This window comes from Streptomyces sp. NPDC053755 (assembly GCF_040677675.1).
In the GTDB taxonomy this organism is placed as follows: domain Bacteria; phylum Actinomycetota; class Actinomycetes; order Streptomycetales; family Streptomycetaceae; genus Streptomyces.
Genome location: NZ_JBFASK010000029.1, coordinates 1 through 56,313, shown reverse-complemented (window position 1 = coordinate 56,313; position 56,313 = coordinate 1). Strand labels below are relative to the sequence as shown.

At 73.1% G+C, this 56,313-nt stretch carries 49 protein-coding genes (1 of these 49 only partly in view); 27 read left to right on the top strand and 22 right to left on the bottom strand.

Annotated features, from left to right (window positions below; translation table 11 throughout):
- A protein-coding gene (locus AB0K65_RS24825; protein WP_365720074.1) for an acyl-CoA dehydrogenase family protein crosses the window boundary here: on the top strand, positions 1 to 1,146 show its 3' portion. 585 nt of this gene lie to the left of the window's left edge; 1,146 of the gene's 1,731 nt are visible here — the last part of the coding sequence; the start codon falls outside the window, past its left edge; it ends in the stop codon at positions 1,144 to 1,146.
- Positions 1,147 to 1,235: 89 nt separating this feature from the next.
- Here the strand turns inward: AB0K65_RS24825 and AB0K65_RS24820 are convergent, their stop codons facing one another.
- The 5 genes from AB0K65_RS24820 to AB0K65_RS24800 all read right to left on the bottom strand — a co-directional run bounded on the left by AB0K65_RS24820 (position 1,236) and on the right by AB0K65_RS24800 (position 4,965).
- A complete protein-coding gene (locus AB0K65_RS24820) occupies positions 1,236 to 2,411 on the bottom strand; it encodes a phospholipase D-like domain-containing protein (protein ID WP_365720072.1) in 1,176 nt (391 codons plus the stop codon).
- Between the two features lie 173 nt (positions 2,412 to 2,584).
- Entirely contained in the window at positions 2,585 to 2,851 is a 267-nt protein-coding gene (locus AB0K65_RS24815; protein WP_365720070.1) for a DUF4235 domain-containing protein, read from the bottom strand.
- Complete coding sequence (locus AB0K65_RS24810; RefSeq protein WP_365720068.1) at positions 2,848 to 3,417, bottom strand: DUF3618 domain-containing protein; 570 nt, start codon at positions 3,415 to 3,417, stop codon at positions 2,848 to 2,850. Before AB0K65_RS24810 ends, AB0K65_RS24815 begins: the two co-directional genes overlap by 4 nt.
- A complete protein-coding gene (locus tag AB0K65_RS24805) occupies positions 3,414 to 3,833 on the bottom strand; it encodes a phage holin family protein (protein ID WP_365720066.1) in 420 nt (139 codons plus the stop codon). The genes AB0K65_RS24810 and AB0K65_RS24805 overlap by 4 nt, the downstream gene beginning before the upstream one ends.
- Before the next feature lie 118 nt (positions 3,834 to 3,951).
- Entirely contained in the window at positions 3,952 to 4,965 is a 1,014-nt protein-coding gene (locus AB0K65_RS24800) for a YihY/virulence factor BrkB family protein (RefSeq protein ID WP_365720064.1), read from the bottom strand.
- 272 nt (positions 4,966 to 5,237) lie between these two features.
- Here AB0K65_RS24800 and AB0K65_RS24795 point away from each other — a divergent pair, with 272 nt between their 5' ends.
- From AB0K65_RS24795 to AB0K65_RS24785, 3 genes are all read left to right on the top strand, one after another.
- Complete coding sequence (locus AB0K65_RS24795) at positions 5,238 to 6,041, top strand: PRC and DUF2382 domain-containing protein (protein ID WP_365720062.1); 804 nt, start codon at positions 5,238 to 5,240, stop codon at positions 6,039 to 6,041.
- 148 nt (positions 6,042 to 6,189) lie between these two features.
- Positions 6,190 to 6,612, top strand: coding sequence for a VOC family protein (locus tag AB0K65_RS24790; protein ID WP_365720060.1), 423 nt, complete (start codon positions 6,190 to 6,192; stop codon positions 6,610 to 6,612).
- 155 nt (positions 6,613 to 6,767) lie between these two features.
- The gene (locus AB0K65_RS24785) at positions 6,768 to 8,294 is read left to right on the top strand and encodes an MFS transporter (RefSeq protein ID WP_365720058.1); all 1,527 of its coding nucleotides are present in this window, start codon (positions 6,768 to 6,770) and stop codon (positions 8,292 to 8,294) included.
- A 52-nt stretch (positions 8,295 to 8,346) separates the two neighbouring features.
- Here AB0K65_RS24785 and AB0K65_RS24780 read toward each other — a convergent pair whose 3' ends face one another.
- Positions 8,347 to 9,198 (bottom strand): class II glutamine amidotransferase, encoded by an 852-nt coding sequence (locus AB0K65_RS24780; protein ID WP_365720056.1) that lies wholly within the window; start codon positions 9,196 to 9,198, stop codon positions 8,347 to 8,349.
- A 134-nt stretch (positions 9,199 to 9,332) separates the two neighbouring features.
- Between AB0K65_RS24780 and AB0K65_RS24775 the strand changes: the two genes are divergently transcribed.
- The 3 genes from AB0K65_RS24775 to AB0K65_RS24765 all read left to right on the top strand — a co-directional run bounded on the left by AB0K65_RS24775 (position 9,333) and on the right by AB0K65_RS24765 (position 11,548).
- Complete coding sequence (locus AB0K65_RS24775) at positions 9,333 to 10,583, top strand: glycosyltransferase (protein WP_365720054.1); 1,251 nt, start codon at positions 9,333 to 9,335, stop codon at positions 10,581 to 10,583.
- Positions 10,584 to 10,683: 100 nt separating this feature from the next.
- Positions 10,684 to 11,400 (top strand): DUF6338 family protein, encoded by a 717-nt coding sequence (locus AB0K65_RS24770; RefSeq protein ID WP_365720052.1) that lies wholly within the window; start codon positions 10,684 to 10,686, stop codon positions 11,398 to 11,400.
- Positions 11,372 to 11,548 carry a hypothetical protein gene (locus AB0K65_RS24765; protein WP_365720050.1) on the top strand — a complete coding sequence of 59 codons (177 nt, stop codon included), beginning with the start codon at positions 11,372 to 11,374 and terminating at the stop codon, positions 11,546 to 11,548. Before AB0K65_RS24770 ends, AB0K65_RS24765 begins: the two co-directional genes overlap by 29 nt.
- Before the next feature lie 10 nt (positions 11,549 to 11,558).
- Here the strand turns inward: AB0K65_RS24765 and AB0K65_RS24760 are convergent, their stop codons facing one another.
- From AB0K65_RS24760 to bla, 3 genes are all read right to left on the bottom strand, one after another.
- On the bottom strand, positions 11,559 to 16,634 hold the full coding sequence (locus AB0K65_RS24760; protein WP_365720048.1) for a CHAT domain-containing protein: 5,076 nt from the start codon (positions 16,632 to 16,634) through the stop codon (positions 11,559 to 11,561).
- Positions 16,635 to 16,785: 151 nt separating this feature from the next.
- The gene (locus tag AB0K65_RS24755) at positions 16,786 to 20,394 is read right to left on the bottom strand and encodes a right-handed parallel beta-helix repeat-containing protein (RefSeq protein WP_365720046.1); all 3,609 of its coding nucleotides are present in this window, start codon (positions 20,392 to 20,394) and stop codon (positions 16,786 to 16,788) included.
- 311 nt (positions 20,395 to 20,705) lie between these two features.
- Positions 20,706 to 21,647 (bottom strand): class A beta-lactamase, encoded by a 942-nt coding sequence (gene bla / locus AB0K65_RS24750; protein ID WP_365720044.1) that lies wholly within the window; start codon positions 21,645 to 21,647, stop codon positions 20,706 to 20,708.
- A 507-nt stretch (positions 21,648 to 22,154) separates the two neighbouring features.
- On the opposite strand from bla, the gene AB0K65_RS24745 reads away from it, so the two are divergent.
- On the top strand, positions 22,155 to 24,395 hold the full coding sequence (locus tag AB0K65_RS24745; protein WP_365720042.1) for a catalase: 2,241 nt from the start codon (positions 22,155 to 22,157) through the stop codon (positions 24,393 to 24,395).
- A gap of 71 nt (positions 24,396 to 24,466) precedes the next feature.
- Here AB0K65_RS24745 and AB0K65_RS24740 read toward each other — a convergent pair whose 3' ends face one another.
- On the bottom strand, positions 24,467 to 24,670 hold the full coding sequence (locus AB0K65_RS24740) for a cold-shock protein (protein WP_365720040.1): 204 nt from the start codon (positions 24,668 to 24,670) through the stop codon (positions 24,467 to 24,469).
- A gap of 536 nt (positions 24,671 to 25,206) precedes the next feature.
- Between AB0K65_RS24740 and AB0K65_RS24735 the strand changes: the two genes are divergently transcribed.
- The 4 genes from AB0K65_RS24735 (at position 25,207) to AB0K65_RS24720 (ending at position 27,196) form a co-directional block, all read left to right on the top strand.
- Positions 25,207 to 25,491 (top strand): DUF6213 family protein, encoded by a 285-nt coding sequence (locus tag AB0K65_RS24735; RefSeq protein ID WP_365720038.1) that lies wholly within the window; start codon positions 25,207 to 25,209, stop codon positions 25,489 to 25,491.
- Between the two features lie 210 nt (positions 25,492 to 25,701).
- A complete protein-coding gene (locus AB0K65_RS24730; RefSeq protein ID WP_365720036.1) occupies positions 25,702 to 25,986 on the top strand; it encodes an isoamylase early set domain-containing protein in 285 nt (94 codons plus the stop codon).
- A gap of 175 nt (positions 25,987 to 26,161) precedes the next feature.
- Positions 26,162 to 26,908 carry a VOC family protein gene (locus tag AB0K65_RS24725; protein WP_365720131.1) on the top strand — a complete coding sequence of 249 codons (747 nt, stop codon included), beginning with the start codon at positions 26,162 to 26,164 and terminating at the stop codon, positions 26,906 to 26,908.
- A gap of 87 nt (positions 26,909 to 26,995) precedes the next feature.
- A complete protein-coding gene (locus tag AB0K65_RS24720; protein ID WP_365720034.1) occupies positions 26,996 to 27,196 on the top strand; it encodes a DUF5988 family protein in 201 nt (66 codons plus the stop codon).
- A gap of 68 nt (positions 27,197 to 27,264) precedes the next feature.
- On the opposite strand, the gene AB0K65_RS24715 is transcribed toward AB0K65_RS24720, so the two are convergent.
- A complete protein-coding gene (locus AB0K65_RS24715) occupies positions 27,265 to 28,737 on the bottom strand; it encodes a nucleotide sugar dehydrogenase (RefSeq protein WP_365720032.1) in 1,473 nt (490 codons plus the stop codon).
- Between the two features lie 170 nt (positions 28,738 to 28,907).
- Between AB0K65_RS24715 and AB0K65_RS24710 the strand changes: the two genes are divergently transcribed.
- On the top strand, positions 28,908 to 29,465 hold the full coding sequence (locus AB0K65_RS24710; protein ID WP_365720030.1) for a hypothetical protein: 558 nt from the start codon (positions 28,908 to 28,910) through the stop codon (positions 29,463 to 29,465).
- 74 nt (positions 29,466 to 29,539) lie between these two features.
- The gene (locus AB0K65_RS24705; protein WP_365720028.1) at positions 29,540 to 30,124 is read left to right on the top strand and encodes a hypothetical protein; all 585 of its coding nucleotides are present in this window, start codon (positions 29,540 to 29,542) and stop codon (positions 30,122 to 30,124) included.
- A 63-nt stretch (positions 30,125 to 30,187) separates the two neighbouring features.
- Here AB0K65_RS24705 and AB0K65_RS24700 read toward each other — a convergent pair whose 3' ends face one another.
- A complete protein-coding gene (locus AB0K65_RS24700) occupies positions 30,188 to 30,460 on the bottom strand; it encodes a GlsB/YeaQ/YmgE family stress response membrane protein (RefSeq protein ID WP_365720026.1) in 273 nt (90 codons plus the stop codon).
- A gap of 113 nt (positions 30,461 to 30,573) precedes the next feature.
- On the bottom strand, positions 30,574 to 31,698 hold the full coding sequence (locus AB0K65_RS24695; protein ID WP_365720129.1) for a glutamate--cysteine ligase: 1,125 nt from the start codon (positions 31,696 to 31,698) through the stop codon (positions 30,574 to 30,576).
- Positions 31,699 to 31,891: 193 nt separating this feature from the next.
- Here AB0K65_RS24695 and AB0K65_RS24690 point away from each other — a divergent pair, with 193 nt between their 5' ends.
- The 4 genes from AB0K65_RS24690 (at position 31,892) to AB0K65_RS24675 (ending at position 34,372) form a co-directional block, all read left to right on the top strand.
- Positions 31,892 to 32,593 (top strand): beta-glucanase, encoded by a 702-nt coding sequence (locus AB0K65_RS24690; RefSeq protein WP_365720025.1) that lies wholly within the window; start codon positions 31,892 to 31,894, stop codon positions 32,591 to 32,593.
- A 99-nt stretch (positions 32,594 to 32,692) separates the two neighbouring features.
- Positions 32,693 to 33,373 (top strand): DUF4230 domain-containing protein, encoded by a 681-nt coding sequence (locus AB0K65_RS24685; protein ID WP_365720023.1) that lies wholly within the window; start codon positions 32,693 to 32,695, stop codon positions 33,371 to 33,373.
- A gap of 229 nt (positions 33,374 to 33,602) precedes the next feature.
- Positions 33,603 to 34,058: an SsgA family sporulation/cell division regulator gene (locus AB0K65_RS24680; RefSeq protein ID WP_365720021.1), complete on the top strand. Its 456-nt coding sequence runs from the start codon at positions 33,603 to 33,605 to the stop codon at positions 34,056 to 34,058.
- A 59-nt stretch (positions 34,059 to 34,117) separates the two neighbouring features.
- Positions 34,118 to 34,372 carry a WhiB family transcriptional regulator gene (locus AB0K65_RS24675; RefSeq protein WP_365720019.1) on the top strand — a complete coding sequence of 85 codons (255 nt, stop codon included), beginning with the start codon at positions 34,118 to 34,120 and terminating at the stop codon, positions 34,370 to 34,372.
- A 34-nt stretch (positions 34,373 to 34,406) separates the two neighbouring features.
- Here the strand turns inward: AB0K65_RS24675 and AB0K65_RS24670 are convergent, their stop codons facing one another.
- The 4 genes from AB0K65_RS24670 to AB0K65_RS24655 all read right to left on the bottom strand — a co-directional run bounded on the left by AB0K65_RS24670 (position 34,407) and on the right by AB0K65_RS24655 (position 37,732).
- The gene (locus tag AB0K65_RS24670) at positions 34,407 to 34,823 is read right to left on the bottom strand and encodes an ATP-binding protein (RefSeq protein WP_365720017.1); all 417 of its coding nucleotides are present in this window, start codon (positions 34,821 to 34,823) and stop codon (positions 34,407 to 34,409) included.
- 155 nt (positions 34,824 to 34,978) lie between these two features.
- The gene (locus tag AB0K65_RS24665) at positions 34,979 to 35,788 is read right to left on the bottom strand and encodes an RNA polymerase sigma factor SigF (RefSeq protein ID WP_365720127.1); all 810 of its coding nucleotides are present in this window, start codon (positions 35,786 to 35,788) and stop codon (positions 34,979 to 34,981) included.
- A 192-nt stretch (positions 35,789 to 35,980) separates the two neighbouring features.
- On the bottom strand, positions 35,981 to 36,424 hold the full coding sequence (locus tag AB0K65_RS24660; RefSeq protein WP_365720015.1) for an ATP-binding protein: 444 nt from the start codon (positions 36,422 to 36,424) through the stop codon (positions 35,981 to 35,983).
- Between the two features lie 138 nt (positions 36,425 to 36,562).
- Positions 36,563 to 37,732, bottom strand: a complete 1,170-nt coding sequence (locus AB0K65_RS24655) for a PP2C family protein-serine/threonine phosphatase (protein WP_365720013.1) — start codon at positions 37,730 to 37,732, stop codon at positions 36,563 to 36,565.
- A 123-nt stretch (positions 37,733 to 37,855) separates the two neighbouring features.
- On the opposite strand from AB0K65_RS24655, the gene AB0K65_RS24650 reads away from it, so the two are divergent.
- A complete protein-coding gene (locus AB0K65_RS24650; protein WP_365720011.1) occupies positions 37,856 to 38,362 on the top strand; it encodes a MarR family transcriptional regulator in 507 nt (168 codons plus the stop codon).
- A gap of 180 nt (positions 38,363 to 38,542) precedes the next feature.
- On the opposite strand, the gene AB0K65_RS24645 is transcribed toward AB0K65_RS24650, so the two are convergent.
- From AB0K65_RS24645 to AB0K65_RS24630, 4 genes are all read right to left on the bottom strand, one after another.
- Entirely contained in the window at positions 38,543 to 39,742 is a 1,200-nt protein-coding gene (locus AB0K65_RS24645) for a PP2C family protein-serine/threonine phosphatase (RefSeq protein ID WP_365720009.1), read from the bottom strand.
- A gap of 39 nt (positions 39,743 to 39,781) precedes the next feature.
- Positions 39,782 to 40,150 carry an STAS domain-containing protein gene (locus AB0K65_RS24640; RefSeq protein WP_365720007.1) on the bottom strand — a complete coding sequence of 123 codons (369 nt, stop codon included), beginning with the start codon at positions 40,148 to 40,150 and terminating at the stop codon, positions 39,782 to 39,784.
- Positions 40,151 to 40,208: 58 nt separating this feature from the next.
- Entirely contained in the window at positions 40,209 to 42,773 is a 2,565-nt protein-coding gene (locus tag AB0K65_RS24635) for a SpoIIE family protein phosphatase (protein WP_365720005.1), read from the bottom strand.
- Between the two features lie 109 nt (positions 42,774 to 42,882).
- Positions 42,883 to 46,908 (bottom strand): HAMP domain-containing protein, encoded by a 4,026-nt coding sequence (locus AB0K65_RS24630; protein ID WP_365720003.1) that lies wholly within the window; start codon positions 46,906 to 46,908, stop codon positions 42,883 to 42,885.
- Between the two features lie 284 nt (positions 46,909 to 47,192).
- On the opposite strand from AB0K65_RS24630, the gene AB0K65_RS24625 reads away from it, so the two are divergent.
- From AB0K65_RS24625 to AB0K65_RS24610, 4 genes are all read left to right on the top strand, one after another.
- Positions 47,193 to 47,420 (top strand): DUF5133 domain-containing protein, encoded by a 228-nt coding sequence (locus tag AB0K65_RS24625; protein ID WP_365720001.1) that lies wholly within the window; start codon positions 47,193 to 47,195, stop codon positions 47,418 to 47,420.
- A 235-nt stretch (positions 47,421 to 47,655) separates the two neighbouring features.
- A complete protein-coding gene (locus AB0K65_RS24620) occupies positions 47,656 to 48,522 on the top strand; it encodes a dienelactone hydrolase family protein (RefSeq protein WP_365719999.1) in 867 nt (288 codons plus the stop codon).
- 113 nt (positions 48,523 to 48,635) lie between these two features.
- Complete coding sequence (locus tag AB0K65_RS24615; RefSeq protein WP_365719997.1) at positions 48,636 to 51,518, top strand: LuxR family transcriptional regulator; 2,883 nt, start codon at positions 48,636 to 48,638, stop codon at positions 51,516 to 51,518.
- Between the two features lie 154 nt (positions 51,519 to 51,672).
- Positions 51,673 to 52,104 carry an ATP-binding protein gene (locus tag AB0K65_RS24610; RefSeq protein ID WP_365719995.1) on the top strand — a complete coding sequence of 144 codons (432 nt, stop codon included), beginning with the start codon at positions 51,673 to 51,675 and terminating at the stop codon, positions 52,102 to 52,104.
- A 160-nt stretch (positions 52,105 to 52,264) separates the two neighbouring features.
- On the opposite strand, the gene AB0K65_RS24605 is transcribed toward AB0K65_RS24610, so the two are convergent.
- Positions 52,265 to 52,426, bottom strand: coding sequence for a DUF5670 family protein (locus AB0K65_RS24605; protein WP_158984609.1), 162 nt, complete (start codon positions 52,424 to 52,426; stop codon positions 52,265 to 52,267).
- A 218-nt stretch (positions 52,427 to 52,644) separates the two neighbouring features.
- On the opposite strand from AB0K65_RS24605, the gene AB0K65_RS24600 reads away from it, so the two are divergent.
- The 4 genes from AB0K65_RS24600 (at position 52,645) to AB0K65_RS24585 (ending at position 56,266) form a co-directional block, all read left to right on the top strand.
- Positions 52,645 to 52,818, top strand: coding sequence for a CsbD family protein (locus AB0K65_RS24600; protein WP_365719993.1), 174 nt, complete (start codon positions 52,645 to 52,647; stop codon positions 52,816 to 52,818).
- A 162-nt stretch (positions 52,819 to 52,980) separates the two neighbouring features.
- A complete protein-coding gene (locus tag AB0K65_RS24595; protein ID WP_365720125.1) occupies positions 52,981 to 54,255 on the top strand; it encodes a SpoIIE family protein phosphatase in 1,275 nt (424 codons plus the stop codon).
- Positions 54,256 to 54,257: 2 nt separating this feature from the next.
- Positions 54,258 to 54,611 (top strand): STAS domain-containing protein, encoded by a 354-nt coding sequence (locus AB0K65_RS24590; protein ID WP_365719991.1) that lies wholly within the window; start codon positions 54,258 to 54,260, stop codon positions 54,609 to 54,611.
- A 179-nt stretch (positions 54,612 to 54,790) separates the two neighbouring features.
- Positions 54,791 to 56,266, top strand: coding sequence for a phosphatase PAP2 family protein (locus AB0K65_RS24585; protein WP_365719989.1), 1,476 nt, complete (start codon positions 54,791 to 54,793; stop codon positions 56,264 to 56,266).
- The last annotated feature ends 47 nt before the right edge of the window (positions 56,267 to 56,313 follow it).

Below are 56,313 nucleotides of genomic sequence, written 5' to 3'. Positions count from 1 at the left end.
GGGCCCGACGGCTACGTCTTCTTCGCCGCCGACAGCCGCCACCCGGCCTACCACCTGGTGAAGAACGTCGTCGACTCCTCCAAGTACGTCAGCGAGTTCCGGCTCGATGACTACCCCGTGGGGGCCGAGGACGTCCTGCACACCGGTCGCGCCGCCTTCGACGCCGCGCTCAACACGGTCAACGTGGGCAAGTTCAACCTCTGCACCGCCTCGATCGGCATCTGCGAGCACGCGATGTACGAGGCCGTCACCCACGCCCACCAGCGCATCCTCTACGGCCGCCCCGTCACCGCGTTCCCGCACGTGCGCCGCGAGCTGACCGACGCGTACGTCCGCCTGGTGGGCATGAAGCTGTTCAGCGACCGCGCCGTCGACTACTTCCGCTCCGCGGGACCCGACGACCGCCGTTACCTCCTCTTCAACCCCATGACGAAGATGAAGGTGACCACGGAGGGCGAGAAGGTCATCGACCTGATGTGGGACGTCATCGCCGCCAAGGGGTTCGAGAAGGACAACTACTTCGCCCAGGCCGCGATCGAGATCCGGGGACTGCCCAAGCTGGAGGGCACGGTCCACGTCAACCTCGCGCTGATCCTCAAGTTCATGCGCAACCACCTGCTGGACCCCGCCGACTACGCTCCCGTGCCGACCCGCCTGGACGCGGCCGACGACGCCTTCCTCTTCCGGCAGGGCCCGGCCCGCGGCCTGGGCTCCGTACGCTTCCACGACTGGCGGACGGCCTACGACGCGTACGCCGAGGTCCCCAACGTCGCCCGCTTCCGCGAGCAGGCCGACGCGCTGTGCGCGTTCGTCACCACCGCCGCTCCCGACGAGGAGCAGAGCCGCGACCTGGACCTGCTGCTCGCCGTGGGACAGCTCTTCGCGCTCGTCGTCCACGGTCAGCTGATCCTGGAGCAGGCGCGCCTGACCGGCCTGGACACGGACGTGCTGGACGAGCTGTTCGCCGTCCTCGTACGGGACTTCTCCGCGCACGCCGTCGAGCTGCACGGCAAGGACTCCGCCACCCCGGCGCAGCAGAGCTGGGCCCTGGACGCCGTCCGGCGCCCCGTCGTCGACGAGGCCCGCTCGGGCCGCGTGTGGGACAGGGTCGAGGCGCTGGCGGGCGCGTACGAGATGGCGCCGTGACGCGCTGACGGCCCGGTGAACGCGCCGTCCGCGGTCGTCGGTGGCGCCGACGACCGCGGACGGCGCCTCCGGCCGGCCGTCCGCGTCGGCTACTGCAGGACCGATTCGGCGCGCATGGCGAGGAAGTTCGCCTTGTACGCGTCGTGCGCCGCGGCTCCGGGGACCCGGATGATCGCCTCGTCGTTCTCGCGCAGCGAGGAGATGTCCAGGTTGTGGGAGCCGGTGAAGGTCCACTTCGTGTCGGGGTGGCCCGCGTAGTTGCCTTCGATCAGCAGGTACTTCGAGTGCACGAAGTAGCCGCCCGCGTCGAGGTGGTAGGGCTTGATCCGCGGGTGGCCCTGGAGCGTCGCCAGGTCGTTGGAGTCCTTGTAGACCACTTCGATCCAGCAGTCCTGGTCGGCGAGCGAGCGGAGCTTGGCCGCGATCTCGTTCCGGTGCAGGGCCCAGGCGGCGATCCGCACGACGGTCTTGTGGGAGGCGCTGCCGACGGTCGTGTTCCCGGTGCAGGTGACGTTGTCGAGGAAACCGAGCACGATGTCGCCGGATTTCTGCGGGAAGAAGTAGTACTTCAGGTCCCCTGCCTCGCCCTGCCGGTAGTAGTCGTCCGACTTGGCCATGGCAGCGAGGTCGTCGAAGTAGCCGGTGTAGGCCGTGTAGAGGGCGGTGTTGCCGACGACGGTGTACGCGTTGTTCCACTGGCGGGTGACCGCCGAGGCCGTCTGGTTGGCCGAGCTCTGGATCACCACGTCCTCGGCGACTCCGGCGTCACCGACACGGGAGAAGGTGAAGAACTTGTTGTGGTTGATCGGGTTGGTCCCGCCCTGCGCGATGCAGGCGCCGCCCTCGGTGCACACGCGGACCCACGAGGGCTGGGTGCGGTCGGTCCCCAGTGCGCTGATCAGCTTCTGCGCGGGCGCCGGGTCGGGCGCCTCCACGGACTTGTGGTCGAGCACGACACGGACGTTGACGCCGCGGTTGTGCGCCGCCACAAGGGCGTCCGCGTAGTCCTGGTCCTGCATCACATACAGTGCCGCCCGCAGCGTCCGGCCGCTCTGGGTCTTCCCGATCGCCCCGATGATGTGGTTCTTGACGGCGTTCTGCTCGGCCGCCGTTCCCTTCGGGTTGTTGAAGACGGCTCCGGTGACGACCGGAGGGGTGTCGTCGGCGGCCGCGGGCGCGACGGCCGAGAGCATCAGGGTGAGGGCGACCGACACGGTCGCCCAGAAGCGCTGACGAATGGTTCCTCCTCGGGTGAATGGTGGCATGAGCCTGCCATGCACCCTCGAAGGCGCCGACGGAGGGGGTCCGCACCGGAGGGGTCCCCACGACGTCAGCGGCGAACCGGCCGGGCCCGAGAAGGGCCCGGCCGGTTCGCCGCTGAGGGACGGCGCCGCTCGTGTCCGCGCGGCACGCGTCAGGCGCGTCCGCGCGGCCCGCTTCAGGCGGGCCAGGTACCGGTCAGCCGACGGGTCGCCTTCGCGCCCGAGCGGTCGACGGCCGCCTTCACCACCGCGAAGACCGCGCCCTGCAGGGCCGCGGCGAGCAGGATCTCCCGCCAGGTGCGTTCCTCGTCCATGGCGTCGGGAGCGTCGTCCTCGTGGGCGATCATCTTCCACGTCTGCTTGAAAACCGCGCCGGCCAGCATGCCGCCGAGCATGCCGAGCGTCAGGCCGACCGGCCGGTAGACGAGCTTGGAGCCCTTCACCTGCATCCTCCCTTCCGCGGGCGGCGCGACGAACGGACGCGGCGCGCGACGAGCAGGACGCCCAGGGCGCCGCCCGCGACGACGAGCAGCGCGGTGCGGTTCTCCCGGGCCTTCCGGGCCGTGCGGCCGGCCTGCTCCCGTACCGGTTCGGGGGTCCTGTCGTGGGCGAGCTGTCCGGCCCGGCCCGCCTTGTCCCCGAGCAGTTCCGCGGCCCGCCCCGCCTTGTCGCGTACCGGCTCCGCCGTCCCGCTCTTCACCCGGTGGGCGGCGTGCGCCGCCTTCTCCCGTGCCTGCGCCGCCTTGTGCTCAGCCTCGTGACGGGCGTCGGCGGCCTTCTCCCGGACCCGTGCGACCCGCTGGCTCGCCTCCGCCTTCACGTCCGCCGCCTTCTCCTTCGCGCGGGACTTGACGTCGGCCTTGGCGGCCAGCGCCTCGACGGTCTCCCCCAGCTCCTCGCGGGTCCGCTCGACCTGGGCCCGCAGTTCCTCCGGCGTGGACGCGGAGCCGTCGTTCCCCGACCGCTCGGGCGGGGTGCCGCCGCTCGCGTCATGCTTGTCGGTAGTCATCGGTGCGCCTTCTTCTTGATCTCGGCGACGTCCTCCTTGACCGACGCGACGGCCTGCTCGGGCGTCGGAGGGGTCGCCTTGCCGATCTGCTGCTTGCCGGTGGCCGCGAGCACCCCGGCGATCACGGCCAGGAGACCCGCGACGATGAGGGCCGACGCCCACACCGGCAGGGCCAGGGCCAGGGCGGCGATGACGGCCGCGGTCAGCGCCTGGAGTGCGAGGATGCCCACGAGGCCGGCGCCGCCGAAGAGGCCGCCGCCGACACCGAACCGCTTGCCCTTCTGTCTCATCTCCGCCTGGGCGAGCCGCATCTCGTCGCGGACGAGTTGCGACAACTGCTGGGAGGCGCGCTGGACCAGTTCGCCAACCGGCTCCTCCGAGCCGCTGGTGTGGCGTTGGCGTTCGACGGTGGCCATGCTCGTTCACCTGTCCTTCGGGGGCTTCGGTTCGCCCATGGGTGTCTTCGCCGTCGTCATGTCACGTGGCTGCGGTTTCCCCTCCCGCCCGGTCTCACACCCGAGCGGGCCGGCGGTCTCACTCGGGCCCTCGCATGCGCCGCTTGTCCCGCTCGTCCCACGCGCGGGTGTCGCGCGGCTCGACGTACGGCTCCTCGTCCTCCGGGTGTCCGCCGGCGATGGCGCGCTCGCGGGTCATCTCTGCGTCGAACTCCAGGCCGAGGAGGATCGCGAGGTTGGTGATCCACAGCCACAGCAGGAAGATGATCATTCCCGCGACGGTTCCGTAGGTCTTGTTGTACGAGCCGAAGTTCGCGACGTAGAACGCGAACCCGGCGGAGGCGACCATCCAGATCAGCAACGCGAGGAAGCTGCCCGGGGTGACCCATCGGAAGCCCCGGCCCCGCGCGTTCGGCGTCGCCCAGTACAGGAGGGCGATCATCATGGTGACCAGGAGCAGCAGCACCGGCCACTTGGCGATGGACCAGACGGTCAGCGCGGTGTCCCCGATGCCGAGCGCGGTGCCGACCTGGCGGGCCAGCTCGCCGGTGAAGACGACGATGAGGGCGCTGACGACCGCGAGGACCATCAGCACGATGGTCACCACGAGGCGGACCGGGAGGACCTTCCACACCGGCCGGCCCTCGGGGATGTCGTAGACGGCGTTGGAGGTCCGGATGAAGGCGGCCACGTATCCCGACGCCGACCAGACGGCGAGGACGAGACCGACGACCGCCATCAGCGAGCCGACGCCCGCGTTGCCCTGGAGCTGCTGCACCGCGTTGGTGATCACGTCCCGTGCGGCGCCGGGGGTGAGGCGGGTGAGGTTGTCCAGCACGCTGTCCGTCGCCGACTTCCCGACGACTCCCAGCAGGGAGATCAGCACCAGCAGCGCGGGGAAGAGGGACAGCACTCCGTAGTAGGTCAGCGCCGCCGCCCGGTCCGCGAGTTCGTCGTCCTTGAACTCCGCGACGGTCCGGCGCAGGATCGCCGACCAGGACTTCTTCGGCATCTCGGTGGGTGTGTCCGGGGCTTCCCGCTCCACCCGCGCGTCCGGGCCGAAGCTCTCTTTCTCGCCGTCGCCGGGGCGCATCCCTTCCCCGTCGGCATCCGAAGCGTGCCGAAGGGCCCGAGAAGCGCGCCGGTGCCTGAAGTCGCTGAGCCGTGTCATGCGCAGCGGGTACCCACGCCGCGGTCATACATGGCCGCCAGGTGGGGGACGCCGGCGACGGCCGCTGACCTCGGGCATCGCGTGTCCGGCCGCGGTAGTTGAAATCCGAGCCAGAAATGGTGCCTTTTTGGGTGTTTTCATCGGAATTCGTCGGTTATGCGCATCGGTGACCCCGACAGGAAGCAGGAGGGAACATGATCACCCGAGAGCAGATCCCCACCGTGCTCGACCACCCGGTGTACGACGCCGAGGGCAGGAAGGTGGGCGACGCCAAGCACGTCTACCTCGACGACGCCACCGGCCTCCCCGAGTGGGTCACGGTCAAGACCGGCCTGTTCGGTTCCGGCGAGTCCTTCGTCCCGATCAAGGACGCCGCCGTGGTCCAGGACCACCTGGAGGTTCCGTATCCCAAGGACAGGATCAAGGACGCGCCGAACATCGACGTCGACGGCGACGGCCACCTGTCCGAGCGCGAGGAACGGCGGCTCTACGAGTACTACGGCATCGACTGGGACGACGCCTGGCAGCGGGCCAACCAGCCCGGCGCGGGCGGCTGGGCCCAAGCCGGTACCGACGCGGGGACCGGCGGGGAGACGGACACGGGACGCGTGCGCGACGACGCGATGACCCGCTCCGAGGAGGAGATGCACGTCGGAACCGAGCGCCGCGAGGTCGGCCGGGCGCGCCTGCGCAAGTACGTGGTCACCGAGGAGGTCCAGCAGACCATCCCGCTGCGCCACGAAGAGGTCCGCGTGGAGCGCGAGCCCATCACCGACGCCAACCGCGACCGGGCGATGTCCGGCCCGGAGATCTCCGAGGCCGAGTACGAGGTCACCCTCCACGAGGAGCGGCCCGTCGTCGAGACCCGGGCCGTCCCGGTCGAGCGCGTCAGCCTCACCCCGGAGGAGGTCACGGAGGAGGAGACGGTCGTCGGCGAGATCCGCAAGGAGCACATCGACGTCGAGGGCGAGGAAGACCCCCGCAGGCGGGGGCGCTGACCTCCTGCCCCTGCCCCGACACCGCGCCCGCCCGGTCGGCGAGCGGGTGCGGCACCGGCCCCGACTCCCGTCCGCCCGCCGCGCGTTCACGCGTGGCGGGCCGGGCGGTGTCCGGCGTGGAGGAGCGGGCTCGGGGCACACGCGCTGTATGACCGTAGCCAAGACCTGTGTCCTCGTACTCGACTGCGCGGAGCCCGAGCGGCTCGCGGAGTTCTACGCCTCCCTGCTCGGCGCCGACGTGGAAGCCGGCGGGGATCCCGACTTCGTGGTCCTCACCGGCGGCAGCGGGACCGTCCTCGCGATCCGCCGGGACCACGGGTACGCACCACCCAGTTGGCCCCGTCCGGACGACGCCCAGCAGGCGCACGTGCGCGTGCTCGTCGCCCCGGAGGATCTTGACGAGGCGGAACGTGAGGCAGTCGCCCTCGGAGCGAGGCCGGTGGCGGCGGTGACGCAGCCGTTCGTGCCCGGCGCTCGGGAGGACCGCCGGCACGAGGAGCGCACCTTCGCCGACCCCGCGGGCCACTCCTTCACCCTGGCCCCGGCGGCGCCCGACGAAGGCGTCCGCTGAGGAGTGTCCGCAAGCCGCCGTACGCCCCGGCTCGGGCCGGGGCGGTGTCGTGTGGTGAGGTCCCGCCGTCGCCCTCATGCTTGACCCGGCGTCGGGTGGGCATGGTCCGCCCGGTTCCGGGCATCGGGAGGGGGTCGTTCGACGGAGAGGGAACCATGACAACGCAGTCAGCGGCCTCTGTGCCCGCCCCCGCGGAGAACACCGTCACCACGGCCGTCCCGGCCCGCCTGGACCGCCTGCCGTGGTCACGCTGGCACTGGATGATCGTGATCGGCCTCGGCACCGTCTGGATCCTGGACGGACTGGAAGTCACGATCGTCGGAAACGTCGCGGGCCGTCTCGCCGAGGAGGGCAGCGGCCTCGACATCACCTCCGCGCAGGTCACCGGCATCGCCGCCGCGCTGTACGTGGCAGGCGCGTGCTCGGGCGCCCTGTTCTTCGGGTGGCTGACCGACCGTTACGGCCGCAAGAAGCTGTTCATGGTGACGCTGGCCGTCTATCTCGCCGCGACCGCCCTGACCGCCCTGTCGTTCGAGACCTGGTGGTTCTTCCTCTTCCGGTTCTTCACCGGCTTCGGGATCGGGGGCGAGTACGCGGCCATCAACTCCGCGATCGACGAACTGATCCCGTCCCGGTACCGCGGCCGAGTCGACCTCATCATCAACGGCAGCTACTGGCTGGGCGCGATCGGCGGAGCCCTGCTCTCCATCGTCATGCTGGACACCGACATCTTCCCCGCCGATGTCGGCTGGCGGCTGAGCTTCGCCCTCGGCGTCGTCCTCGGTCTGGTCATCCTGCTGGTGCGACGGCACGTGCCGGAGAGCCCTCGGTGGCAGTTCATCCACGGCCGGGGCGAGGACGCCGACAAGCTGGTCACGGCTGTCGAACGGGAGATCGAGGAGGAGAAGGGCTCGCCGCTGCCGCCGCCGGACCGCGAGATCACCATCCACCAGCGCAAGAGCATCGGCTTCGGCCTCATCGCCAAGACGGTCTTCGGACGCTACCCGCGCCGCGCGGTCCTCGGCCTCTCGCTCTTCATCGGCCAGGCGTTCCTCTACAACGCCATCACCTTCGGCTTCGGCGCCATCCTCACCACGTTCTTCGACGTTCCCACCGGTCACACCGGGTACTACTTCGCCGTGATCGCCGCGGGCAACTTCCTCGGCCCCCTGCTGCTCGGCAAGCTCTTCGACACCCTCGGTCGCCGGATCATGATCTCCTCGACGTACCTGCTGTCGGGCGTCCTGCTCTTCGGTACGGCCTGGCTCTTCGACCGGGGATCGCTGACGGCCACGACGATGACGGCCTGCTGGTGCGTGGTGCTGTTCTTCGCCTCGGCGGGCGCGTCGAGCGCGTACCTGACCGTCTCCGAGGTCTTCCCCATGGAGACGCGCGCCATGGCCATCGCCTTCTTCTACGCCATCGGCACCGCGGCCGGCGGCATCAGCGGCCCGCTGATCTTCGCGGAACTCACCGAGTCCGGCGTCGTCGGGGACACGGTGCTGGCCTTCCAGATCGGCGCCGGACTGATGTGCGCGGCCGGCCTGGTGGCGGTCTTCCTGGCCGTCAAGGCCGAACGCCGCTCGCTGGAGGACATCGCCGAGCCGCTGTCGGTGGCCCGGCCGGGCGCGGAGGCGGGCACGGCCCCGGCGGGCACCCCGGGACACCGTACGGCGATGTGAGACACCGCGCCGCGTCACAGACGCCCCGCCCGGGCCGGCCCGGGCGGGGCTCCTACGGAACCGCCACGGAGTCCTCGGTCAGCGGGACGAACGGCTGGAGGAAGTCCCCGCTCCCCCGCACCAGGCCGTAGGTCGCCTCGGGAACCTCGAACCAGGCGCCGGGCAGCCCGCTGAGCGGTTCCGACACCACGAGGCGGCTGTCGTCGCTCAGGCCGTCCAGGAACTTCAGGTCGGGGTGGAGTCCGCGCAGCGTCTCCACCTCGGCGCTGTAGTACAGGGAGCGCGACCGCCGCTCACTCGAATAGCGGAAGACCCACAGCCCGTCGCCGTCGGTCACCGCGACCGTCATCTGGAGCGGGTTCTCCACGCCATGGTCCCGGCCCAGCGTCTCCACATGACCCGCCATCCGGGCGACCGCGGCGGGCGGGTCCTGGTCGAGGCCGTAGGTGAGGGCGAGGTAGAACATGACCTCGGAGTCCGTCGACCCCTCGATGTCGGCGAACAGGGACGGGTCGATGCGCAGGCACAGGTCCCGGCGCAGCCGCTGGAACTCGCTGATCGCACCGTTGTGCATCCACAGCCAGCGCCCGTGCCGGAAGGGATGGCAGTTGGTCTGCTGGATCGCCGACCCCGTCGAGGCCCGGATGTGGGCGAAGAAGAGGTGGGAGCGGATGTGGGACGAGATCTCGCGGAGGTTCCGGTTGTTCCAGGCGGGCCCGGTGTCGCGCACCACCGCCGGCGTGGGCAGGCCGGTGCTGTACCAGCCGATGCCGAAACCGTCGCCGTTCGTCGTCTCGACGCCCATGCGGGAGTGCAGGCTCTGATCGATCAGCGAGTGCGCCGGGCGGTACAACAGGGAGTCCAGGAGAACCGGGGTTCCCGAGTAGGCGAGCCATCGGCACATGCTGTGTACTCCTTCCCCGCGTCCGCAGGGGCACGCGGGCACCTCCATCATCACGCCTCGTCAGGGGTGGCCGCCAGGCGGCGCGCCGCGGGCGGTGAACCGATCGGCCGCCACCGCCTGCCATCATGGTCACGATGCGTGTCGCACTGATGACAGCGGGATCGCACGGTGACGTGGCGCCGTTCACCGGGCTCGGCCACGGCCTGGCGCGAGCGGGGCACGACGTCACCGTGGTGACCCATGAGTCGTTCGCCGGGCTGGTGGGCAGGGCCGGCCTCGGCTTCCACGGCCTGCCCGTCGACCCCCGCGCCGAGCTGCGGTCCGAGCACGGCCGGAGACTGCTCTCCAGCAGAAGCGGCCCCGGGAAACTGGCCTGGGTCCTCGCCATGGCGCGGCGACTGGTGGGCGACATGGCGCAGGGGATGCTCGAGGCGGCCCGCGCGAGCGACGTACTGCTGCTCTCGGGGTCGGTCGCACCGATGGGTCACGCCATCGCCGAGGGCCTCGGGCTGCCGAGCCGGGGCATGTGCCTGCAACCGCTCGCGCCGACCCGGGACTTCCCGCCGCCCGTCGTGGGCACGCGGTCCTGCGGCCGCGCCGGAAACCGGTGGGCCGGGCGGGCGGTCAACGCGGCCCTGGACCTGGTGTTCGCCGAGGCCGTCCGCGCCCTGGAGGGGGAGCTCGGCGTGCGGCACCGCCGCTCCCGGGCCCGGCGCCGGGCCCGGGAGCGGCAGGACTGGCCGGTGCACCACGGCTTCAGTCCCTCGGTGCAGCCGCGCCCCGCCGACTGGCGCCCCGGGCTGACGGTCGACGGGTACTGGTGGCCGTACGATCCGCCGACCGCCGAACTCCCCCGTGACGTGAGGGACTTCCTGGACGCGGGGCCCGCCCCCGTCTTCGTCGGGCTGGGGAGCCCGACCGTGCCGGACCCCGAGCGGGTGAGCGGGCTGATCGTGCGGGCGTTGCGGACGGCCGGGCTGCGGGGCGTGGTGCAGTCGGGGTGGAGCGGTCTGCGGGTCGAGGGGGACGACGTGCTGACGATCGGCGAGGTGCCCCACTCCCTGCTCTTCCCCCGGATGGCGGCCGTCGTGCACCACGCGGGCGCGGGGACGACGGCCGCGGGATTGCGGGCGGGTGTCCCGGCGGTGCCCATGCCGGTGTGGTTCGACGGAGCGTTCTGGGCCGCCCGCCTGGCGACGCTCGGCGTGTCGCCCGGCCCCGTCCCCCTGCGGCGGTTCACCACACCGGACGTCCTCGCCGCCGCCCTGACCGCCGCCACGACCGATCCCGCCTATCGCCGGCAGGCCACCGCCGTCGCCGCGCGGCTGCGCGGGGAGGACGGGACGGAGCGGGTGCGCGCCGCGCTCGACCGCCCCGGCTCCTGATCCGGGACGACCCGCCGCTTCGCGCGGCACGCGGGGGCCGGGCGACGTACCGTGTGATCAACAGGGTCGGTGAGGCGCGGCGCGGGGGGAAAGAGGGCCGATGGTTCCGGGGACAGTGCAGCAGTTGACCGTCCTGCTGGTCCTCGTGCTGCCCGGGGTCTTCTACCAGGCCGTACGTGAGCACCTGCGGGGCGCCGTCGCCTCCGAGCAGGAGCCGCAGAACCGTCTCGTACGCGCGATCGCGGCGGGCGCGCTCCTCGACGCCGTGTACGCGGTCGTCGCGGGTCCGTGGCTGGTGCGGGTGCTCACGGGCGAGGGGGCCGGGCCGGTCGCCGGCGTGCTGCGGCAGCCCCGTGAGGCGGGTCTCGCCGCCCTCGTGCTGGTGGTCCTGGTGCCGGCGGGGGTCGCCTGGGCGGAGGCGGCGTGGGGCAGACGGCGCAGGCGTGCGCGGTACGAGCCGACGCCGACGGCGTGGGACGCGCTGTTCCGCGAACGGGGGTCGTGTTTCGTCCGGGTCCGGCTGAAGAACGGTCTGTGGGTGGGTGGTTGGCTGGGGACGCGGTCGGCGGTGTCGGCCTATCCGCAGCAGGGGGACGTCTATCTGCAGGCGCAGTACCGCATGGGCCCCGACGGCACGTTCCTCGGGCGGGTGCCCGGCACGGCCGGCGTGTACGTGCGGGCCGCCGACGTCGACGTACTGGAACTGCTGCACCCGCCGGACCCGGTCCCGGCGCCCGTCCCGGCGCCGTCCGCGGAAGCGGTGAACACACGAGAGGAAGGAGCAGAAGGTGGCGCGGCACGAAGGACAGCCCTCTGACGAGGAGTTGGACGCGCTGATCGCGGAGTTCTCCGAGCGGCGCACCTACCGGCCCACCGACGACGTCCCCGAGCCGGACGAGGTGCCGCAGGCGCCCTCCGGGACCGCGATGGGCGATCCCGGGGACCCCGTGGCCTCCGCGGGCTGAGAGAAGGGCGTCAGGGGCCGTTGTGGACGTGCGCGGCCCACAGGTGCGGCGCGTGGACGAGGCGCTCGCGCAGCGCCCGCACGGGTGCGTGCAGGGCCGTCGCGGGGTCGATGGGCCGGCCACGGGCCAGGTCGTCCGCCAGGGCCGCGTAGAAGTCGTCGGTCAGGCGGGTGGCCACCTTGTCGGAGACCGGCCACAGCGTCCCGATGACGTGGGGATATCCGGCGAGCTGGAACGACGACACCAGATGGACCGACTCGTCGGGCAGCATCAGTCCGCCCTGGGACGTGGAGCACGCCGAGAGGACCACCAGGACGGCCTCGCGCGGTCGTTGCGCGGCGGCGTCGAGCACGGTGAGCCGCCCGTCGTGGAGGATCAGACCGCTCTCCGAGGGCTCCAGCGGGTCGCTGACGCCGTGGCAGCTGAAGTGGACCCACGGGTGCGACGGCAGCCTGCGCCGTACGGCGTCGACGGTGGCCTCGGGGCCCGTGAGGTGGACCCCGGCGGGGAAGAGGTCGCGCAGCAGGCGCGCCTCCTGTGACGCGCCGGGCAGCGGGTGTGCTCCCGGTGTCTCCGCGAGGCTGACGACCAGCGGAGCGGGACGCCGCGACGACGTGCCGGCGGGGGTGCGTCGGGCCCGGACCAGGGCGCGCAGCGTGGGCGTGTAGGAGGAGACGGCCCGGTCCATGACGGTGCGGCCGGAGCCCGCGTGGCCCGCGGCGTGCAGCGGCAGGAAGGAGAGCCAGCCGGTGGGGCACCACCACAGCCGTGTCCAGGGTTCGTCGTCGACCGGGAGGGTGCGCAGACCGAGCCGGTCGAGCACCGGCTCGGCGACGGCGTCCCACAACCACGCCAGCGTCCCGGTGAGCGTCCGCAGGGCGGCGCGGGCCCGGGCGGCGCCCTGGACGCCGTACGCGTCCTCGACCGCGAGGACGAACTCCGCCGCGCGGTTCACCGTGTCGGTCGGGTCGAGATCGGGCAACGGGACCACCTCGACGCGTCCTTCGGGGGTGACGACGAGCGCGTCGGAGCGGTACCGGCTGACGTTGACCACCACGACGGGGCCGGCGGCGGCCGCCGGAAGCAGGTCCGCCAGGCGCGGGGGGTTCAGGAAGGTCTCCAGGCCCGGTAGCCGGCGGATCCGGTCGAGGAGCGCGTCCCACCTCCGCGACAGGGCGTACCGCGACTCGGCCAGGCGGCCCGCCTCGGCTTCCGTGAACCGGCGCTCGGGCGCGTGGGGGCCGGGCGCCCCGAGGTCGGCGCGGAGGACCGCGGGCCAGGGCGAGCCGGCGCTGAGTTCCTCGCGGATCTCCTCGAACTCGGCGGCCAGGGCCGGGTCGGCGGCTCGCAGCCGCGAGAGGTCGCCGCGGCTCTCCAGTCCCTGGGCGAGGAGCACGCCGCGTCCCTGTTCGAGGAGCGTGAGCGCCGCCTCGGGATCGCCCGCACGCAGGGCGAGCGCGGCGGCGTCGGAGGCGAGGCCGACACCGGCGCCGAGCCGGGACTCCTGGTCGGCGCGTCCGAGGTTGCGGGGGGCGAGCCGGGGCAGCAGGCCGACGGCGTAGGTGTACGCGGCCAGGGCCTCGGCGTGCCGTCCGGAGGCGGCGGCCGCGTCGCCCCAGACGCGCGCGGCGGGCAGCCGGACCGTGACCGGTGCCACCGCGTTGTGCGCGGACCGCTGGGCCAGCCGGGCCGCCTCTCCCAGATCGGCCCGCTCACCGATCAGGGCGCGCCCCACCTGGGCCCGGGCGATCAGCCACTGGATGCGTGCCTGCTCGGGATAGCCCTCGGGGACGCGGGCGAGCGCCTCCCTCGCCGCGCTCACCGCCTGCTCGAACGAGGCGCGCGCGGTGGGTCCGGCCGGGTCGTCGGCGAGTTCCGCGGTGACGACGCAGACGGCGGCCAGGTTCATCAGGGCGAGGGCCCGCTGCGGGTGGTCGTCGTCGAGGCCGGCGACGGCCTCCTCCAGGACGAGCCGGGATTCGGCGAGGAGGCCGGCGTCCGCCTCCTCGCCGAGGGCCTGGCCGGGCAGGGCGAGGCTGTTCAGGAGGAGGCCGAGATTGACGCGGGCGATGTCCCTGCCGTGCCGCTCGCCGTGTTCGAGCGCGACGGCCTCGCGCAGCAGCCTGACGGCCTCGTCGGCGGCGGCCCGCTCCTGGGTGATCTCGTGCCAGGCGCGGAGGGCCTCGGCGAGGTTGGAGAGCAGCCCGGCGCGTTCGAAGGTGGTGGGCGGGCTCTCGTCGACGGCGCGGCGCAGCACGGTGACGGCCTCCGCGAGCCATGTCCGGTCACCGGTGATCCGGGCACGGTCCATCAGCGCCGAGCCGAGGTTGGTGAGCACGCCGCCGATTCCGGCGTGCCGGGCGGGGACGATGGCCACCGACTCCCGCAGGGTGCTGATCGCGGTGTCCATGAGGGCGTCGTCGGCGGTGTCGGTCGCCCGGCCCCACAGCGCCCAGCCGTAGCTGGTGAGGACGACGGTGCGGTCTCCGGGGGCGTGGGCGGCGGCGAGCGCCGCCCGGTAGTGCCGGAACGCCTCGTCGCGCAGGGACTCGTCGTGGGTGCGGTGGTAGCGGTCGACGAGGACGTTGGCGAGGCCGACCAGGGCGCGGGGGACGGCCGCGCCCAGTTCTCGGGTTCCGATGGCCGGTGTCTCCCGCTCGGCGGCCACCGCCCGCCGGTGCCAGGTGACGGCCTCCTCCAGGGGGGCGCCGTCTCCCGTGAAGCGGGAGAGCGAGCGCAGGGCGTTCCCCAGACGGCTGAGACTGCCGCCCCGGCCGGGCACGTGGGGGCCTGCGGCGCGCACCGCCTCGCGCAGGACCTCGACGGCCTCCTCGATCAGGCGGGCGTCCGAGCGGAACTGCGCGAGCTGCTGCAGGGCGTCCCCGAGGTTGCCCAGGCGGTGGCGGCGGTAGTGGTCGTCCGGCGGGGAGGCGTCGACGGCGTCCCGGTGCATCCGCACCCCCTCCACGAGCAGTCTCTCGTCGGCGGTCAGGGTGGCCAGCCCGACCAGGGCCGCGCCCAGGTTCGAGCGGCGCGCCGCCTCCTCCGCGGGGCTGCCGGACGGGGCGCACGCCACGGCTTCCCGCAGCACGCGCACGGCTTCGGCGTACCGCGCCGGATCGCTCTTCCGGGCGGCACGCTCGACGTGGACCGAGCCGAGCCCGGCGAGGTACTCCGAGCGCCGCGGGTCGTCGGGGTCCAGGAGCGCGATGCCCTGCCGGATGAGGGCGACGCCCTCCTCGCGGTCGCGCTCCGCGCGCTCCCGCGCCTCCTGGCTGTCCGGCGCGTCGGGCAGGTGCCGCCGCTCGCCCTCCTCCTCCACCTGCGCCGACCGCCGGACGAGCGCCGTGCCGAGATGGAACCGGACGGCGGCTTCCCGGTCTCCGCCGCCACCCGGCGGGTTCAGGCACTCCCGGAGCGTCCGTACGGCCTCGTCGGCGGCCGCCGTCGCCTCCTCCCCCGTGCCGTCGCCCACGGCGCCGAGGGCCATGGCCAGGTGGAACAGGGCGCGGCCCCGGTCCGCCGAGTGCGGTGGGGCGGCGGCGGCGAGCCGGCGCAGGAGGGCGACCGGTTCACAGAGCGCCTCGGGCGCCTCGACGGCGCGGGCGTGCAGCCTGAGCAGGTCGGCGAGGTCCACGCCTCGGGCGGTACCGCGCGGGTCGTCGGCCGGGGTCTCGTCCAGCGCGTCGCGGGCGCTGTCGATCGCGGCCTCCAGGTCGGCGATGTCGCCTCGTGCGAGGTAGCGGGAGCGCAGGACGCCGCTGAGGACGTTCTGCGCCTGCGCGCGCGTGGGGTGTCCGGCCGGTGCGGCCGCCACGGCGTCCCGTGCCGCGTCGTACGCGGCGTCGAGGGCGTCGGGGTCTCCTCCCCGCGCTGCGCGGCCGTCGAGGACGAAGGCGAGGTGGGTGAGGTACATGGCGCGTTCGACGATGTTGGGCGCCGAGTCGGCCGCGCGCCGGCAGGCGTCGACCCCCTCGTCGTAGAGGGCGTTCCTGGCGGCCCTGTCGCTCCGGGGCGGCACAGACGCCCGTCCCCGCACCGTCCGGCTGTCCGCGCTCTCGGTGCCGGCGGTCGTCTCGGGCGCGATGGAGAGGGCGATCAGCGCGATGCCCAGGTCCGAGAGGTAGGCGGCGGGTGGCGGCTGGTCGGTCGTCGCGAGGGCCACGGCCTCGCGGAGGGTGTCGACCGCCTCGGGCAGCAGCGAGGTGTCGTCGAGTTGCACCGCCGCCGAGACCAGCGCGGAGCCCAACTGGGCGAGGTACAGGCCGTGGAACGCGTCCTGCCGTTCGCTGAGCCGGATCGCGTGCCGCATCTCGGTCAGGCTCTCCCGCACCATGGCCCGGTCCGACGTCGCCTCGGCCCGGTAGCGCAGGGCGAACCCGAGGTTGCCGTGCCTGCGCGCCTGCTCCATCCGCTCGCCGGGCACGGCGGCGACCGCGGCGCGGCTGATCTCCACGGCGTCGGCGAGCACTCCGGGGCCGGCGCCGTCCCGGAAGGCGTACACCATCGTCAGGCCGAGGTCGGACAGACAGGTGCCCTGTTCCGTACTGCCGGCCGGGAACCCCTGGACGGAGTGGCGCAGCAGGACGGCGGCGGCGCGCAGCATCACGGGGTTGCGGTGCCGCTGGTACAGCACGACGATTCCGGCGCCCGCCTGGTAGGCCTCCCCGGGGTCGGCGTCCGCCCCGGCGGGCTCACCGGTCAGCAGCGCCAGGTGCGGGCGCAGGAGGGCCGGGATGCGGTCGGGGTAGGCACGGTGGACGTCGAGGAAGCCGAGCAGGGCCGAGCCGAGCGCCGCGGCGTCCGTCGCCTCCCCCGCGAGGAAGCGGCCCCAGTCGTGGAATCCGAGGGCGTAGAGGCCGACCAGCAGGACGTTCCCGTCCGGCAGCGTGGCGGCGCGCCGCACGTCCTCGGCGGCGGCCCGGGCCTCCTCGGTCAGGAACCACCGCAGCGCCTCGGGGTCCGCCTCCGCCCGCATGACGCGCTCCAGGATGACGCCCGCCTTCTCCTCGGCCGTTTTGGACATGGCCTCCGCCGCCCTGGCCGTCTCCTCGGCCGCCCCGGGCCCGTGCGTCTCGCCGTTCACACCGTTCCTCACGCCGTAGGGGTTCCCCCGCCCGGCCTGCCCGGGTCGTGCCGCGGCACCGGGGCCGGTCGCCCGGGGGCAGGTCGTGTCGGGAGAGTCTCGCCCGGGCCGCGATGTCCTCCGGGCGGGCGCCGGCACTTTCCGGACACGTCTACGGGACGTCCTCCGCGAGCAGCAGGAGCAGGTCCTCGCGCGTCGGCTGTCCGTGCGCGGAGAGCCGGCCCGCCTGGCGTTCGATCATCGTCTCCAGCAGCGTGCGCGCGTCCCGCCCGTTGGCGGCGTCACCGCGGCGCGCGCGCCGTTCGAAGTGCTCCGTCAGCAGGGCCGCCACGTCGGGGGCGAGACGGTACTCCAGTTCGCTCGCCCGGAGTTCGACGATCCGGGTGAGCTCCTCGGGGGCGTACGCGACGAAGTCGACGGTCCGCGAGAAGCGCGAGCGCAGTCCCGGGGTGGCGTTCAGGAAGGTCCGCATCTCCTCGGGGTAGCCCGCCGCGATCACCACGACGTCGTCGCGGTGGTCCTCCATCAGTTTGGTGAGCACGTCGATGGCCTCCTGGCCGAAATCGGCACCGGCTCCGAACGTCCGCGACAGGCTGTACGCCTCGTCGATGAACAGGACGCCCCCGCGGGCCCGTTCGAAGACGCGCTGGGTCTTCTGGGCGGTGTGGCCGAGGTACTCGCCGACGAGATCGCCCCGGGCGGCCTCGACCAGGTGCCCCGTCCGCAGTGTGCCGAGGCCGGCGAGGATCTCCCCGTACAGCCGGGCCACGGTCGTCTTGCCGGTTCCCGGCGGCCCCGAGAAGACGAGGTGGTGGGCGACGGGCGGGGCGGAGAGACCCGCCTCCTCACGCCACTTGCCGAGACGGATCAGGTCGACCTGCACGCCGACCTGCCGCTTGGCGGCGTCGAGGCCGATCATCCGGTGCAGGGCGGCGAGCGCGGCCGTCTCGGTCCTGCCGGACCCGTCGCCGGTGGCGCCCGCCACGGCCGTACGCAGACGCAGGAAGCGCACGCGGTCGTTGCCCCCGGCGACGGCCTCGCCCCGGAAGCCGGTCACCTCGCAGTCCTCGATCCGGCCGAACACCGAGGCGGCCAGGCGGATGCCGTCCGCCTCGCCGCCGCGCAGCGCGGCGTGCGTCACGGCGGCCCGGCTGTCGTCGCTGAGGATGATCCCGCAGCCCCGGGAGTCCGTGACCGTGAGCCGGTCGATCGTCACGTCGGCGGTCGCCACGGCGAGTACGCCCGCCTCGTCGGGTGCGGTCACGGCGCAGTCCCGTGCCGACAGATGAGTGTCGTCACGGCAGTTGAGGCCGAAGAGGCCCGGCCGCTCGATCGTGCAGCGGTCCGCTCTCAGCCGCGCCTTGCCCTCCAGAGCGATGCCCGCCTGCGACATCTGCGTGATCGTGGCGTCGGCCAGGGTGACGGTCACCGCCTCGCCGCGGGCGAGCAGGCCGGAACCGCCGTTCTCCAGGCGCACGTCGCTCAGTTCGACGGTGGACTCGTCGCGGATCAGGACCGCGACGGCGGTGTGGTCGCTGATCCGCAGGCCGCTCACCCGTGCCTCCGCCCTGTGGACGAGGAGCCCCAGGCGTCCCCCGCGCATGCCGCAGTCGGCCATGACGAGCACGCCGCCTTCGGAGAGGCTGACACCGGTGTCGCCCATGCTCTCCCACGTGCAGTCCATGAGCCGTCCCCGCCCCTGCGACCCGACGCTGACGCCGGTGACGCGGCAGCGGTCGAACCGGCTGCCGCGCACGGTCGGGTCGGCACCGCGGGCGATGAACAGTCCGTGCTCCGCGCCGGTGACGGTGGTGTCCCGGACGGTGCCGCGCGCCTGGTCGACGTAGGAGAGGGCCGTCGACTGGATGTCGCGGACGTCGCAGCGCGCCATGTCGACCTCGGACTGCTCGGCCGCGAGGACGGCGTGGCTCGCGGTGCGGTGCAGCCGGCAGTCCTCCAGGGTGGCCGTGGAGCCGGTCACACGGACACCGCAGCCCCGGGCGCCGGACACCTCGCAGTCGGCGAGGACCGCGTGGGCCCCTCGGGTCAGGACGACGGCGTCGCCCTTGGCGGAGAGGAACCGTGTGCGGCGTACCGTGGCGCGAGCCGCGGACAGCTCCGTCCGGCCGGTCCGGATCACACAGTCCTCGATCGTCACCTCCGCCGCGGGAAGCACCTGTACGGCGTGCTCCCCGCTGCCGTCGACGCCGCATCCGCCCATGTGGAGGCGGCCGGCGACGCGTACGGCTGCGGTGGACCTGTTGACGATCCGCAGGCCGGTGAGGGTGACGTGGCCGGTGCAGTCGACGGTCACCTCCTCCGACGACTCGATCTCGACGGTGCCGTGTCCTCGCGCCGCGCGCAGTTCGACGGTGCCGCCGAGCGACAGGTGGTGGGGATACCGGCCGGGTTCGATCAGCACCAGGACCGGCCGCGCTCCCCCGTCGACCCGGAGGGCGGAGGCGATGGTGCGGTGGGCGCCCGGCGCGCTCGGCGAGACGTGCAGGGTGAGGGGTTCGCCGACGGCGCGCGGGGCCGGCAGGCCCGTGCCCCCGCACGGAATTCCGGAAGCGGCGTCGCCGGTGCTCCCGGCCGTGTCCTCGCCCGCCGTCCTCGCCCCGCCGGCGGGGCCGACGAGGCGCAGGACGGCGGCCATCTGGGCGGGGAAGACGTCGAGCCCGTGCCAGTTCGCCCCGGCGGCCGGGTGCAACGGCACGAGCTCGACGAGCCGCTGGTCCGCCCGCACGGGAAAGCTCCGGTGCGGCAGGGGCGCGGGGACGGGGACGCCGGGGGCGAGCCGTCCGAGGACGGCGGCCGCCCCGCCCGCGTCGCCGCCGCGCCGGGTCACGGCGGGCCCGGTGATCACTTCGGTCAACTCCCCCCAGGTCAGGTGGCGTACGCCCCCGCCGACGGCGAGCCGCACGCCGTGCTGCGAGACGCGCAGCCGGACCGGGTCGGCGAGGCGGCGCACCAGCCGTCCCCCACCGGCCACGGCGGCCACGAGCGCGGCCGTCGACGCCGCGGCCAGCTGCGGGAACCCGATGCCCTGCCCGGCGACCGCCGCGCCGGCGGCCCACGCGGCGCCGAGGGCGGCCGGCGGCCGGGTGCGCAGGATCAGGGACGCGTACCAGGGCAGCAGTCGCCCGGGCACCGTGACTCCGCCCGCCCGGTCGAGGGGCAGGGTCGCGGTCCCGTGCCACCGGGTTCCGGCATGGGGGGCGAGGAGCCGGTCGAGGCGGGGGAGCTTCAGCGCCAGCGGACGGAGGTCGAACGCGACGGCCCGCCAGGGCTCCGACCACGCGAGCGCCCCCCTGGTCCCGAGCCCGGCCGGGCTGCCCGCACGCGGCCGGACCATGAGCCTGCCCCGGAAGTCGGCCGCCGCCGGGTCGACGGTGGGCGGCACCGTACGCGGCTCGGGCACGAGGAAGAGGCCGTCGACGGCGTCCCAGGGAAGACTGACGCGCCGTAATCCCCGGCGCATTTCGATCCCTTCGGGCCCGACGACGATTCCCGTCGGCATCACGAGGCTGGTCAGGTATCGCGCCAGCACCACGGCCCACACCGCGGCGCCGAGGCCCACGACGGCCCGCTGCACCGGCGTGGTGCCGGCCGTGAAGGCGGCGAAGGCGCACAGCGCGAGCGCGACGGCGGCCGGCACGGCGACCACGACGTACTCCCCACGCGTGTCGCCCGGCATCGAGACGCGGACGGTCTCCGGCGGTTCGTCGCCGCGGATACCGGGATCGAGTGCCTGTGCCATCACACCCCCGTCGGCATGCCCCCCTGCAGGTCCGCTCAACGTAACGCAGCGGGATCATCACCCGCGACCACGTCGCCGACTCCCAGGTCCGGTCGCGGTGCCACGTCCTTGGCGTCCCGGCGGGCCGCCGGGACGGATCCCCAGGCCCGCCCCCCGCCTCGGGCCGCGCCCCCGCCCTCCCACCGCCCCCTGGAGAGTGTCCGGAAAACACCGGCGTCTCCCGAAGAACGCCCCCGGGCAATCTGGCGAACGCTCCCCCGGGCCGTGTCCGGGTCGCCTCGCCAGGCCGCGAGGCCACGCCCGGACGCCGGCTAGGAAAGCGAGTCGGCGACGACGGAGGCCGCTCCCGCGATCAGACGGTCGTCGTGCGCGGCGTCGGCCGCGTGGCGGTTCGACATGATCGCCACCACGAGGGGGGCCGCGTCCGGGCGCCACACCACGGCGATGTCGTTGCGAGCGCCGTATCCGCTGCCGGTCCCCGTCTTGTCCCCGACGACCCACCCGTCGGGCACGCCCGCCCTGATCAGTGCGTCGCCGGTGGTGTTGGTCCGCAGCCACGTCGTGAGCCGCGCCCGCTCGGGGGGCCGCAGCGCGTCGCCCAGGACGAACGCCCGCAGGTCGCCGGCGAGCGCCCGCGGTGTGCTCGTGTCGCGGGTCTCCCCCGGGGCCCACCGGCTCAGCTCGGGCTCACGGCGCTCCATCCGGGTGACCTCGTCACCGAGTTCGCCGAGGACGGCGTCCAGGCCGTGCGGTCCGCCGAGCGCGTCGAAGAGGAGGTTGGCCGCGGTGTTGTCGCTGTGGCGGACGGCGGCGTCGCACAGCGCGCTCAGGCTCATGCCGGTGGCGACGTGCTTCTCGGTGACGGGCGAGTGCGCGACCAGATCGTCCCGGGAGTAGGTGATGAGGCGGCCCGCCCCGGCGAGGGTGTACTTCCGCAGGACGGCGCCGGCTGCCAGCGCCTTGAAGGTGGAGGCGTACGCGAACCGCTGGTCGGCGTTGTGGGTCACCTCGCGTCCGGTGCCGGTGTCGACGGCGTAGACGCCGAGCCGCGCGTCGAACCGGCGCTCGAGCGCGCTCAGCCGGCCGGCGAAGGGCGTCGGCGTCCCCGGCCCGGTGGCTTCGGGGGCCGTGGAGGAGGCCGGAGGCCCGGACGACGAGGCGGGCGTACCGCTGGGGCCGCAGGCGGCGAGCGGGGCGAGGGCGAGCGTGGCGAGCGCGCCGACGAAGGCGCGGCGGACTCGGCGGGGGTGCATGTCCCAACCTCCGGGGCGCGTCGGGGAGGAGGGACGTGGCCCCCTCCCGTAGACGGTCATCTGTACGGATCGTCGTGTGTCGCCCCCACCCTCGCCTCGAACGGCCCTGTAGTCCAACACCTTCGGGCGCCGGTTCGCGCCGTTCCGGCCCTCGTGGTCCGGCCAGGCGCCGGACGGCCGACGCCGCCTGGGCCCGGCGCGCCACCCGCGCCTGCCGGGGCGTCCGACGACATGCGGCCGCCGGGGAATCATCTGAAAATTGGGCGCATCGGTCACGTTCAGGTCGCGAACGACCGGGAACGCGCGACAGCAGAACCTGATCGACCACTCACGAACGGGGACGGTATGGCGGAGGCGCGCGAGGCGTGCGGGTCCGGTCGCCGCCTCGGCCCGTCCGTGCCGGCTCCCGCACGCCCTCCCCCTCCGTTCGGCACCGTCCCCGGGAGGCCGTCCGTCCGCGGCCGCCCGCCCGCACCGAGAAGAAACTCAGACCGCGCAGGAGACCCCATGCCCCAGAACCCCGCACCCGAGGACCGTTCGTCCGAGGCGGCCGCCCCGGGCCGCCCCGCCGTCAAGCCGCCCTCGGTGCAGGAGCCCACCGAGCCCCACGGGCCGCTGCCTCCCAAGCCGGACCAGCGCGGCCCGGAGACGGTCGGCCCGACCGGCCAGGCCACCGGCGAAGACCCCGCCCGTTCGGCGCAGAGCGGCGCCTACCTGACCACGGCCCAGGGAGCGCGGCTGTACGAGTCGGACCACTCCCTCAAGGCCGGACCGCGTGGTCCGGTGCTCCTCCAGGACCATCACCTGCGGGAGAAGATCACCCATTTCGACCATGAACGCATCCCCGAACGAGTGGTGCACGCGCGGGGCGCGGGCGCTCACGGCGTCTTCCAGAGCTACGGGACGGCGAGCCGGGTGTGCAGGGCGGCCTTCCTCGCGAAGGACGTCGAGACGCCGGTGTTCGTACGGTTCTCCACGGTGCTCGGCTCGCGCGGCTCGGCGGACACGGTGCGGGACACCCGGGGCTTCGCGACGAAGTTCTACACCGAGGAGGGGACGTTCGACCTCGTCGGCAACAACATCCCCGTCTTCTTCATCCAGGACGCGATCAAGTTCCCGGACGTCATCCACGCGGGCAAGCCGCATCCCGACCGGGAGATCCCCCAGGCGCAGAGCGCGCACGACACCTTCTGGGACTTCGTCACGCTGCACACCGAGGCGACCCACCACACGCTGTGGAACATGTCCGACCGCGGCATCCCCCGGTCCTTCCGCATGATGGAGGGGTTCGGCGTCCACACCTTCCGTCTGGTCGACGCCGAGGGCGGCACGACGCTGGTGAAGTTCCACTGGAAGCCCAAGCTCGGCGTCCATTCCCTGGTGTGGGAGGAGGCGCAGCTCGTGGGCGGGCTCGACCCCGACTTCCACCGGCGGGACCTCTTCGACGCGATCGAGGCCGGGGCGTATCCACAGTGGGAGCTGGGCATCCAGGTGTTCCCCGACACCCCGGAGCAGACCTTCGAGGGGATCGATCTCCTCGACCCGACGAAGATCGTGCCGGAGGAGCTCGCTCCGGTGCAGGCGGTGGGTCTGCTGACGCTCAACGCCAACACCAAGAACTTCTTCGCGGAGACCGAGCAGGTCGCCTTCCATCCGGGCCATCTGGTGCCCGGCATCGACGTCACCGACGATCCGCTGCTCGCCGGCCGCCTCTTCTCCTATCTGGACACCCAGATCAGCCGTCTGGGCGGCCCCAACTTCGCCCAGATCCCGATCAACCGCCCGCACGCGCCGGTCAACGACATGCTGCGCGACGGCATGCACCAGACGGCGGTGCACACGGGCACGGCGCCCTACCGGCCCAACTCCCTCGACGGGGGCTGCCCCTTCCTGGCCGGGGCCGACACCGGCGCGTACATCGAGGCGCCGGTCCCGGTGCGGGACTCGGTCAAGCAGCGCGAGGCCCCGGAGTCGTTCGCGGACCACTTCAGCCAGCCCCGGCTGTTCTGGCTGAGCATGACCCCGACGGAGCGCGAGCACATCATCGCCGCGTACACCTTCGAGCTGAACAAGTGCTACGAACAGGCCATCAAGGAACGGGCCCTGACGGTGCTGGCGAACATCGACCCGGTGCTGTGCGAAGGGGTGGCCACCGGCCTCGGCCTGCCCGTCCCGCCGGCCACCGTGCCGCTGCCCGAGGTGGAGCCCAGCCCCGCGCTCTCCCAGCTGGGCCGGACCTGGCCGACGGCGGGGCGGGTCGTCGGCATCGTCGCCGACGAGAACGGCAGCGCGGCGGACGTGCGAGCGGTCCGTGACGCCGCGAAGGAGGCCGGGATGGTCCCCATGGTCATCGCTCCGACCGGCGGCGCGCTCGACGCGGACGGGGCGTCGATCGGCGTCCAGCGTACGTACGCCACCGCGCGCTCCACGGAGTTCGACGCCTTGGTCGTGGTCGGCTCTCCGGCGCCGGGCCTCGACGCGACGGGCGCCCGGGACGCCAAGGCCGGCCTCGTTCCGACGGATGTCGCACCGGTCGATCCCCGGGTCGTGCTCCTGATCACCGAGGCGTACCGCCACGGGAAGGCCATCGGCGGGGTGGCCGGGGCCGGAGCCGCTCTGGAGGCCGCCCGGCTGCCCGCCGACACCCCGGGCGTCGTCCTCGGGGACAGCGGGGACGAGGTCTGGGAACGGCTGACCGACCTCATGGCGGGTCACCGTGTCTGGGAGCGTTTCCCCGCGTCGATCTGAGGTTCGCGCCGCTCACGCGACAGGTCCCCGGAGCCCGTGCTCCGGGGACCTGTGCGTGTCCACGCCGGGTGTCAGGCGAGGGTGATGTTCTCGGCCTGGGGGCCCTTCTGGCCCTGGGTGACGTCGAAGGTCACGGCCTGGCCTTCCTGGAGCTCACGGAAGCCGGTGGAGTTGATGTTCGAGTAGTGCGCGAACACGTCCGGACCGCCGCCGTCCTGGGCGATGAAGCCGAAGCCCTTTTCCGAGTTGAACCACTTCACGGTTCCGCTGGCCATGTGTACTGCCTTTCGCATCGATGTCGGGACCGCACCGCGCGGACCCGGAGGTGATCGCCCTGGTCCTCAGGCACTGCACAGAGCAAAGCGCCCGCACCGAGGCGCGGGCGCCGGGTTGCGAACCACGACATCTGAGGACGACGCTACACCGCGGAACCGTCTGTTGCCAGAGAGCAACGATCATTAAAATCCGGCCGCCGGGGGTCGCGCGGGCGTCGGTCCGGAAGGTTCTCCCCCGGATCGCCCGGGCTGCCGGGGCACTCCGACGCGCGGCGGGGCGCGAAGGCCGGGCCCCGCGACTCGGCGGCAGCGCGGTCACTCTCCGGACACCACTGAGGGGAGCGCGCGCCGGAGACGGCCACACACGGTCACGGCCCGGCCCGCCCAGGGCGTGTCGCGAACGGAGCGCCTGGGGTCCTGAGGGGGGCGGCGCGTCCACCGGGCCTCATCAGGCCCTTGCGCCCCAGGGGGTTTGATACGCGCCAGGTCGGCAACGATGCAGTGAGACGACGAGCGCACGAAGGGAGGGCGGTCACATGATCCAGATGTCCATACCGCTGGTTCCCACCGCCGACGGTGGTCTGCTGATCCCCGCCGGGCATGTCACCGCCCTGCTGCGCGGCCTCGCGGTCGACTGGGTGGAGTCGGGTGGCTCCGGAGAGATGCGGGGTGACGAGCGGACCATCCGCGAGCTCGCCGCGGTGCTGACCGAGCTGGCCGACCAGGTCGACGTCGAGTGCATCGGCTTCGCCACCGAGGCGGACGAGAGCGGGGCGGAGACGCCCGGAGCGGACTCGCCCGGGACCGACGACGTGACCTGAGGCCGCTCCGGCCCGAAGACCGGCCGTCCGGCCGCCCCTGACGCGGCCGGGCGGCCGCCCCATGCCGTACGCTCCCCCGCCCGGGTACGTGCCGGCCGCCCTGCGCGTGCGCTCCCCCGCCCGGGTGCCCTGTCGGCCGCGTCGGCGCGCGGGCGGCCCGTCGCGGTACCAGGATGTGCCCACGCCTTCCGACTGGCAGGAGCCCATCCCATGCTCGAACGCAAGCGCCGCAAGGGCGGCAAGCAGCACACCGAGATCACCTTCGTCCTGCCCGCGGACGCGCCGCCGGGGCCGGTCAGCGTCGTCGGCGACTTCAACGACTGGCGGCCGGGCGCGCACCTGCTGCGGCCCCGGGAGGACGGCACCAGGGCGGTCACGGTCACCCTGCCCGGTGAGAGCACCCACGCCTTCCGGTACCTGGCAGCCGGGGACTACTGGTTCAACGACGAGGGAGCCGACGCCCTCGAAGGTCCCAACAGCCTCGTCCGCACCTGACGCGTCCGGCGAGCGGACCGCCCCCGGCCCTCGCCCCGCACTCGTCCCGGGCGGCGTGCGCGCGGGGGCCGCGAGTACCGTGGGAGGGGTTCCCGGGTCGTGTGAGGCGGATGGGGTGACGGTCGTGTCGACATCGAGTCACGAAACGTTCGGTGCACCCTGCTGGGTCAGCCTGATGGCCCCGGACCTGCGCGCGGCCCAGGACTTCTACCGGGCCGTCCTGGGCTGGAGGTTCCGCCCCGCGCACGTCAGTGACGGGTTCTCCATCGGATTCAGCGACGGCGTTCCGGTCGCCGGCATCGGGGCGCTGTCCCCGACGCTGTCCGTACCCGTGGCCTGGACGCCCTACTTCGCGGTCGAGGACGCCGACGCCACGGCCGCTCGCATCCTGGAGCGCAGCGGAACGGTCGCCGTCGGCCCGCTGTCCTTCGGTACGGGACGGGCCGCGCTCGCCTCCGACCTGGACGGGGCCACCTTCGGCATCTGGCAGGGCGCGGCGATCCCCGACTGGGGCGTGGGCGGCGAGACGGCCCCGGCCTGGCTCGAGCTGCGGACGAGGAACGCCTTCGACGCGGCCATCTTCTACGGCGAGGTCCTCCAGTGGGCGTGCGACCAGCCCGGCTGCTGCGAGGTCTCCTACGTGGAGGAGGACAACCACATCCTGCTGCGCCACGGGCGGCAGACGGTGGCCCGGCTGCACAGCGGGGCCCGCGCGGAGGCGCCTGACCCGCGTGTCCGCCCGCGCTGGCAGGTCCACTTCCGGGTTCCGGACCTGGAGGCCGCCGTCAAGGCGGCCACCGCCCTCGGCGGCGAGCCCGTCGGCGACACCTCGCCGGACCCCGGCACGCGCGGTGTCACCCTCCGCGACCCCGACGGCGCCCTCTTCGGGCTCGCGACCTCGGCCGTACCGGCGCCGGTCTGAGGCATCGGGCTTCTGCCCCCCCCCGGCGCCGGCCCGGCCGCCCGCTCCCGACGTGCGAGGGGTGCGCGCGGTGGCAAGACTGAAGGCATGGCGAACAAGGCAGCACTCGAGGGTGGCCCGGACGATCTGACCCAGCGGATCGTGCCCGTCACCGCCCAGGAACAAGACCTCAAGATCCCGCACCGCGGCGGCTACGAGCACTTCAGGGCCACGTCACGGCGGCAGGACGGCCCCGAAGGGCAGCTCCCGGTCTACGAATGGTGGGAGCGCACCGAGATCGCCGAGTGACCGACCGGGGCGTGGGCAGTGGGGCGCGCGACCCGGAGCGCCCGTGACGCACGCGCGCACCCCACCGCTCAGCGAACCTGCTCGCTGGGGCCCGGCGCGGTCGGGGGCGCGTCCATGGCTGCCGGCTCCGAGGGGGCGGAGCCCCGAGCGGCCGAATCCGGACAGGCCGTGTCCCTGGCGATCGGCTGCGTGGGGGCGGGCTCCGTGAGCGTCGGCTCCGCTGCGGGCGAGCTCACGGGGAGGCTGACCGGGCGGCGGTTTCCGATGCCCCGGTAGACCACCGGAGCCCGGTGCAGGGCCGCGGGCGGCAGACAGTTCTTGGCGTCGATCACCACGCGTGGCCCGCGCATCCGGGTGGCGAGGTCCGCCCAGTCGGCCTCGACGACCTGGGGCCATTCGGTGAGGACGAGCACGGCGTCCGCGCCGGAGAGGGCCGCGGCGAGCGTGGTGTGGGGGACGGCGCGCGGCGAGAGGTGCAGCAGTTCCTCGGGGGTCAGGCCCGGGTCCCACACCCGCACGCCGGCGCCGAGCCCTTGGAGGAGGGGCAGCAGCGTACGGCTGGGGGCGGCCCTCAGGTCGTCGTTCCAGGGTTCGTAGCGCACGCCCAGGACCGCGACCTCCCGTCCGCACAGATCCGTGCCGACGCTCTCCTTGAGCAGACGGAGGATGGCACCCGGCTGCTGTTCGTTGGTCCGGACGGTGGCGTCGAGGATCGGTGTCGCGATGCCCCGGTCCGCGGCCCATCGGGCGAGAGCGGTGGTGTCCGTGGGCAGGCAGGAGTCGCCGTACCCGGTTCCGGGCTGGAGCAGCGCGTGCCCGATGCGCGGATCGAGACCGACGCCCTGGATGACGTGGTCGATGTTGAGGTCGGGCCCGGTGCACAGGCGTGCCAGTTCGTTGGCGAAGCTGATCTTGGTGGCGAGGAAGGCGTTGCTCGCGTACTTGATCATCTCGGCGCCGGCCGGTGTGGAGGTCACCCAGGGGCACGACACGGACCGGTAGAGGTCGCGGAGCCGGTCGACGGCCTCGGGGTGGAGGGCGCCGGCCACGATCCGGGCCGGTGCGTGCCAGTCGTCGAGGGCACTGCCCTGGTTGAGGAACTCGGGGTTGCAGACGAAGCGCGGACGCAGCTCCGGGTACTCGGCGAGGAGCATGTCGCTGGTGCCGGGCGGCACCGACGACTTGAGCACCACCAGCGGGTCCCCGGCGAGTTCGGCGGCCTCGTCGATCGCGGCGAGGACCTGGGAGAGGTTCGCCGATCCGTCGGCCGCCGGCGGGGTGCCCACACAGATCAGCACGGCGTCGAGCGGGTCGGAGACGACGGCGTCGGGCAGCTCCTCGACGAAGTCGAGCCGTCCGGTGCGCAGCACGGCCGTCATCTGCTCCGCGAGGCCCGGTTCGAAGACGGAGGGCTCCCCGGCGCGCAGGGAGGCGAGCTTCTCCCAGTCCTGTTCCACGCCGACGACCCGGTGTCCCTGCTGGGCCAACGCGACGGCGCCCGTCACGCCCACGTAGCCCTGCCCCACCACCGCTGCTCGCATCGCCGCTCCCTGGGGTTTCGCCGTACTCCCCTCCTACAAGAGCACACACCGTGAGGGGGCGGCCTGTTTTGGTCACGGCGCCACCGCCGGATTCGTCCGTTTCGGCGGGCCCCGATCGGGCAGCAGCGCGGCGACAGACGTACCCGCACCCGACCGAGGGGGCTGCCCCCATGTCAACCGGGATGCTTTTGGCCATCGTCATTCCGGCGGTGGTGGTGCTCGCCCTGATCGCCTTGGCCGTGATCGCCGGGCGGCGAAGGAACCGTCTTCAGGACCGCTTCGGTCCGGAGTACGAACGGACGGTCGAGGACACCGGCAGCCGCAGGGCCGCCGAGCACGACCTCGCCGAGCGCGAGAAGCGCCACGACTCGCTCGATCTCCGGCCTCTGGAGAGCAGCGAACGCGACAGGTACGCCCGGGAGTGGACCGGCGTGCAGGAGGAGTTCGTGGACCGCCCGAAGGAGGCCGTGCACGACGCCGACCGGCTCGTGACGGCCTTGATGAGGGCGCGGGGCTACCCCACCGACGACTTCGACCAGCGCCTTCGCGACCTCTCGGTCGAACACGGCCGCACGTTGGAGCACTACCGGGCCGCGCACGAGATCAACACGCTGGGAGAGGGCCGGCAGGCCACCACCGAGCAGCTGCGGGGGGCGATGGTGCACTACCGCGCGCTGTTCGACGAACTGCTCGCCGACGGACACCGGCCCGGATCGGCGGGGAGCTGACCGGCCCGCGGTTCCCGAACCGGACCGCGAGGACGGACGACCGTCCGCGGACGGCGGACGCACGAGGAGACGTCATGCGGCACAACGAGACACCGGACCGCGCCGACGGCAGCGGCCTGACGACCGAAGACCTCGCGGGCTTCCGGGACCGGGAGCCCGGCGTCGAGGCGGACCCGGGGCGCGCGGCGCCCGTGGATGCCGGTGAGGCGCCCGTGTACCCCGGCGAGGCGACCCGCTCCGTCGACGAGAGGACCGCCCGGGAGGGGGCGGAGGAGATCCCGGGCGCGACCCGTGACGGTTCCCCCGACCCGGCTCCGGACGAGGCGCCCGTCGCCGCGAGCACCGAGGGGACCGCGGTCGGGGCCCCCGTCGCGACCGCCGACGAGGAGGCGCCGGAGCTGCTGTCGGCGCGGGACGTGGACGCCTACCGCTCCCGCTGGCAGCGGATCCAGAACGACTTCGTCGACGATCCGCGCGAGGCCGTCCACGCGGCCGACGGCCTGGTGGCGGACGTCATGCGGGCCCTGGCCGAGACCTTCGCCGAGCACAAGCGCGGTCTGGAGGGCCAGTGGAACCAGGGCGAGGCGGTCGACACGGAGAGCCTGCGCATGGCCCTGCGTCAGTACCGGTCCTTCTTCCACCGGCTGCTGACGAAATGAGTCATGGACCGGCCCCAGGGGCCGGTCCATGAGGATCTCGTGTGTGCCTCGCGGCCGAGGCGGTCACGCGTGGCGCGTACGACCGCCGGTGAACAGCCGGTACAGGGCGAGCAGGATCATCGATCCGACGATGGCCGCGATCCAGGTGGACAGCTCGAAGAAGCCGTCGATGGAATCGACCCCGAAGAGCACCTTGCCCAGCCAGCCGCCGAGCAGACCGCCCGCGATACCGATCAGCATGGTGATGATGAGCCCGCCCGGGTCCCGCCCCGGCATGAGCGCCTTGGCGATGAGGCCGGCCAGCAGTCCGATGACGATCCAGGCGATGATGCCCATGGTGGTCCTCCCTCTCGGCGTGACGTCCCGTGGTTGTCTCTCCTCCATCGGATACGCGCCACGGCCGGATTCAAACGCTCCGGACGGCACGGAGAACCGACGGCGGTGCGGGCTCAGCCCGACGCGCGGCCGTCGGCGGCCGTGGTGATGCGCGCGCAGCGGGCGACGACCGTCGCGAGGTCGCCCTCGGCGCGCAGCAGTTCGCGCTGGACGCGGGCGCCGTTGCCACGCGCCAGCAGCTCCGCCATCCCCCGCCGCACCCGGTCGGCGTCGCCGAGGTCGTCCAGGGCCGCCTCCACGTGCCGGTACAGCGCCTGGGCGGCGCTCTGGGCCGGGACCTCCTCCATCGTCACGGGGTGCACGAGGGGGCCGTCCAGGCCGGATCGTCCCGCCCGCCACGTCGCGAGCCGCAGCAGGCTGGTGTCGATCCGCGGGGCCGGCTCGCCCTTGCGCCAGGCCCGCGAGGCCGTCTCGACCAGACCGCGCACCAGGGCGGCCAACAGGACGGGGGTGGTCGCCTCCAGGCAGACGTCGGCCACGCGTACCTCGACCGTGGGGTAGGACGCGGAGAGTCTGGCGTCGAAGTAGATCATCCCCTGGTCGCGGAGCACTCCGGTGCCGACCATGGCCCGGACCAGCTCGTGGTAGCGCTCCGGGGAACCGAAGACGCCCACCGGGCCGGCCGAGGGCCACCGGTTCCACACCTGGCTGCGATAGCTGGCGTAGCCGCTGTCCTCCCCCTGCCAGAAGGGCGAGTTGGCGCTCAGGGCCATGAGGACGGGAAGCCAGGGGCGTATGCGGTCCAGGACCGCGACGCCCTCCTCGTCGGACTCGACCGACACGTGCACGTGGCACCCGCAGGTCAGCTGTTCCTGCGCGGTCAGGCCGAACTCCTCGCCCATCCACTGGTACCGCTCGCCCACGCTCAGCGAGGGGCTCACCGGCAGCGGCGAGGTTCCCATGGCGGCGACCACCGCGCCGACGGTGGACGCGTGGCGGGCCGACTCTCCGCGCCAGCGGACGATCTCCTCCTGGAGGTCGTCCATCCTCGTCACCGGCCGGGTGGCGAACTCCACCTGCTCCTTCTGCAGCTCCTTCTCGAACTCGTGCTCCTCGTCCCCGCCCTCACGTGCGGCGGCCCGCTCGGCCGCGGCCAGCACCGCGCCGGCCAGAGCGCGTGGAGCGCCGCTCTCGGCGTCCACGATCAGGAGTTCCTCTTCCACGCCCACGCTGCGCACGTCGCCGCTCATCGTTCGCCCTCTTCCGATACTGACCCCACCGTCCCACGGTGGAAACGACTTCACCTGTCCGAAGCGGCGCCTTCCCTTCCGTGACGAGTTGACGCCACGCGGTGAGTGTCGCCGTATGAGGGCCCCGTGGTCCGGGCAGAACCGAATCGGACAGTTCGTCCCGGACGGGGAGGAGTCACCGATGCTGCCGCAGATCATCGACCGGCTGAGACGGCGCCGTGAGGCGCGCGCGGCGGAGCCGGTCTTCACCGCCGACTTCGCCTCGACGGAGCAGTGGGTCGCCGGGCGGTCCTGGGCCTATCCGAACGGCGGGCCGACCAACCCGGGGGACAACAAGCTGGATCACCTGGTCGAGGACCCCGCGTACAGCCGCTCCGGGCGCTTCAAGGCGACCAGGCGGCCCGACGGCAACTGGAGCGCGGGCCTTCTCACGACGGAGGGCAGCGCCGAGGGCTTCATGGTCCGCGCCGGCGACGTCGTGGAGGCGCGGGTGCGGCTGCCGGAGGAGATCGGAGCCTGGCCGGCGATCTGGACGTGGCTCGACGGGGGCCAGGAGATCGACTTCTTCGAGTACCACCCCGACAATCCCGATCTGCTGGAGCTGTCGAACCGCGTGAGGGGCGGCGGGCTCTACTACCGCGACCCCTCGATCCGCCCGGGCGAGTGGGTGGAGCTGAGGGTCGAGCTGGGTGCCCGCTCGGTGGTGTGGCACGTCAACGGCGAGCGGGTCTTCGGGGACGGCCGAGGAGTGGGCCGGCGGTGGAAGGCGTACCTCATCGTGAACCTCTCCGTCTGCGCCGGACGGTACCACCCGCCTCCCGACCCCGGGACGTCGGAGATGTCGTACGAGGTCTCCGACCTCCGCGTCTACCGCAGGCCCTGAGCCGCGGCGACCCGCGCGCCGCGACGGGCGGGCGGTCAACTCCCCTGTCGGGGCGTGCCGTTGCGGCATGAACGGCCGGTCGGCGGGCATGCGGTGAGCATGAGAGAAGGTGCTGCGACCCCACCGGGCGAGCCGCCGGCCCGTGGGCGGACGACCCGCCGGTGGCCGGTGCTCGCCGCCGCGCTGCTGGCGACAGCGCTCGTGCTGGTCCTCCTCGGGCGGTTCAGCCTCACGCCGGGGCTCGACGACCTCTTCGGCGAGGAGACCCGGGACCGCTCCGGCCCCGCGCTGCTGAAGTCCGTCCAGGAAATGCACCGGTACGAAGGCGCCGCCGGGAACTTCCAGATCGTGGTCGACCTCGAGAAGGACGCCCGTCTCCTGCCGGACGCCATCCGCGGCACCCGTACGCTCTACGTCGCCAGCGGCACGGTCGGGGCGTACGTCGATCTCGGCAAGATCGGCGAGGGCAGCATCACGGTCGACGAGAAGCGGACGTCGGCGACCCTGCGCCTGCCGCACGCGCGGCTCGCCGCTCCGGCCCTCGACCCGGAGAAGTCGTACGCCGTCTCCAAGCAGCGGGGCCTCCTGGACCGCCTGGGCGATCTCTTCTCCGACAACCCCGCCGACGAGCGGGCGGTGCACGCGCTGGCCGCACAGCGCATCGGCGAGGCCGCACGGGAGAGCGATCTGGGCCCACGGGCCGAGAAGAACACCACGGCCATGCTGGAGGGGATGCTCCGCGCCCTCGGCTTCCGGCATGTGACAGTCCATTACGTATGACCGAGGGGCGCCGCCGGGCGCCCGCACCCGGGCCGCCTCGTCATCGGGGCGGCCCTTTCGTGTCCCCCGCGCCGGCCCGGACCCAGAGGACGGACGAGCGGTCTTCGGCCGCCGATGAGCTTTTCACGCCCCTTTCACCGAGACCGGGTGTGCATCGCCTCTGCGGGGTTACGAGGAAATGGCACGGCGCCGCGCAGGCAGCGCGATCTTTCCGAGGGAAGTGGTGACGATGTCCACATCGAACCGACACGAGACCACGCAGCGGCCCCCGGCGCCCCCGGTGCGGTCGTGGAGCACGACGGCCCGTCAGATCCAGGGAGAGATCGGCCTGGCCGTCGAGGCCACGTTCCACTACGACCCCGACGACCCGTGGGCGATACGCGTCGCCTTCCGGCTCTCGCTGGGCCGGGTCGTGGACTGGACCTTCTCCCGCGAGCTGCTGCGCTCGGGGACCCGCGTCCTCAGCGGCGAGGGCGATGTGCGCCTCTGGCCGCTGCGCTGCGGGGGCAGGGAAGGACGCGTCCGCATGCGGCTCGGGTCGGCCGGGGCGTTCGCCGTGGTCGACATCGACCGCGCGGGCCTGCGGAGCTGGCTGAACGAGACCTACGACGCCGTGCCGGCCGGTAGCGAGGCCGCCAGGATCGACTGGGCGGCCGAGACCGGCCGTCTGTTCGCGCGACGGTAGAGCCGGGCTCCCGCGCCGACGGACGGACGAACGCTCATGACGGACTACAGGAGGATCTGATGGAGAGCTGGCGCGCATCCGCCGCCTGCACCAATGTCGACCCCGACCTCTTCTTCCCGGTGGGGACCGGCGCCCCGGCGCTGATCCAGGCCGAGGAGGCCAAGGAGGTCTGCCGCCGTTGCCCGGTGCGTCGGGAGTGCCTGGAGTGGGCCATGGACGACTCCCGCCAGGTGACCGGCGTCTGGGGCGGCCTGACCGAGGACGAGCGGCGGTCGCTGAAGCGGCGGTCCCGTCGGCAGGCGAACAAGCACTGAGTTCCGATCGACGGTGGCGCGCCGCCACGGCAGGTCAGCCGAGCGGAAGGCGCGCTCTGACCCACTTGCCGTGGGGCGCCACCGCCTCGGTCTCGACCGTGGCGCAGAGCGCGAGCACGATCTCCATGCCGTGCTGTCCCAGCCGGCCGGGGTCGCGCGGGCGGGCGACCGGGACGACGGGGTGCGTGTCGTGGACGGATATCTCCAGCACCCCCTCCCCCAGGGCGAGTTCGAGCCGACAGGGGCCGGGGGCGTACTTCACGACGTTCGTGACGAGTTCGCTGACGACCAGCCGCGCGGCGTCGACGCCGCGCTCCGGCCAGGACCCCGAGGGCGGCGCGCACCGTCCGAGGAACGACGTGGTGAAGTCCCGGGCCTCCGCGATGGCGCCCTGCGCTCCGCCCAGCTCCACGCCGGCCCGCAGGGTCTCACCCACGTGTCGGCCGGTCACGCTCGCCTGCGTCACGCCGTTCCCCGTTCGCCTTCCTCACCGTGCCGGCACTCCTCTGGTATCCGCGTTCCGTCGGCTTCGTCGCAGCACGGAACGGCCTCACCAGAAGGGGGTTGGTGAGGCCGTTCCGTTGGGACACTCCTCGACGTCCGCGATCAGGACTGGTCGAGCATGCCCTTGCGCAGACGCTCCAGGTTGCGGGAGAGCAGGCGCGAGACGTGCATCTGGGAGATGCCCAGCTCCTTGCCGATCTCCGACTGCGTCAGCTCCTCCACGAAGCGCAGGTGCAGGATGCGACGGCTGCGGTCGTCGAGTTCGACGAGCAGCGGCGCGAGGGTGTGGAAGTTCTCGAAGAGCTCGAGCGCCGGGTCCTCCACACCGATGAAGTCGGCGAGGGCCGCGTCACCGTCCTCGCCGTCCGGGCCGACGGCGGCGTCGAGCGATGTGGAGTTGTAGCCGTTGGAGGCGATGCGGGCTTCGATCACCTCGTCCTCGGAGAGGTTCATCAGCGTCGCCAGCTCGGCCACGCTCGGCGCGCGTCCGAGGCGGGAGCTCAGTTCCTCGGTCGCCTTGGCCAGCTCCACGCGGGCTTCCTGCAGCCGGCGCGGCACGTGCACGGCCCAGGAGGTGTCGCGGAAGAAGCGCTTGATCTCTCCGACGATGTAGGGGACGGCGAAGCTGGTGAACTCCACCTCACGGGAGAGGTCGAACCGGTCGATGGCCTTGATCAGACCGATGGTGCCGACCTGGACGATGTCCTCCATCTCGTCGCCGCGGGCCCGGAACCGTCCGGCCGCGTAGCGCACGAGCGACATGTTCATTTCAATCAGGGTGTTCCGCGCGTACTGGTACTCGTGGGTCCCCTCCTCCAGTACCGCCAGCTTGTCGAAGAAGACCTTCGACAGCTCACGTGCGTCCTTCGGAGCGACCTTGCGGGGAGATTCGAGTACAGGAAGGTCTCCCATTCCCGTCTCGACACCGGTCCTCGTCTCCGTCGTCACCGCAGTCGGCACTCTGATGACCTCCCTCGTCCATCGTCAGCTCTTCAATCCCCCGTGAGAGCCCCGCCTACCCCGTCATACGCGAGGCATGCCAGAAAATTCTCGACCGGCGGAAAAAACTTTTCCGGCCGGACCACTCCACCACGCCGGGGAGGTTCACGCGAGGGAGAGACGGGCCCGGACGCGCTTGCCCGGCGGCTGCGGCTCCACGCTCACGCTCTCGCACACCGCCAGGACGATCTCGACGCCGTGCTGGCCGATCCGCCGGGGATCGTGGGCCCGCGGCACGGGAGAGACGTCCAGACCGTCGAAGACGGAGATCTCCAACGCGTCCTCGAACAGCTCGAGGAGCACGCGACAGGGGCCCGGGGCGTGCCGCACGGCGTTGGTCACCAGCTCGCTGACCACCAGGCGCGCGATGTCCACGCGCTCCCGGGAGACCGACCTGCCCCCTCCGGCCGGCGCGGCGGTGAGGAAGTCGGCGGTGAAGTCGCGCGCCGACGCGATCATGCCGTCCCCCGCGTCGGCGCTCTCGTAGACCACGCTCGCGGACAGCGACGGCCGGCGCACCTGGCCTCTCCTGGCGATCACCTCACCCATCGCCCCTCCTTCCTCGCGTGACTGTCGCACTCCTCGTCTCGTCCGGCGCATTTTCCCATGCGCGCTCGTTCCACACCGCACACACCCCGGAAATATGGATGCGGACCGCCGGGGCACCGGTTGCGCGAGAGGTCCGCGTCACCGGTCGGAATGCGCCGACGGCGGTGGTCCGGCGGCCCGGCGGCCATGCCAGTCCAAACACAGGACGAGGAGGTCGTCCGAGGCCGGACCCCCACGGGACCGCAGGGCCCGCACGACCTCCCGAGGCGTGTCCGCGCAGGTCAGCCCACGCGTGGCCTCGATCGCCCGGCTCACCGCCCGGTCCGGTCCGTCGCCCGCCTCGTCGGCCGGCTCGGCGCGGTCGCAGGCGACGAACACCAGACGGTCACCGGGGAGGATCCGCAGGCGCTGGGTGAGGTAGACGGTGTCCTCGAACATGCCCAGCGGAAGCTGGCGCTCGAGGTCGAGCCGCTCGGGGGCGGCGCCGGCCCGGGCCCGCCAGACGATGGGCGAGCCCGCGTCGACGACCCGCACCTCGCCGGTCGCGCGGGCGAAGCTCATCAGCAGGGCGGAGAGGGTCCTCGCGCCCCGGTGCTGACCGTAGAGCGCCTGGTCCGTCAGGGTCGCCTGGCCGACGACGTCGAGACCGGCCCGGCGGGCGTTGCGGATCGCGCTGAGGGCGAGGCTGCTCACGAGGACGGCCTGGGTGCCGGGGCCGGTGCCGTTGGCGACGACCAGCGTCAGCTCCTCCTCCGTCACGGACCAGTCCAGCACGTGCCCGCCGGAGGTGTAGGCCGGCTCCCAGTAGGCGTGCAGGTCGAACTCCTCGCCGACGCAGGCACGCCCGGGCAGCAGGTCCCACTGCATCTCGCCGGGAATGTTGAGCGCCCGCGCCCGGCGTGTCCGCCGGTACAGATCCGTATGGCGGTCGGCGACCCGCAGGGCGTGTCCGAGCATCTCGGCGACGGAGGCGAGTTCTGCGGTCGTCTCCGCCGTGAGCCGGTCCGAAGGAAGGACGACCACAAGAACGCCACAGCGATCGCCGCGAACCGTCACAGGAAGGAACGCGGTCGCCGTGGGTCCGTCTCCCCCGAAAAGATATGGTTGCTGTGTGGAGTAGGCGCGCCCCGCGGGCCCGGCCTCCACGGCCGTGGGCTGTGAACCCGCCGGAGTCTGCGCGGGCTCGACGGGACGGAGTTCCGTGAGTCCGTAGTCGACGAGCAGGAGGTCGGCCGAGACCGCGGCGAACTGCTGTGCCAGATCGATACGGAGGGAGTCCAGGAGGCGGTGCGCCGGCGCTTCGCGCAAGGCGCGTTCCACTGTCGAGCGTCGATCCACCGAATCCGTACCGCCTTCTGGAGAGATGTAGATGACCGGCGCGTCGCGAGACCGACGCCCTCGGCCCCGGACGCCTGAGGAGTGTCACTAGCCATGGACACGAACCCCGCCCCGTCGCAGCGGGAGCCGCAGGAGACGACGGAGGCAGCGCGGGAGCTCATCGAGCTCCTGGAGGTGATGTGGGAGCGCGGCAGGGACATGGTGTCGTCGACGCCCGTGTCGGCCTCGCAGCTCCGTGTGCTCTACAGCCTCGATCGCGAGGAGGGCATCAACCTCCGCGCCCTGGGCGAGCTGCTCGGTTCCGCGCCGCCCTCGGTGAGCCGCATGTGCGACCGGCTGGAGGCCCTGGGGTTCGTCCAGCGCCTGCCCAGTCCGGTCAGCCGCCGCCAGCTGGAACTGCACCTGACCGTGCGGGGCAAGGCGTACCTGCGGGACCTCAGGGGGCAGCGCGAGGAGGCCCTGCTGGCCGTCATCACCACCATGACGCCGACGACCCGGAAGGCACTGCTGCGCGGACTGACGGGTTTCCAGGAGGCGTTGGACAAGGAGCACTCCTCGTCGCGCCGGAACGCCCCGCTCGGGAACGCCCGGTCCGCCTGACCGCCCCGCACCGGGACCGCCGTCCGGTCACACGCCCCTTGTCCCACTTGTCACCCTCTGGTCGCCTCCGACGTGCGCACTCCCGGACACGAGCCAGCAGTGTTGCCCCAAGAATACATTTGCCGTTCGGCAACTGTTGACACCTGCTCGGGACCCGGACGCCGAAGGGTCGACGGCCCGTCAGACCTCGGCGGTCTCCCGGGGGACACGCTCCCCGGCGTCCTTCCGGCCGCGCCAGTCGAGGCAGACGACCAGCGCGTCGTCCTCCAGGGGCGTATCCCCGTGGTACTCCGCGAGCTGCCGCAGGACCGCGCCCGGGACCTGGGCGGGGGGAAGCAGCCTCGTCGAGGTCAGCGCCCGCGCGAGCGCCCTCTCGCCGTAGCTCTCCCCGTCGGGGGACGGCGCGTCGTACACCCCGTCGCTGCCGAACAGCAGCCGGTCCCCCGGGCGCACCGTGAAGCGCTCCGCCACGTAGGCCGTCTCCTCGAACATGCCCAGGGGCAGCTGTGCCTCGAAGGAGACCGGTTCGACCGTCCGCTCGCGCAGCCGCCACAGTCGGGGGGAACCGGCGTCCACGGCCTCCACCTCACCCGTGGTCAGGTCGAAACGGAGCAGCAGCGCGGAGACGTAGGCGCTGCCGCGGTACTGCGCGTACACGGCCTGGTCCGCGAGGGCCGCCTGGTCCACGAGGCCGAGACCGGCGCGGCGGGCGTTGCGCAGGGCGTTGATGGCGAGGTTGGTCAGCAGGGCGGCCTCGATGCCCTCCCCCATGCCGTTGGTGACCGTCAGGGTCAGGTGGTCCGCCGAGGCGGACCAGTCGTAGTTGTCACCGAAGATCGCGTAGGCGGGCTCCAGATGCGCGCCGAGCGAGAACTCGGGCCGGGCGCAGGACCGCCCCGGGAGCAGCTGCCACTGCATCTCGGCCGCCAGCGTCAGCCGCGCGGCCCGTCGCGCGAGGACGTACAGGTCGGTGTCGCGCTCGGCGACCAGGATCTCGTGGCCGAGGGCCTCGCAGATGTGCTGCAGTTCGGGCAGCTGCCGGACGATGTCGTGGTCCTTGGGTGCCGTCACGGTCAGGACGCCCATCCGGTCGCCCCGGATGGTGACCGGAAGATGGGCCGCGACCGCCGTGGCCGTCTCCGTGACGTACGGCTCCTGGGAGCCGAAGGCGCGGCCCTGCGGGCTGCTGCTGATCGGCAGCGGCTGGACGGTGTGCGGGTTGCTCCCCACCAGCTGGAGCGACCGCAGACCGTAGTCGGCCAGCCGGAGCTCCACCTCCCGCGCGCCGTAGTACGTCCGCAGCGCCTCTTCCACGACGCTCATCAGCATGTGCGGCGCGGCCCGGCGCAGCGCCTGCTCGACAACGGCGATCTCGTCCACGTGTTCCTGCTTCTCTTCTGTCCGCCCGGTCCGGTACGTCTATCCGGCCCGGCCGGCGGCCGACAGCGCCTCGTCCACATCGGCGTGCAAAGGCGTCGTCATCGACAGACCCGTGATCTCCAGGATGCGCCGTACGGCCTCGGTCGGCGCCACGAGATGGAGGTCTCCGCGCGCTTGGCGGGCGTCCCTGGCAGCCCTGATCAGGACGTTCAGGCCGGACGAGTCCATGAACTCCAGCCGGGAGAGGTCCATCACCAGGTGGCGGCGGCCGTGCAGGAACTGGTTGGCCAGGTGGTGGTGGAGCAGCGTGGCGGTCTCGATGTCGAGCTCGCCGCCCACGGACAGTACCGCCGTCGTGTCGTCGCGGATCTCCACCTCGACGTCCAGATTGTCTTCAGGCTGGGGCATGGTCCACTTTTCGGTAGGGGGAAGGGATGCGTGGGGGGTACGGGCGTGCGGGGCCCGGTCAGGCGACCCGCACGCCGATCAGACAGGTGTCGTCGTCGGTGTCGGACTTGCTCTGCGTCAGGAGGGTGTCGAGCCGGCGTTCCAGGGTGTCGGCGGGGGCCTGGGCCGTGGCGAGGAGCTGGGCCAGGGAGTCCTGCACGGCGGTGTCCCGCCGCTCGACCAGACCGTCGGTGTACATCAGGACCGTGTCCTGCGCCTCGAGCTGCACCTCGGCCTCCTCGTACTCGGCCTCGGCGAGCGCCCCGAGCAGCAGCCCCTGGAGCAGGGGCAGCGTGGTGGCCTCCGTGCCGCGTACGAGGACGGGGGGAAGGTGCCCGGCCCTGGCCCAGCGCAGGGTGCGGGTCTCGGGGTCGAAGACGCCGCAGACGGCGGTGGCCGTGACCCTTTCGGTGAGGTGGTGCGCCACGATGTTCAGCCAGGAGAGGAGCTGCGCGGGGCCGGCCCCGGTCACGGCGAGGCCGCGCATGGCGTTGCGCAGCACGACCATGCCGGTGGCGGCCTCGATCCCGTGGCCCGCGATGTCCCCGACGCAGAGCAGTATCTTCTTGGACGGCAGGACGACGGCGTCGTACCAGTCGCCGCCGACCAGTGACTCCGTCTCGGCCGGCCGGTACCGCACCGCGATCTGGAGACCGGGCGCGTCGAGCGGGCCCCGGGTGGGGGGCATGATGGCGTGCTGCAGCTGGAGGGCGAGGCGGTTGCGCTCCGCCGACTCCTGCTCGGTGACGGCGAGCTGGTCGCGGGTCGCCGCCAGGGCGACCTCGGTCCAGTGCTGCGAGGAGATGTCCTGATAGGCGCCCCGTACCGCCAGGAGGCGGCCGTCGGGACCGAGGGCGGGTTCGGCGATGACGCGCATGTGCCGGGTCACCCCGTCCGGGCGCACCAGACGGAACGCCGTCGAGGTGGCCCGCCGGTGGCGCAGCACGGCCTGCAGGAAGCGGCCGATGGCGACGGCGTCGTCCGGGTGGGCGTGAGACGCAAGATCCCGCAGGGACACCGGGGCCTCGACGGGGTCTCGGCCGTACAGGTCGAAGAGCTGGCCGTTCCAGGTGATCTCACCCGTCAGGACGTTCTCCTCGAAGCCGCCGATGCGGCCGAGGCGCTGCGCGTGCTGGAGCAGGTTCGCCAGGCGGGCGGCCTCGTCCTCGATGCGCCAGATGAGCAGGACTCCGCCCTGGTGCCTGCTGATGCTGAGGTCGGCGGTGGACGCGAGCGCCACCTGGTCCACGAGCGCGGTCAGCGGGGCGCGGCGGGCCCTGAAGGGCTCGCCGGTGGCGTAGACGCGCTCGATCCGGTCGAAGAGCTCGCCCTCGCCGGCCGCCGTGGGGTACGCCTCCAGGAGGAAAGCGCCGTCGACGGCGCCGCGAGGCCGGCCGGCCGGGTCCTGGAAGTGGTCGTTGGCATGCCGGATGCGGAAGTCGCTGAGCCGGCCGTCCGCGTCGAGGTGCGGGGTGAGGACGAGCGCGGGGTCGTAGAGGCCGTCGGAGAGGTCCACGAGTTCGGCCACGCCGGTCGGGTCCTGGGGCGGCGTCGGCGCGGGGTCGCCTGGGAGGGTGTCGATGGTGTGGGCGCACAGCTCGGCGAGCGCTTCGAGCTGGCGCTCCACGGCCTGGGGCTGCGGCTCCAGGGGGTGGGCCCAGCAGATCTCCAGGACGCCGTGAATGCGTCCGCCGGTGCCGGCGGGCACCGCCACCCGTCCGCCGTCGGGGGTGCGCGCGTGCCCGATGGTGGGAATGCCGGCGGTGGTGAGCGAGGGGAACCAGACGGTGCGGCGCTCGGTGAGGGCCTGGCGGGCGACGGTGACGACGCCGGGCGGGACATAGCGCCAGCGTGCGGGTTCGTCGCTGCCGAAACCGGCGTGGCCGCTGAGCGTGAACGAACCGTCGGCGCCGGCGGTCCAGACGGCGACGGCGGTGGCGCCCAGGGGCGCGAGGGCGTGTGCCAGGAGTGACTCGGCCACCGTCTGGGTGTCGCCCGCGTTCAGCGCGGCGCTCTCGGCGGTCCGCAGTCGCACGGCGACGGAGGGTTCCCGCCCGGTCCCGGGTGCGGTGTCCGGTTCGCTCACCGCCCGCTTGACGAAGTCCTCGGCGACTTCGGCGACCTGGTCGTGGGCGGCCTGGTTGATGATGTCGGCGGCCAGTTCCAGGGGCGAGAGACCGGACTGCGCGGCGAGTTCGGCGAGCTGCCGGGATGCCTGGGCGGGGCCGCACCGGAGCCGCTCGACGATGACGCCCTTGGCGAGTTCGAGGAGGGCGCGCCCGTCGGCCGCGGCCTGGGCCGCCCGTACCTCTTCGCGCAGCCGCTCCACCGTAGCGGCCAGCCGGCCGACGGTGGAGTGGTGTGCCGGAAGGAAGCCCTCCTCCTCGGGCGGGGCGACCAAGGGCGCTGCGGCGCCGGTGAGGGCGCCGTAGGGGTCGCCGTCGCCGTCCGTCGTCTCGCGGGGCGTCGGGACCGTGCCGGCCCCTGGGGCGGGTCGGGTCCCGGGGGCGGACTCGGCCGAGGCCCTGTCGTCCCCGAGCTGACCTCCGGCGGCGTCCGCGCCGCGGTCGGGGGGAGCGCTCATGGCGTGGACTCCTCGGATGTGACGGCCTGGGCCGTGGGACGGATTGCGGGGCGGGGGCGAGAGGGGCACGGCGGACGCGGGCGGGGGTCCGCCCGTGTCCGCCGCCGGACTAGTCGTCGCGCAGCCAGCGCCGGATGCAGGCGATGAGGTCGTCGGCGTCCACCGGCTTGGTGACGTAGTCGCTCGCGCCGGACGCCAGGCTCTTCTCCCGGTCCCCCGGCATCGCCTTGGCGGTGACCGCGACGATCGGCAGTCCGGCGTAGGCGGGCATCTGCCGGATCGTCGCCGTGGCGGCGTAACCGTCCATCTCGGGCATCATCACGTCCATCAGGATCAGGTCGATGTCGGGGTGCGCGGCGAGTGCCTCGATCCCCTTCCGGCCGTTCTCGGCGTGGAGGACCTCGATGCCGTGCAGCTCCAGGATGCCGCTGAGGGCGTAGAGGTTGCGGGCGTCGTCGTCCACGACGAGCACCGTACGGCCGTGCAGGGCGGCGTCGACGGTGTGGGGGGTCTGCTGGCGCTGCTCGCCGCGGAGCAGGGGCACGACGTCGCCCGGCTGGTCGGCGAGCAGGTGCAGGGCGATCCGTTCGCGGAGTTCGTCGAGGCTGGAGAGCAGCTCCAGGGGCCGCTGACGGGCCCTGGCCTGGAGGGTGCGCTCATGCTCGGCGGCGAGCCTGCGGTTGTTGTGGGCGAGCACGGGGACGGTCCGCAGGGCGGCGTCGCCGTCCATGGCGTCGAGGAAGTGCAGCGCCTCGTTGTCCGCCATGTCGAGTTCGAGCACGACGCAGTGGAAGGGCTGGGTGGCGAGGGCGGTCGCGGCCTCCTGCGGTCCCACGGCGGCGATCACCTCGATGCCCGCCTGGTCGGTGAGGTCCCGGCTGTCGGCCAGTTCGGCCACGGCGTTCTCGGCGACGAGCGACAGCAGCCCACGGGAGCGCTCCTCGATCACCAGCAGGCGCCGGGGCTGACGGGGCTGCGGGACGGCCGGCAGCGCCGCTCGCGGGGTGCGGCTGGGCCTCTCGGCGATCTCCCCGGCCTCCTTCTCGGCGGCCGGCGCTCCGGTCTCGTGCGCGGTCTCCGCCTGGAAGTCGGCACGGGCGACGGGGAGGTAGAGGGTGAAGGTGCTGCCCGCGCCCGGCTCGCTGTCGGCCGTCAGGGCGCCGCCGAGCAGATAGGCGATCTCACGGCTGATGGACAGGCCGAGGCCGGTGCCGCCGTACTTGCGGTTGGTCGTGCCGTCGGCCTGCTGGAAGGCGCCGAAGATGGCCTCCAGGTGCTGGTGGGCGATGCCGATGCCGGTGTCCCTGACCCGGAAGGCGACCACGGCGCCGCCGCGGTGCACCGTGCCGGGCAGTTCGTCGTCCGAGGCCGGCTCGATGCTCAGGTGCACGCTGCCGCGTTCGGTGAACTTCACGGCGTTGGAGAGCAGGTTGCGCAGCACCTGGCGCAGCCGGGAGTCGTCGGTGACCAGGTCGACCGGTACCCCGGGGGCGGTGGAGATGGTGAAGGCGAGGTTCTTCTGGGTGGTGAGCGGCCGGAACGTCGCCTCGACGTAGTCGAGGAGCTGGCGCAGCGCCACCCGCTCCGGGTTGAGGTCCATCTTCCCGGCCTCGACCTTCGACAGGTCGAGGATGTCGTTGATCAGCTGCAGCAGGTCGGAACCGGCCGAGTGGATGATGCCCGCGTACTCGACCTGCTTGGCGGTGAGGTTCCGCGTCGGGTTCTGGGCGAGCAGCTGGGCCAGGATGAGCAGGCTGTTGAGCGGTGTGCGCAGCTCGTGGCTCATGTTGGCGAGGAACTCGGACTTGTACTTCGACGCGAGCGAGAGCTGCTGGGCGCGGTCCTCCAGCTCCTGCCGCGCCTGCTCGATCTCCAGGTTCTTCGCCTCGATGTCGCGGTTCTGGGACGCCAGCAGCGCCGCCTTGTCCTCCAGTTCGGCGTTGGAGCGCTGGAGCTCCTCCTGCTGGACCTGGAGCTCCTCGGAGCGGGCCCGCAGCTCGTCGGCCAGCCGCTGCGACTCGCCGAGCAGCTCGTCGGTACGGGCGTTGGCGACGATCGTGCTGACGTTGACGCCCACGGTCTCCATGAGCTGTTCCAGGAAGTCCCGGTGCACGGAGGTGAACGGGGTGAAGGAGAGCAGCTCGATCGCCCCGAGGACCTGGTCCTCGACCACGATGGGGAGCACGATCAGGCTGCCGCGCGCGGTCTGTCCGAGTCCGGAGGAGATGGAGACGTAGTCGCCGGGCACGTCGTCGGCGGCGATGACGCGGCGGCTGCGGGCGGCCTGTCCGACGAGGGACTCGCCCAGCTTGAAGCGGCGGTCCTCGGGGCTGCCCGCGGGGCGGCCGTACGACCCGACGAGGCCGAGCTCGACTCCGTCGAAGCCCTCTTCGGCCAGGTAGAAGGCGCCGTACTGGGCGCGGACGAGCGGGGTCAGCTCGTCCATGACGAGTTCGGCGACGACCGACAGGTCGCGGTGGCCCTGCATGAGCGCGGAGATCCGGGCGAGGCTGGACTTGAGCCAGTCCTGCTCCTGATTGGCCCGGGTGGTCTCGCGCAGCGAGCCGACCATGGAGTTGATGTTGTCCTTCAGCTCGGCGACCTCGCCGGAGGCGTCGACGGTGATGGAGCGGGTGAGGTCGCCCTCGGCGACCGCGCTGGCGACCTCGGCGATGGCGCGGACCTGGCGGGTGAGGTTCCCGGCGAGTTCGTTGACGTTCTCGGTGAGCCGCTTCCAGGTGCCGGAGACCCCCTCGACCTCGGCCTGACCGCCGAGCCGGCCTTCGCTGCCGACCTCCCTGGCCACGCGGGTGACCTCGGCGGCGAACGAGGACAGCTGGTCGACCATCGTGTTGATGGTCGTCTTCAGTTCGAGGATCTCGCCGCGGGCGTCCACGTCGATCTTCTTGGACAGGTCGCCGTTGGCGACGGCGGTGGTCACCTGCGCGATGTTGCGGACCTGCCCAGTGAGGTTGTTCGCCATCGAGTTGACGTTGTCGGTGAGGTCCTTCCAGGTGCCCGCCACGTTCGGCACCCGCGCCTGGCCGCCGAGCCGGCCCTCGGTGCCGACCTCCCGGGCCACACGGGTGACCTCGTCGGCGAAGGCGGAGAGGGTGTCCACCATGGTGTTGATGGTGTCCGCGAGCGCGGCGACCTCGCCCTTCGCCTCCACCGTGATCCGGCGGGACAGATCACCGCGGGCCACGGCGGTGGCGACCTGCGCGATCGAACGCACCTGCCCGGTGAGGTTGGACGCCATCACGTTGACGTTGTCCGTGAGGTCCTTCCAGGTGCCGGACGCTCCCCGGACGGTGGCCTGGCCGCCGAGGTTCCCCTCGGTGCCGACCTCACGGGCGACACGGGTCACCTCGTCGGCGAAGGCCGACAGCTGGTCGACCATCGTGTTGATGGTCTCCTTCAGCTCCCTGATCTCGCCCCGGGCGTCGACGCTCACCTTCTGGGAGAGGTCTCCCTTGGCCACGGCGGTGGCGACCTGCGCGATGGAGCGGACCTGGGCCGTGAGGTTCCCGGCCATGGAGTTGACGGAGTCGGTCAGGTCGCGCCAGGTGCCGGAGACTCCCTTGACGTCCGCCTGGCCGCCCAGGATCCCCTCGGTGCCCACGTCACGGGCCATCCTGGTGACCTCGTCCGCGAAGGAGGAGAGCTGGTCGACCATCGTGTTGATGGTGTTCTTGAGCTCCAGGATCTCACCGCGGGCGTCCACGTCGATCTTCTGGGAGAGGTCTCCCTTGGCCACGGCGGTGGCGACCTGCGCGATGTCACGGACCTGCCGGGTGAGGTTGCCGGCCATCGCGTTCACCGAGTCGGTGAGGTCGGCCCAGGTGCCCGAGACGCCGGGAACGACCGCCTGGCCGCCGAGGGTGCCCTCCGTGCCGACCTCCCGGGAGACCCGGGTGACCTCGGAGGTGAAGAGGGACAGCTGGTCGACCATGCCGTTGAACACGGCGGAGATCTCGCCCATCAGCCCGTTGGCGTCGTCGGGCAGCCTGGTGCCGAAGTCCCCGTCGCGTACGGCGGTGAGGCCCGCCAGCAGCTGGCGCAGTTCCGGCTCCCCCACGGCGGCCGGTCCGGGCCGCCGCGCCGCGGAGGAACTGTCGATCGTCGTGTTGGACATGATCCATCCTCGTTGGCTTCACCGACACTCCGAGGGTCCGGCCCGGCACGGTTCCTCGCGCCGGGGCTCCGCCCCTCCCGTACGGCTCCGGCGCTGGACCGTTGTCGTACGGCAATAAAGACGAGACTACCGCCCCGTGATCGTCACAAGGGAGACGGTAGTGAATCACGGGAGGGGACCGACGTGATCCGGACCGCCCCCTCGCCCCGCATACAAAGGGGAAGCGGGGGTACGCGGCGCTTCGAGCCGGGCGGTCGGCGCCCTGACGTGAGGGGAGACTCACAGTGTTGATGGCCCATCCCGCGGTGCTGAGCAACCTGATCGAGCAGTACACGACGCTGAGGGTGCTCCACGCGGAGGACGGAAGCGAGGAGGTGCGGCAGCGGATGGACGACCTGGCGTACACGCTGTGCGTCTCCACCGGTACGCGGGACGTGGACGCGGCGCTGATAGCCGCCCGCCACCGGCTGCCGGGCGCGCGTCCCGAGGACGACTCGGTGCTGATGGCCTGAATCCGGCGGACCGAGGCCGGCACACCCCCTCCGGGAGGGTGTGCCGGCTTCGTCGTGTCCCGGCGGGCGGCTGCCGGGTGCCGAGGCCGGGGTCCCGCGCGGCTCCCCGGCGCCGAGGCCGGTGATTCTGCCGATGCCTTCGTCCCTCGTGGCCCGGACATTGACCGGGCCAGTCATTCCACGGCCGCTTCCGCTCCGGCAGCGGCCGTACACGACACGAGAGGACGACTCCGTCGTGAAACGACACCTCGCCGCCGCCGCCGCGTTCTGCAGCCTCGCCAGCATCACCGTACTCACCGCCCCCGGCGCACAGGCGGCGGACAACCCGTACGAGCGCGGCCCCGCTCCGACCGTCTCCAGCATCGAGGCGCTCCGCGGCTCGTACGCCGTCTCCGACCTCAGCGTCTCCTCCCTGGCCGTCACCGGCTTCGGCGGCGGCACCATCTACTACCCCACCTCCACCTCCGACGGCACCTTCGGCGCCGTGGTGATCTCGCCCGGGTTCACCGCGTACCAGTCGTCCATCGCCTGGCTGGGCCCGCGGCTCGCCTCCCAGGGCTTCGTGGTCTTCACCATCGACACGAACACGACCGTGGACCAGCCGGACAGCCGCGGCCGGCAGCTCCTGGCCGCGCTCGACTACCTGACGCAGCGCAGCTCCGTCCGGGGCCGGATCGACAGCACGCGGCTCGGCGTCATGGGCCACTCGATGGGCGGCGGCGGCGCGCTCGAGGCCGCCAAGAGCCGGCCGTCGCTCCAGGCCGCGATCCCCCTCACCGGCTGGAACACCGACAAGACCTGGCCGGAGATCTCGACGCCGACCCTCGTCGTGGGCGCGGACGGCGACACGGTCGCCCCCGTGGCCACGCACTCCGAGCCGTTCTACGAGAACCTTCCGAGCTCCCTGGACAAGGCGTACCTGGAGCTCAACGGTGCGACGCACTTCACACCGAACACGTCGAACACGACGATCGCGAAGTACAGCATCTCGTGGCTCAAGCGGTTCATCGACAACGACACCCGCTACGAGCAGTTCCTCTGCCCGGCTCCCCGGCCCAGCCTGACGATCGCCGAGTACCGGGGGACGTGCCCCCACTCCTGACGTCAGGTCGTCTGTGCGGGCTCACAGAGCCGCGCCCCCGGGCATGGGCCAGGATCCATCGGTCCCTGTCCGGGGGCTGTCCCAGTTACTTACGGGGCAGTAACGTAACGGCCGTGAGTGGAGGGACGAGCGCGGCGGCGGCCACGGGGCTGCACGGCCGCACGACCGAACTCGCCGCCGTGGACGCCCTCTCGGCCCGCGTCGGTGCCGGGTCGAGCGGTGTCCTGCTGGTCACCGGCAGCCCGGGCACGGGACGCACGGCGCTGCTGCGCCACGCGGCGCGGGACTTCCCGGGCACGGCCCGGCTGGTCCTGCCGCCGCCCGGGAACAGGGTGCCGTGGAGCGGGGTGCGGGCTCTGCTGTCGGCGTTCGGCCCGGGCCCCTCGGCGGCCCGGAGGGCGCTGCGCGTCGCCCGGGGCCCGGAGGGGCTCGGCGCCGCGGTGGCGGGCCTCGCGCCCGAGCGGCCGCTGCTGCTGTGCGTGGACGATCACCATCTGTGGGACGCCCACTCACGCGCCGCGCTGGCCTCGGCGTTGCGGGCGGGAGGGCCCGCGGGGGTGGGCTGGCTGGTGTCCTACGCCCGTCACCACCGCTCCCCGGACGTGCCGGGCGCGCAGGTGGTGCGCCTGGGGCCGCTGAGCGCGCAGAGCGCGGGCCGCCTCCTCGACGACGTCAGCCCCGGCCCCCTCGCTCCCGCCGTCAGGGCCCGGCTGCTCCGCGAAGCCGTGGGCCATCCCGGTGTCCTGGCCGCCACGGCCCGGCGGCTGTCCGCCGCGCAGCTCGCGGGGCGGGCTCCCCTCCCCCATCCGCTGACCGACGGGCCGGTCCTCACGGAGGTGTACGGCGGGCTCCTCGACTCGCTGCCCGCCGAGAGCAGGCGGCTGCTGGCCCTGGTGGCCGTCGCGGGCGAGGCGGCCGGCGGCCCGGACGGGGCGCGGCCCACGGTCGACGCCGACGCGGTCCTGGCCGCCGCGCGAGCGACGCGGACGTCGCCGGAGACACTGGACGGACTGCTGGCGGACGGACTGCTCGGCGGCGCGCTTCCCGCGCTGCGCTTCGAGGACCCCTTCCTCCGGCGGGCGGTCCTCGCCGGGACGCCGGCGTCGTGGCGCAGCTCCGCCGGTGCCCTGTTCACCCCGCCGTCGGACGGGCCGGCGCCCGGCCTGGACGACGAGGGGCACGACGGCGCAGGCCGCGACGACGCAGGGCACGAGGGCGCGTCGTACGACGGCGGCGCCCCGGCGGAGGCGACGCGGACGAGGGGCCACGCCGAGGGGCGCAGCGCGGCCCATGCCGGCGCCCCGAGCGCCCAGAGGCGGGCCCCGGTCGCCGGCGGGCGTCACGACGGGAGCCTCGGCGCCGGCCCGGGCCCGTCCGCGGCCGCCTCCTCCCCCGCCGCCCGGGGCGGCGCGCGGCGCGCGGCAGGACCTCAGCCGTTCCCCCTCCTCCGGGCGGTGAGTCACCGCGCGGACCGGTTGCGCGCGCCGGACGAGGTGCGGTCGCTCGCGGACGTCGTCCGGGGTCGCGCGGAGCTTCTCCGGGGCCTGACGGACCTGGCCGACGGGCCCGTCGGGGACGCCCATCAGGCCCTGCTGCTGGCCTCCGGGCTGCTGCGCGACGAGGCCCCGCGGGAGGCGGCGGACGCCCGCTTCCTCGCGATGGAGGCCGCCTGGGCGGCAGGCGACCCCGCCGCCTGCCTGACCGCGCTGGACGGCGGAGGCGACCGGGTCGCGTCCGTCCGCCGCGGTACGGCGCCGGGGGACGGCTGCCACACCGGCGGGGACGGCGCGGAGCAGGACTTCCTCGACGGCATGCGCGCGGCGCTCGCGATCCGCCTCCACGAAGCCCGGGCCCCGCTGTCCCGGGTGGTGGCGCGTGACGGCACGTCCGACGACCCCCGCCTGCTGCTGCGCGCGGGCTCGGCCGCCCTGGTGCTCGGGGACACGGCGTCGGCGGCCCGGGTCTACGGCCGGGCACTGGCCCGGGTCCGGGCGGAGGGACGCAACGCCATGATTCCGCGTGTCCTGGAGCACCTCGCCTACGCGGAGCTGCGGGCCGGACGTCACGGCCGGGCCGGGACGCACGCCCGGGAGGGGCTGCGGGCCGCGGAGCTGACCGGCCAGCAGAACGTGGCGGCCCATCAGCACGCGGTCCTGGCCCTGGTCGCGTCGGTGGCCGGGGACGCGGCGTCCGTCGAGGAGCACGCCCGGCAGGCACTGGCCGTCGCCCGCGGCCACGGTCTGGCGCAGGCGGCCACGCTCGCCGAGTGGGCGCTGGCCCGTGCGGAACTGGGTCAGGGCCTGGCCGCCCAGGCGACCGCGCGGCTCGCCCAGCTGGTGCTGCCGGGACCCCGCTCCGGCCACTTCGCCCTCCGTATGCTCGCCGTGCCGTGCTTCGTGGAGGCGGCCGACGCCACCGGCCGGGGCGAGGAAGCGCGGGCGGCGGCCGAGGAGTTCACGGTGTGGGCGGCCCAGGGGGTCGATCCGCAGGCACCGGCCCAGCTGGCGCGCTGCCGGGCGCTGCTGACCGCGCCGGAGGACTCGGCGCACTGGTACGCCGAGGCCATGCGCCGGCACGACACGTCCGGCAACGACTTCGAACGGGCGAGGACCCTGCTCGCGTACGGCAAGTGGCTCCGGCGGCGCAGGCGTTCGCTGGAGGCGCGGGTGCGGCTGAGCGACGCGCTCGTCACCTTCGAGCGGGCGGCGGCCGAGATCTGGGCCGCGCAGGCCCGTGCCGAGCTGCGTGCCACGGGCGGAGCGGCGGGGGGACCGAGCGGGACGGCGGCGCCGGGCGACCTGACGCCCCAGCAGCAGCGCATCGCCGCGCTGGCCTCCGAGGGGGCGACCAACCGGGAGATCGCCGACCGGCTGTCCATCAGTCCCCGGACCGTCGATCACCACCTGCGCAACGTCTTCGCCCGGTTGGGTGTCCGTTCGCGGGTCGAGCTGTCGGGCGTCCTGGCCCGTGCCGCGAGGGGCGCGCAGGGGCGGTGATCGCCCGACTCCGCCGGTCGGCGCGCGTGCGCCGCGTCACCCTCGGTAGCGCACCGGTCGCCGCATACGGCCGTACGCTCGTGTGTCACCTCGGCGACGGCGGGAAAACGAGCGGGGAGCGAATGCCTGAAAAACGGGAGGAAGGGGAACCACGATGCAGCCTCACGACGAGGCCTGGTCCCATACGACGACGCGAACGCGTGCCGAGAACGTCTCCGCCGGTGGCGGCGACGGTGGCGTGCGGACCTCGGCCGACGCGCGGGAGACCACCCGGCGCAGGCTCGCGCGGATCCGGCCGGTGAACCGGTCGCAGGTGGACGACCTCCTGCTCGTGGTCTCCGAGTTGGTGGCCAACGCCGAGCGGCACGCGGGCGGCCCCACGGGTTTCCGTCTCGACCTCGCGCGGGACAGCGCGACGGTGTCCGTCACGGACGCCAGCGGCACCCTGCCGGAGAACCGGCGCGGGGCGGCGCTGACCCCGGGCGGCTACGGCTGGCCCATCGTGGAGCGTCTGTGCCGTGAGGTGACCGTCTCGGTCCACGAGGGCGGGAAGACGATCCGCGCGGTCGTCCCGCTGGAGCAGTGACACGGGCCGGAACGGCGACGCGCGCGGACACCGGAGCGGTGACACACCGGGGGACGCGCGCGGGCGCCGAGGCGGTGCGCGCGGGTGACACGGGCGTGGGCGCCACCCCCTGAGGGGTGGCGCCCACGAGCCTGGCGATCGGAGTGCGCCGCGACGACCGCTACCAGCGGTACCAGCGGCCTGTACCGCCCTTCGGCCGGGCCACGAAGCCCAGCAGCCAGAGGACGAGAACGATGACGGCGATCCACCAGAGCGCCTTCACCGCGAACCCTGCGCCGAAGAGAATCAGCGCGAGCAGAAGAACCAGCAGAAGAGGAACCATTCCTATCAACCTCCCGGCGACCGCTTACCCGGGGGTTGGGAGAACATCCCTTCGAATGTGTGAGTTTTCCGCGGTCGATCCGGGGAATTGCAAGGGGCTTCGCGGAATTACACATGGTCTCGTGACCCGCTTCCTTTTCTCCCGCTGGTTTAGCGTCGCGTTTCGCGGTCAGGCGCCTTGATGTCAGACATGACCCAACGCGCAGGGAGTGATCGGCTGTGTCCGGTGAGCAGAAGGCTAAGGCCAAGAGCGAGCAGGCCAAGGGCAAGGTCAAGGAAGCGGCCGGGCGGATGACCGGCAACGAGCGCCTCGAGGCGGAGGGCCAGGCGGAGCAGGCCAGGGGCGACGCCCGCGCCGCCAAGGAGAAGACCAAGGACGCCTTCAAGCACTGACCCCGCCCGGGCTGAGAGGGGCGGCTCCGCGACCGCGGAGCCGCCCCCTCCGCCGTGCCGGCCCGCTACATGGCCGACCGCTTCAGGAGCCTCATGAACCACGGCACAAAGGGCCACGACCAGCCCGGCCTCCGCTCGCCCGCCGTCGCCCTCGAGTCCTACATGGCCGTTCTGGAGGACAGCGCCGAGGAGCTGTACGACACCGCTCCGTGCGGTTACGTCTCGATCCTGCTGGACGGCACGGTCGCCCGGATCAACAGCACCCTCCTCCAGTGGCTCGGGGTCGGGCGGGGCGACGTGGTGGGGCGGGTGGAGTTCGGCGCCCTCCTGACCCCCGCGGGACGGCTCTCCTACGAGGCGCAACTCGCCCCCGCGCTCCGCCTGAACGGAGAGGTGGGCGGCGTTCCGCTGGAGCTGGCGTGCGCCGGCGAACCGCTGCCGGTCCTGGCCAGCGCCATAGTGCGGACGAGCTCCGACGGACGGCCGCTGCTGGCCAGGATCACGCTGACGGACGCGCGGGACCGACGCGCCTACGAGTCCGAGCTGCTGCGCAGCCGGAGGGAGGCCGAGGAGGCCCGCCGCGCCGCGGAGGCCGACAGGGCCCGGCTCCAGGACGCGCTGGCCGTGCTCCAGCGCAGCCTGCTGCCCGCCCGGCTGCCCTCCGTGCCCGGCCTGGACGCCGCCTCCTACTACCACACGGCGTCGCCCGACCGCCTCGGCGGCGACTTCTACGACCTCTTCCCGCTCGACGGGAAACGCTGGGCGTTCTTCCTCGGGGACGTCTGCGGCAAGGGGCCCGAAGCCGCCGCGCTGACCTCGCTGACGCGGTACACGCTGCGGGCCGCCGCGCTCCACGACCCCGATCCCGTCGCCGCGCTCCGCACCCTCAACACCGCGCTCACGGAGCACTATCCGGCGGGTGAGACCTGCTACTGCACCGCCGTGTTCGGCGTGCTCGAACCCCAGGGGACCGACGGGTCGTTCGCGCTCGAACTGGCCTCGGGCGGCCATCCGCCGGCGCTCGTCGTACGGAACGACGGCCGGACGGAGTTCCTGTCGACGCCCGGTGGGCTCCTGCTCGGGATCCTGCCGGACGCGAGGTTCGTCTCGGCCCGCACGACGCTCCGCCCCGGGGACAGCGTGCTGCTGTACACCGACGGCCTCACCGAGGCCCGCACGGGAGCCACCCGCGACCTGTTCGGGGACGAGGCACTGCGAGATTTCGTCGCCGAACGCGCTCCCGCCACGCCGGGAGGTATCGTCACCGCTCTGACGGGACTCCTCGAGGGTTTCGGGGACGGGCTGGGCGACGACACGGCCCTCCTCGCCCTGGGGGTGCCCGTCGGCGACCCCGCCGCCGACGGCGACCGGTACGCCCGGGACCCCACGCCGGACGGCCGAGCGTCCACCGCCCTGCCTTCCACCGACCGAGACTGATCATGACCATGCTGGACATCACCACACGAACCTCGTCCGCGGGCACCGTCCTCACGATCACGGGCACCCTCGACTACGAGACCGCGCCGGACCTGCGTGAGCGGGTGCGGGCCGTCGATCTCGCGCCGGGGGCCCTGCTCGTCCTGGATCTCGCCGGTCTGGACTTCTGCGACTCCAGTGGGATCAACGCCTTCCTGACGGCCCGCAACACCGCCACCACGGCCGCGGCGTCGATCGCCCTGGCCTCGGTGCCACCGTCGGTGGCGCGGGTCCTCGGCATCGTCGGCCTCGACCGGATCTTCGCGATCCACCCCGACAGCGACACCGCGGCGAACGCCCACCGCGCCACCTCCTGACACCGGAGCGCGTCGCCCCGGTGCCGCGTACCGTCGTTACCGAACGCCGCCACGCCTCGACTCGGCGCGAGTCACGTGTCATTCCGCCTCGGCCGGGTACGTTGGCGCTGGCCGGGCGCGTGTTCGAGCGTCCGGACCGACGACGAGGAGATGTGATGAGCCAGGTCGCCAGAGGACGCATGACAGGCGCGTTCGGACGGCTGGACCGCAAGGTCTTCGGGCACGTCGCGAACCGCTCCTGGCCCGGCGCCGAGCCGGTCCTGCCCCGGCTCAGCCGGAGCGCGAACCACGGGCTGCTGTGGTTCGGGATCGCGGCCGGGATGTGGGCCCTGGGCGGGCCGCGCGGGCGGCGCGCCGCGGTGCGCGGAGTGGCGTCCCTGGCGCTGGCCTCGGCCACCGTCAACACGCTCGCCAAGGGAGCCGTCCGCCGCGACCGCCCGCTGATCGACACGGTGCCGCTGGTACGCCGGCTGCCCCACCAGCCGTTCACCAGCTCCTTCCCCTCCGGGCACACCGCCTCCGCCGCCGCCTTCACTGCCGGTGTGGCGCTGGAGTCGCGGGGCCTGGCGGCCGCCGTGCTCCCGGTCGCCGCCTCGGTCGCCTTCTCCCGTGTCTACACCGGGGTCCACTACCCGAGCGACGTCCTGGTGGGCGCCGGCCTGGGCGTGGGCGCGGCCTACGCCGTCCGGGGCCTCGCCCCGACCCGCGACCTGGTCGCGACGCCCGCCCGGCCCCGCGTCGACGCCCAGGCGCTGCCCGACGGTGACGGGCTCGTCGTCGTGGTCAACGCCGCTTCCGGCGCCCAGCCGCAGCTCCTGGATCCCGTCCGCCAGATCAGGACGCTCCTGCCCCGGGCCGAGGTCATCCTGTACGAGGAGGAGGCGGGACCGCTGCCGGACGTCCTCGACGCGGCCGCGGCCGAGGTCGCGGAGCGCGGGGGCGTCCTGGGGGTGTGCGGCGGCGACGGAACGGTGAACGCCGCGGTGGAGCCCGCCCTGAAGCACCGCGTGCCCCTGCTGGTGGTGCCCGGCGGCACCTTCAACCACTTCGCCGTGGACCTCGGTGTGGACACGGTGGCCGACGCCTGCGCGGCGCTGGCCGAGGGGCAGGCGGTGCGCGCCGACGTCGGCCGGATCACCGCCGACGAGGACGGGTCCCGCTCGTACTTCCTGAACACCTTCAGCCTGGGCGTCTATCCGGAGCTCGTACGGCTCCGGGAACGCTGGTCGCCCCGCCTCGGCGGGCCCCTGGCGTCCCTGCTCGGCGTGGTGCACGTCCTGCGCACCTCCCGTCCCCTGCGGGCCGAGGTCAACGGCCGGCCCGAGTCGTTGTGGCTCCTGTTCGCCGGCAACGGCGCCTACCGCAGCGCCGGGCTCGCCCCGCTGCGCCGCCACGACCTCGCGGACGGTGTACTCGACGTCCGGATCGCCCACGGCGGCCGGTTCGCCCGCACCCGGCTGCTCGCCACTGCGGTGGCCGGGGGGCTGGCCAGGACGCGGCTGTACGCCGCCGCCCGGGTCACGTCCCTGCGCGTCTCGGGCCTGCCCGACGGCACGCACATGGCCTACGACGGCGAGGTGGTCCCGGCTCCGGGCGCCTTCCGGCTGGACAAGCTGCCCGACGCGCTGACCGTCTACCGTCCCCTCACGGACTGAGCGAAACGGCCGAGGGGCCGACGGCGCCCACCCCGTGCGGGGTGGGC

Coding starts and splice junctions, on each gene's coding strand:
- AB0K65_RS24715 (WP_365720032.1), bottom strand. CDS start 28,737: ATGCGAGCAGCGGTGGTGGGGCAGGGCTACGTGGGCGTGACGGGCGCC.
- bla (WP_365720044.1), bottom strand. CDS start 21,647: ATGCACCCCCGCCGAGTCCGCCGCGCCTTCGTCGGCGCGCTCGCCACG.
- AB0K65_RS24680 (WP_365720021.1), top strand. CDS start 33,603: ATGTCCACATCGAACCGACACGAGACCACGCAGCGGCCCCCGGCGCCC.
- AB0K65_RS24735 (WP_365720038.1), top strand. CDS start 25,207: ATGATCCAGATGTCCATACCGCTGGTTCCCACCGCCGACGGTGGTCTG.
- AB0K65_RS24800 (WP_365720064.1), bottom strand. CDS start 4,965: ATGCGCCCCGGCGACGGCGAGAAAGAGAGCTTCGGCCCGGACGCGCGG.
- AB0K65_RS24690 (WP_365720025.1), top strand. CDS start 31,892: ATGCTGCCGCAGATCATCGACCGGCTGAGACGGCGCCGTGAGGCGCGC.
- AB0K65_RS24795 (WP_365720062.1), top strand. CDS start 5,238: ATGATCACCCGAGAGCAGATCCCCACCGTGCTCGACCACCCGGTGTAC.
- AB0K65_RS24745 (WP_365720042.1), top strand. CDS start 22,155: ATGCCCCAGAACCCCGCACCCGAGGACCGTTCGTCCGAGGCGGCCGCC.
- AB0K65_RS24820 (WP_365720072.1), bottom strand. CDS start 2,411: ATGCCACCATTCACCCGAGGAGGAACCATTCGTCAGCGCTTCTGGGCG.
- AB0K65_RS24605 (WP_158984609.1), bottom strand. CDS start 52,426: ATGGTTCCTCTTCTGCTGGTTCTTCTGCTCGCGCTGATTCTCTTCGGC.
- AB0K65_RS24770 (WP_365720052.1), top strand. CDS start 10,684: ATGGTTCCGGGGACAGTGCAGCAGTTGACCGTCCTGCTGGTCCTCGTG.
- AB0K65_RS24590 (WP_365719991.1), top strand. CDS start 54,258: ATGACCATGCTGGACATCACCACACGAACCTCGTCCGCGGGCACCGTC.
- AB0K65_RS24640 (WP_365720007.1), bottom strand. CDS start 40,150: ATGCCCCAGCCTGAAGACAATCTGGACGTCGAGGTGGAGATCCGCGAC.
- AB0K65_RS24730 (WP_365720036.1), top strand. CDS start 25,702: ATGCTCGAACGCAAGCGCCGCAAGGGCGGCAAGCAGCACACCGAGATC.
- AB0K65_RS24595 (WP_365720125.1), top strand. CDS start 52,981: ATGGCCGTTCTGGAGGACAGCGCCGAGGAGCTGTACGACACCGCTCCG.
- AB0K65_RS24805 (WP_365720066.1), bottom strand. CDS start 3,833: ATGGCCACCGTCGAACGCCAACGCCACACCAGCGGCTCGGAGGAGCCG.
- AB0K65_RS24725 (WP_365720131.1), top strand. CDS start 26,162: ATGGCCCCGGACCTGCGCGCGGCCCAGGACTTCTACCGGGCCGTCCTG.
- AB0K65_RS24635 (WP_365720005.1), bottom strand. CDS start 42,773: ATGAGCGCTCCCCCCGACCGCGGCGCGGACGCCGCCGGAGGTCAGCTC.
- AB0K65_RS24780 (WP_365720056.1), bottom strand. CDS start 9,198: ATGTGCCGATGGCTCGCCTACTCGGGAACCCCGGTTCTCCTGGACTCC.
- AB0K65_RS24710 (WP_365720030.1), top strand. CDS start 28,908: ATGTCAACCGGGATGCTTTTGGCCATCGTCATTCCGGCGGTGGTGGTG.
- AB0K65_RS24685 (WP_365720023.1), top strand. CDS start 32,693: ATGAGAGAAGGTGCTGCGACCCCACCGGGCGAGCCGCCGGCCCGTGGG.
- AB0K65_RS24740 (WP_365720040.1), bottom strand. CDS start 24,670: ATGGCCAGCGGAACCGTGAAGTGGTTCAACTCGGAAAAGGGCTTCGGC.
- AB0K65_RS24700 (WP_365720026.1), bottom strand. CDS start 30,460: ATGGGCATCATCGCCTGGATCGTCATCGGACTGCTGGCCGGCCTCATC.
- AB0K65_RS24775 (WP_365720054.1), top strand. CDS start 9,333: ATGCGTGTCGCACTGATGACAGCGGGATCGCACGGTGACGTGGCGCCG.
- AB0K65_RS24785 (WP_365720058.1), top strand. CDS start 6,768: ATGACAACGCAGTCAGCGGCCTCTGTGCCCGCCCCCGCGGAGAACACC.
- AB0K65_RS24630 (WP_365720003.1), bottom strand. CDS start 46,908: ATGTCCAACACGACGATCGACAGTTCCTCCGCGGCGCGGCGGCCCGGA.
- AB0K65_RS24665 (WP_365720127.1), bottom strand. CDS start 35,788: ATGGGAGACCTTCCTGTACTCGAATCTCCCCGCAAGGTCGCTCCGAAG.
- AB0K65_RS24675 (WP_365720019.1), top strand. CDS start 34,118: ATGGAGAGCTGGCGCGCATCCGCCGCCTGCACCAATGTCGACCCCGAC.
- AB0K65_RS24705 (WP_365720028.1), top strand. CDS start 29,540: ATGCGGCACAACGAGACACCGGACCGCGCCGACGGCAGCGGCCTGACG.
- AB0K65_RS24610 (WP_365719995.1), top strand. CDS start 51,673: ATGCAGCCTCACGACGAGGCCTGGTCCCATACGACGACGCGAACGCGT.
- AB0K65_RS24650 (WP_365720011.1), top strand. CDS start 37,856: ATGGACACGAACCCCGCCCCGTCGCAGCGGGAGCCGCAGGAGACGACG.
- AB0K65_RS24810 (WP_365720068.1), bottom strand. CDS start 3,417: ATGACTACCGACAAGCATGACGCGAGCGGCGGCACCCCGCCCGAGCGG.
- AB0K65_RS24585 (WP_365719989.1), top strand. CDS start 54,791: ATGACAGGCGCGTTCGGACGGCTGGACCGCAAGGTCTTCGGGCACGTC.
- AB0K65_RS24790 (WP_365720060.1), top strand. CDS start 6,190: ATGACCGTAGCCAAGACCTGTGTCCTCGTACTCGACTGCGCGGAGCCC.
- AB0K65_RS24755 (WP_365720046.1), bottom strand. CDS start 20,394: ATGGCACAGGCACTCGATCCCGGTATCCGCGGCGACGAACCGCCGGAG.
- AB0K65_RS24720 (WP_365720034.1), top strand. CDS start 26,996: ATGGCGAACAAGGCAGCACTCGAGGGTGGCCCGGACGATCTGACCCAG.
- AB0K65_RS24660 (WP_365720015.1), bottom strand. CDS start 36,424: ATGGGTGAGGTGATCGCCAGGAGAGGCCAGGTGCGCCGGCCGTCGCTG.